The organism is Streptomyces sp. NPDC037100, assembly GCF_055606225.1.
In genome coordinates, this window is sequence record NZ_JBVJSX010000002.1 from 784,196 (window position 1) to 839,665 (window position 55,470).

Consider the following 55,470-nt stretch of genomic DNA (forward strand, 5'->3'; position numbering starts at 1 on the left):
GGCCAGACCGATCCGGAGCTCGTCGAAGAAGTTGACGTCGAGCACTATGCGTCAATCCCTCTCAGGGTTGTAAGTCATGGGGTCTGATACGGGGGTCCTGGGGCCGGCGGCCTTCATCACGAAGGCCGCCGGACTCCCGTCAGACCTCTTCGACGCTGCTCGGCTCACGCCGGGACAGGTCGATGCCAAGCTCCTCCGCAGCGCGGAAGACGTCCTCGTCGGTGTCGCGCATCTCGATGGACATGCCGTCCGAGGACAGCACCTCCACGTTGAGGCACAGGGACTGCATCTCCTTGATGAGCACCTTGAAGGACTCGGGGATGCCGGGCTCGGGGATGTTCTCGCCCTTGACGATGGCCTCGTAGACCTTCACGCGGCCGGTGACGTCGTCGGACTTGATGGTCAGCAGCTCCTGGAGGGCGTACGCGGCGCCGTAAGCCTCCAGCGCCCACACCTCCATCTCACCGAAGCGCTGGCCACCGAACTGGGCCTTACCACCCAGCGGCTGCTGGGTGATCATCGAGTACGGACCGGTCGACCGGGCGTGCAGCTTGTCGTCGACCAGGTGGTGCAGCTTGAGGATGTACATGTAGCCGACCGAGATCGGCTCCGGGAACGGCTCGCCGGAGCGGCCGTCGAACAGCGGCGCCTTACCGGTCGGGAGCACCATGCGCTCGCCGTCGCGGTTCGGGATGGTGTGGTTCAGCAGACCGGCCAGCTCGTCCTCACGCGCACCGTCGAAGACGGGGGTGGCGACGTTGGTGCCCGGGGCGACCTGGTCGGCCTCGATGGCCTGCAGGCGCTGGGCCCAGTCGTCCGCGAGGCCGGAGACGTCCCAGCCGCGGCTGGCGAGCCAGCCGAGGTGGATCTCCAGAACCTGTCCCGGGTTCATTCGGGACGGCACACCGAGCGGGTTGAGGATGATGTCGACCGGGGTGCCGTCCTCCAGGAACGGCATGTCCTCGATCGGCAGGATCTTCGAGATGACACCCTTGTTGCCGTGACGGCCGGCGAGCTTGTCACCGTCCGTGATCTTGCGCTTCTGCGCCACGTAGACACGAACCAGCTGGTTCACGCCCGGCGGCAGCTCGTCGCCCTCTTCACGGTCGAAGACGCGGACGCCGATGACCTTGCCGATCTCGCCGTGCGGGACCTTCAGCGAGGTGTCACGGACCTCACGGGCCTTCTCACCGAAGATGGCGCGCAGCAGGCGCTCCTCCGGCGTCAGCTCGGTCTCACCCTTGGGCGTGACCTTGCCGACGAGGATGTCACCGGCGACGACCTCGGCACCGATGCGGATGATGCCGCGCTCGTCGAGGTCGGCGAGGACCTCCTCGGAGACGTTCGGGATGTCCCGGGTGATCTCCTCGGGGCCGAGCTTGGTGTCACGGGCGTCGACCTCGTGCTCCTCGATGTGGATCGAGGAGAGGACGTCGTCCTGCACGAGGCGCTGCGACAGGATGATCGCGTCCTCGTAGTTGTGACCCTCCCACGGCATGAACGCCACGAGCAGGTTCTTGCCCAGCGCCATCTCGCCGTTCTGGGTGGCCGGACCGTCGGCGAGGACCTGGCCCTCGATGATCCGGTCGCCCTCGTTGACGATGACCTTCTGGTTGACCGAGGTGCCCTGGTTGGAGCGGGCGAACTTGGCCAGGCGGTACGTGATGTACGTGCCGTCGTCGTTGGCGGTGGTGATGTAGTCCGCGGAGACCTCCTGGACCACACCGGGCTTCTCGGCCTTGACCACGTCGCCGGCGTCGACCGCGGAGCGGTACTCCATGCCGGTGCCGACGAGCGGCGCCTCGGACTTAATCAGCGGCACGGCCTGACGCATCATGTTCGCGCCCATGAGGGCACGGTTGGCGTCGTCGTGCTCGAGGAAGGGGATCATGGCGGTCGCGACCGACACCATCTGGCGCGGCGAGACGTCCATGTAGTCCACGTCCTCGCCGGTGACGTAGTCGACCTCGCCGCCCTTACGGCGGACCAGCACCCGGGCCTCGGCGAAGCGGAGGTCGTCCGTCAGGGGCGCGTTGGCCTGCGCGATGACGAAGCGGTCCTCCTCGTCGGCGGTCAGGTAGTCGACCTCGTCGGTGACCTGGCCCTCGAACACCTTGCGGTACGGGGTCTCGACGAAACCGAACGCGTTGACCCGGCCGTAGGAGGCGAGCGAGCCGATCAGACCGATGTTCGGGCCTTCGGGCGTCTCGATCGGGCACATGCGGCCGTAGTGCGAGGGGTGCACGTCACGGACCTCGAAGCCGGCCCGCTCACGGGACAGACCACCCGGGCCGAGCGCGGAGAGACGCCGCTTGTGCGTCAGACCGGACAGCGGGTTGTTCTGGTCCATGAACTGGGACAGCTGGCTGGTGCCGAAGAACTCCTTGATGGAGGCGACGACCGGCCGGATGTTGATCAGGGTCTGCGGCGTGATCGCCTCGACGTCCTGGGTCGTCATCCGCTCGCGGACGACTCGCTCCATACGCGCCAGACCCGTACGGACCTGGTTCTGGATGAGCTCGCCGACGCTGCGCAGGCGGCGGTTGCCGAAGTGGTCGATGTCGTCGGTCTCGACGACGATGTTCGTGCCACTGTCGCCGACCGTCTCGGTCTCGCCCGCGTGCAGCTTCACCAGGTACTTGATCGTCGAGATGATGTCCTCGACGGTCAGGATGCCCGCGTCCAGCGGAGCGTCCGCACCCAGCTTCTTGTTGACCTTGTAGCGGCCGACCTTGGCCAGGTCGTAGCGCTTGGGGTTGAAGTAGAGGTTCTCGAGCAGCGTCTGCGCGGCCTCACGCGTGGGGGGCTCGCCCGGACGCAGCTTGCGGTAGATGTCGAGCAGCGCGTCGTCCTGGCCCTGGGTGTGGTCCTTCTCCAGGGTGGCGCGCATGGACTCGTACTCGCCGAACTCCTCGAGGATCTGCTCGGTGGTCCAGCCGAGCGCCTTGAGCAGGACGGTGACGGACTGCTTGCGCTTGCGGTCGATGCGGACACCGACCATGTCGCGCTTGTCGATCTCCATCTCCAGCCAGGCACCCCGGGACGGGATGATCTTGGCGGAGAAGATGTCCTTGTCGGACGTCTTGTCGATGGAGGAGTCGAAGTACACGCCCGGCGAGCGGACGAGCTGCGACACCACGACACGCTCGGTGCCGTTGATGACGAAGGTGCCCTTGTTCGTCATGAGCGGGAAGTCGCCCATGAAGACCGTCTGGGACTTGATCTCGCCGGTCTCGTTGTTGGTGAACTCGGCGGTGACGAAGAGCGGGGCCGCGTACGTGAAGTCGCGGTCCTTGCACTCGTCGATGGAGTTCTTCGGCGGCTCGAAGCGGTGGTCGCGGAAGGTCAGCGACATCGACCCGCTGAAGTCCTCGATCGGGGAGATCTCCTCGAAGATCTCCTCGAGCCCGGACTTGGTGGGGACGTCCTGACCGTTCTCGAGAGCCTCCTCGACCCGACTCTGCCAGGCGGTGTTGCCGAGGAGCCAGTCGAAGCTCTCGGTCTGCAGCGCGAGCAGGTTCGGAACCTCAAGAGGCTCCTTGATCTTTGCAAAAGAGATGCGCAGCGGGGCAGTGCTGGCGGCGTTGTTCGTATTCGCGGTCGAGGCGTTGCGCGAGGCGGCCAAGAGGGGGTCCTTCCGAGGGCTCGGACTCACTACGCGCGTACCGGCCCCTCTCCCGTACACAGAGACAAGCTGTGTCAGTCCGGCCGAAAGGCCAGGTCGGACAGATCTTGTCGTCGATGCTCGGGCGAGGGCAGACCCCTGGTGACGGGCAGGGGACAGCTAACAGGCAGCGCAAAGGGTCAGTGTAGCCACTTGGCACACTGATGTCCAGTGCGGGTTCTGGAACCCGTGTTCACCCTCGTTGTTCCACTCCTGCGACAAGGCGCTGCCCTCAACGCACGTTGATACTGCCCTCTTCGTCGCCGATCCATGCCTCGGATTCGGATCCTGTGACGACGCGTCCTGAGAATTGCGCGCTGCGTGCGGTTCGTCAAGGCCCCCCTGCCCGATCCGGAGCCGCCCGGAGACACGACGAAGATCACCATACCCCCCGTCACCGGGGCTTCAAGGCAACCGTGGCCCGCCTCCGAGAACGCCGAAGAGCGACCACCCGGATGGATGATCGCTCTTCAGCGCTTAGGCGTTACACGTCCGGCGGGACGTGTTGTGGATCCTGACGGATCCGAGGGTGTTACTTGACCTCGACGGAGGCGCCGGCGCCCTTGAGGGACTCGGCGGCCTTCTCGGCGGCGTCCTTGGCGACCTTCTCGAGAACGGGCTTCGGGGCGCCGTCCACGAGGTCCTTGGCCTCCTTCAGACCCAGGGAGGTCAGCTCACGCACGACCTTGATGACCTGGATCTTCTTGTCGCCGGCACCGGTGAGGATGACGTCGAACTCGTCCTGCTCGGCCTCGGCCTCGGCAGCGGCGCCACCAGCGGCACCACCGGCGACGACGACCGGCGCGGCAGCGGCGGCGGTAACGTCGAACTTGTCCTCGAACGCCTTCACGAACTCGGAGAGCTCGATGAGGGTCATTTCCTCGAACTGCGCGAGCAGGTCTTCCTGGCTGAGCTTCGCCATGATGGCGGTCCTTCCACTAATTCGGCAGGTGCCGGATGTACATGTGAGGCGGGCGTACGTTTGGCCCGCGACGGTCGCCGCGTTCAGGCAGCGGCGGCCGGGATGCGAGCCGAGTTACTCGGCACCGCCCTGCTCGTCCTGCTTGGCACGGAGCGCGTCCACGGTGCGGACGAGCTTCGACGGCAGCGCCTGGAAGACAGAGGCAGCCTGGGACTGCTTGCCCTTCATGGCACCGGCCAGCTTGGAGAGCAGAACCTCGCGGGACTCGAGGTCCGCAAGCTTCTTGATCTCATCGGCGGACAACGCCTTGCCGTCAAGGACGCCGCCCTTGATGACGAGGTTGGGGTTGTCCTTGGCGAAGTCACGGAGACCCTTCGCCGCCTCGACCGGGTCACCGGTCACGAAGGCGACGGCCGACGAACCCGCAAAGAGGTCGTCCAGCGTCGTGATCCCGGCCTCGTTGGCCGCAATCTTGGTCAGCGTGTTCTTCGCCACACGGTACTGAGCGTTCTCACCGAGTGAACGACGCAGCTGCTGGAGCTGCGCGACGGTGAGACCGGTGTACGCGGTAACGACAGCGGCGTTGGAGTTGCGGAACTTGTCCCGCATCTCCTCGACGGCATCGACCTTGTCAGGCCTCGCCATGAGCCTCGGCCTCCTTCCGGGTGATTCGGACCGCGCGGACCCGAAGGAGGACTGGGGAAAACGAAACGCCCCGGCGCAAGCGCACGGGGCGTAGCTCGACCGGTTTCACACACGCACGAGGCGGTGGGCTCCGGGAGCTTCTCCAGTGTCACCTGCGCGGGTCGTCCGCCGTTCAGCGGATCCTTCGGCCACCGCGCCCTCTGATGAGCGCGCGGTAACGACCAGCGGTCTTTGGCTTCTGTAGGAGAGTACGGGAACGGTTCACCGTGAGGCAAATCCGCCCGTACGGCGGATCGGCGCGGGGCGGTTCAGCCCTGCCCCAGCTCCTTGAACATCTCGCTCAGGTCCGCGACGTCCTTGGCCTGCGGGGCCGTGACGGTGACGGGCTTGTTGTAGTCGAGGAAGGTGATGGTCATGTCCATCGGGCCCTTGTCGGCCTGGCCCTTCATGCGGAACTGCTTGGTGTGGTCCTCGCCGTCGACCCACATGTCCATCGTGAACTTGTCGACGCCCAGCTTCTCGTACTGCTTGATGCTCTTCTCGCGCTGCTTGCGGGTCTGCGCCTTCTCGTCCTTGAGCGAGGCGCGCAGGTCGGCGAGGGTGACCGTGCCCGTGTAGTGGGTGGTCTCGACTCCGTCGACCTTCTCGCTGCCGACCTCCTTCACGTCCTTGGCGCCCGTGAGGAAGGTGGACTCCGCCGCCGGGTTCTGCTCGGCCTGGCTCGTGGACCCCACCTTGTCCAGGTCCTTGGCCGCGTCGGAGCCGGACAGATCGAACTTCAGCCAGCGCTTGCCGTCCATCTCCTTGGCCATCTCGGCTCCCCCACCGAGGTACATGGCCTTGTCGACGAGACGGATCTCCACGCTTTCGCCGGCGGCCTGGTCGGGCGCCGTCATCTTCATGCTCATGGCGATCGTGGGCTTCAGGCGCATGGACGCCTCACCCTCGACGCGGCCCGACTCCGGGACCGTGCCCTTCAAGCGGTACTGGAGGGACGTGATGTCCTCCGTGTTCTTCGCCGCTTTGGCGACGGCCGCGGCGGGCGTCATCTCCGGCGACTGCTCGGATCCGCAGCCGACGGCGCCGACGGCGAGAAGCAGGGCACACGCCCCGGCGGCAGGTATGGACGTCCTCATCAATTCCCCCCAAGGAATACATGGTTGCTTCACAGCAAGGCCGCGAGCCTATCCCAGAGGGGCACAAGTGATCTATCGGAATAGGCGGAGGCCTCAGGGCATGCCGGGCTGCTTGCGCATCAGATCCTCGAAGTCCCCGGTGTCGGACCGCGGGGGCCGTTCGACCCGGACCGGAACGCCGTAGTCGGCGTAGTGCGCGGTCTGGGTCATCAGGCCGGTGGTCATCCGCGCCTTCTCGACCTTCTTGACCAGCAGGTTCCGCTTGTCGATCCAGATGTCGACGGTCTCGGTGGTGACACCGGCCTCGGTCAGCTGCTGCCGCAGGCCGTCGTCGGCGACGTCGGCCGCTGTCACGGTGCCGGACCAGTGCGTCGCGGACCGGCCGCCGACGGTCTCCTCGCCGACCTTCCTGACGTCGCCGGAGGACAGCAGCAGCTTGAGGGACTGGTTCGGCGTGGTGCTGCGCATCTGGTCACCGAGATGGGCACCGGAGCCGCCGGCGAGGGCTTCGAGGTCCTCGTACGCGTACCGGATCCAGTGCCTGCCGCCGGTCTGCTCGGCGAACTTCTCGCCCATGCGCGCGTAGTACGCCTCCGGCAGATAACGGGCCTCCATGGAGGTGGCGCCCAGCCGCCGCATGGTGTCGGCGATGGTCCCGCCGGTGTACTCGATGGTGAGGGTGCCGGTGATGCCGTTGCTCCAGCCCAGGGTGCCGTCGGCGGTCATGGACATCAGCGAGCCCATGGTCGTCGTGGACTCCACCCGGGCGGACTCGGCCTGCTCGGTGGTGCGCTCGGCGGCGCGCAGGGCGGCCAGGGCCCGGCCGCGTGCGGCGCCGTCGTCCCGGCCGGGGGCCTCGGAGGACTCCTGGGACGTGCAGGCGGCCACCCCCGTCAGCGCTGTCGCCGCGAGCACCAGGCCCACGCGGCGCACGGTCGTGCCCTGCATACGTCCCCCCCCGTTCGCATCCGGTTCCCGCACGTTAACCCAGGCCACCGGCGTACGTACCGGAAAAGGGAACGGGCCCCGCACCTGTAAGAGGTGCGGGGCCCGTGACCGGTTGGGTGAGCCTCAGGCTCAGACCGCAGCCGGGTCCTCCTCGACGAGGAGGTTGCGGGTGCGGTTCGGGTCGACCGGAATGCCGGGGCCCATCGTGGTGCTGATGGCGGCCTTCTTGATGTAGCGACCCTTGGCGGCCGACGGCTTCAGACGGAGGATCTCCTCCAGCGCGGCGCCGTAGTTCTCCACCAGCTTGGTGTCGTCGAAGGACGACTTGCCGATGATGAAGTGCAGGTTCGAGTGCTTGTCGACGCGGAACTCGATCTTGCCGCCCTTGATCTCGGTGACGGCCTTGGCCACGTCGGGGGTGACGGTGCCGGTCTTCGGGTTCGGCATCAGACCACGCGGACCGAGCACGCGGCCGAGACGGCCGACCTTGCCCATGAGGTCCGGGGTGGCGACGACGGCGTCGAAGTCCAGACGGCCCTTCGACACCTCGTCGATCAGTTCGTCGGAGCCGACGATGTCGGCGCCCGCGGCCTCCGCGGCCGCAGCACGGTCACCGGTCGCGAAGACCAGGACCCGGGCGGTCTTGCCGGTGCCGTGCGGAAGGTTCACGGTGCCACGGACCATCTGGTCGGCCTTGCGCGGGTCGACACCCAGGCGGAAGGCGACCTCGACGGTGCCGTCGAACTTGGTCGTGGAGGTGTCCTTGGCGAGACGGACGGCCTCGAGCGGGGCGTAGAGCTTCTCCCGGTCGACCTTGGCGTCCGCAGCGCGAAGGGACTTGCTGCGCTTGCTCACTACTGCTCCTGTGGATTCTTAGGAGTCGTGGTCCGGGCCGAGCAGGCCCTGCCACTTCTGCTGATGGAGGTTGGGGCTCAGCCCTCGACCGTGACGCCCATGGAACGGGCGGTGCCGGCGATGATCTTCTCGGCGGCGTCCAGGTCGTTGGCGTTGAGGTCGGGCATCTTGGTCGTGGCGATCTCACGGACCTGGTCACGCGTGATCTTCGCGACCTTGGTCTTGTGCGGCTCGCCGGAGCCCTTCTCGATGCCCGCGGCCTTCAGGATCATCTTCGCGGCCGGCGGCGTCTTGGTGATGAAGGTGAAGGAACGGTCCTCGTAGACCGTGATCTCCACCGGGATCACCCAGCCACGCTGCGACTCGGTCGCGGCGTTGTAGGCCTTGCAGAACTCCATGATGTTCACGCCGTGCTGACCCAGCGCGGGGCCGACCGGCGGAGCCGGGTTGGCGGCACCGGCCTGGATCTGGAGCTTGATGAGCCCCGTGACCTTCTTCTTCTTGGGAGGCATAGCTCTCCGGGTCCTTTCGATTCGGGTCCTGCCCGCATACGGGGACCACCCGGATGCAGGCATACCGCACAACGATAACGGGTATGGATGCGCGGCTGAAAACCGAGCAGGTCAGGCAAGCGCCGGAGCGATCGCCTGACCTGCGCGGAAGCGGTGTGTCCGGAAGTCAGTTCTTCTGGAAGTGATGCGCCGATTCTCCCACGTGCATCGCTTCCATGTCTCCTACCTTCTGACCAGCGAAGATCCGGCGACTAGTTGTCATCATCTGTCAACGTCGGTTCACCTCGCACGGCCCACAGACGGCCCCGCACCTTTCCCCACTCCCCCTCCCTCTCCTCCCCGCCGCCGTACTGCTGACGACGGCGCGAGGTCGGCTCCGAGACTTTGGGCTGGAGCTGCCATGGGGCGAGTGATCATGGCCCCGTAAGCTTCCGGCGCGTCGGGCAGTCTGTGGACCTGCCCGTTAAAGCACGACGTTGGGGCCATGATCTTCGAGGCTCGCCCCATGGTGGCTGCCTAAAGTCTCGGAGCCGACCGGCCCATGTCGGCGGATGCAGCTACGGGCCTCGACTCATGGCTACCGGCCCTGCCCACATGTGGGCGCGCGTCGGCGCAGCGCGGGCGGAGCGGGCCGGAGGCAGGAGCGGCGCCCGCAGCAGAGCCGGGAGCGCGCCCGGCGGAGCGGAGCGCAGCCGGGGCTTGATGAGGTAGAGAAACCTGTAACCCGCTACCCGATGATCGGCGCTGGGGCCGGGGCACGGTCTACGAAGCCATGCTGAGCGGGCTGCGCCTCCCTCTGGGCAAGCCATCCGGAGACACGTGGACCACCATTGACGGCGCTGCCTTCGCGGACGGTCCGAACATGCTCGAAGCCCTGACGTAGGTAGTAGCGCTGTAGGGCCTCGTTGGTCGTCCAGGCGTCAAGGCGGAGCCACTTGGCTGATGAGCGGAAGGCTCGGTCACCCGCCCAATCGAGAAGGCGCCCGCCCAAGTTCTGCCCGGCGTACTCGCGGGACACCGTGAGCTTGTTGACGAACATGGACGGTTCCCTCAACTCCTCCTCCGACCACAACCCCTCCTCCGCCTCCGAGGTGAGGGTGATGGTCGCCGCCGTGGCCTCCCCATCCCGCACCATGAAGACCGTCCCGGCCTCGATCGTGGCCAACAGGCGATCTGCAGGGTAGGGACGGCTCCACTGGTCAGTGCCGAGCTTGCTGAGCCAGGACGCTGCCTGCTCACGGAACGCCAAGAGAAGGGGGAGATCGTCAGGCGTGGCGGGTGCGAGTATCACTGAGGTTCGTTCTCGTCTCGGGCCGAGAGATCGCCGATCTCGTAGTTCATGCGGTTCAAGTCGCCTCGAAGCGTGGTGATCGTGCACCGGATGGGCTTCTCGTTTGAGTAGCCCGTGCGGGTCCAGAGCAGGACAGGCACTCCAGCTCCGATCTCCAACAGGCGGGCTTCATCGGGCGTCGGCATGCGAGTGGAGATCTCGTCTGCGTATCCGATCTGCTCGATGCCCAAGCTTGCGAGGTACCGCGTGGTGCCTTCGGCTATGTCGCCTGGCTCGGTCAATCGCGGGGCCTGCTGGATGAGCCACTCCGGATAGTGAGTCGCCTGGGTGGACCAGGGCACGTCATCAACGAAGCGGTGGCAGAACCGCAGGACGGCCCTGGACCCGACATCGACCTTGAGCCGCTCTGCGATGTACTCGGGCGCGTTGGTCAGTTCGACTCGGAACGTCTGGTGCGGCCGGCGCCCCGCGTTCGTCACGTCGGTGGAGTACGCGTCACCGTTCTGCGGAAAGGTCAGGTTCTCGAACCGCGAGGCATTGAGTACGAACACCTCGTGCTTCCGGACCTCGTAGCCCAGCCCCTGGCTGGAGGAGATCAGCCCTTGACTGACCAACAAGTTGAGTCCTGATCGGACCGTGTTCCGTGAGGCGTCGAAGCGAACCATCAGCTCGCTTTCGGAGGGGAGCCGCGAGCCGGGGCCGTACGTCCCGCTGTCGATCTCCCGGCGCAGGGCGTCCGCCACCTGTTGATACTTCGGCTGCTTGCTCATACCTCCCATCATGACGCACACGCTCAACTTATTGGTACATGTAGCGCGGAATCTCTTGACGACAGTCATGTAACGCCATCAAACTCGTACCTACAAGTTGAGCAAGGGGTGTAACCCCCTTCTCTACAGCAGGGAGCGGCGCCCAACCGCCAAGTCAGATCGCCGCTCCCGCCCCCACGAAGGGAGCTCTCATCATGCCCGCAACGCTCGTTGCGCATGCCGCGACCCCCGTGTTAGTCGAAGAGCTGTCCGGCATGGAGCGCGCAGTCGCGCTGTACGCCTCTGACATGCCGACCGGCTACCTCCTCCAGGGCCCGGCTGACCCGAACGTGGCTGACTGGATCGCTCAGGGTGCCGCTCGTCTCGGCCGTGACGAGGTTCGTCGGCGCGCGGCCTACCTGGCGGGTCACCGCAAGCTGTGGCTGCGCGACATGACGACTCCGGAGATCGACCGCCGCCACAAGGTGCGGTTCCCCTCTGCACGGCGCCTCAAGATCGCGGAATCCATGGCGTCAACCTCATACTTCTGGATCCCGGTCGCCCCGGCCGCACGGCACCTCCCGGCCGTGATCGACGGGCCGTGCCCGAAATGCGACGACGCCGGAAAGCTCTGGGACACCTGGGTCATTGATGACGCTTCCGACTGGTACGAGGAGGGCTACCGCCCCTGCTGGTTGTGCCAGGACGGCGGTGCCGCGTGACGGTGTTTCCCGTCGCCCCGGAGACCGTGGCCGGTGCTGCGGCCTCCATGGGCACTGATCCCCTGACACTTGCCGATCTGCTGCGGGTGGCCAACTCGCCCGGCTTCGACCGCTGGCAGGAACAGGTCCGCCGTACGGGCGGCTGTGCCAACCCGATCCGCCTCATGGGCCAGACGGTCACCCGTGACGCCAAGACCGGCGACGTCCTGTACTCCTACAGCACCGAGCAGGAGCCGGGCGGCATGCTCCGGGTGGCCTGCGGCAACCGGCGGGCCTCCCGCTGCCCGGCCTGCGCCTGGACCTACGCCGGGGATACCTACCACCTGATCCGAGCCGGGATCACGGGCGATGAGCGCAAGGACGTGCCCGAGACGGTGCGGGATCATCCCCGTGTCTTCGCCACGCTCACCGCGCCCTCGTTCGGCCCGGTCCACAACCGGCCGGACTCCGGGCGCTGCCGCTGCGGTGCCCAGCATGCCGACGACGACCCCGCCCTCGGTACGGCGCTCGATCCGGAGCGCTACGACTACGCCGGGGCGGTGCTGTGGAACAACTTCGCCGGGGACCTGTGGCGGCGCTTCACCATCTACCTGCGCCGTGAGATCGCCGCCCGCGCGGGCCTGACTCAGTCGGCCATGCGGGAGGTGTGCCGGGTCTCCTTCGGCAAGGTCGCCGAGTTCCAGAAGCGCGGCAGTGTGCACTTCCACGCGGTGGTGCGCCTCGATGGCCCGGACGGTCCCGACACCGCGCCCCCGGCCTGGGCCACCGTCGCTCTCCTCGACGGTGCGATTCGCGCTGCTGCCGCTCGGGTCGCCGTGCCGGTGCCTTCCGCCGGCGCTTTCGCCGAACGCGAGCTGCGGTGGGGATCTCAGGTCGACGTGCAGCCCATCGGCGCCCTCGGTCACGAGGAGCTGACCGAACAGGCCGTGGCCTCCTACGTCGCCAAATACGCGACCAAAGCGGCCGAGACCACCGGCACGGTGGACCGCCGTATCGGGGAGCTGTCCGAACTCGACAAGCTGCCGGTGCCCGACCACACCCGGCGCCTGATCGAGGCGTGCTGGGCGCTGGATGAGGCCTACCCGGATCGGCTGCTGGCTCGCTGGGCTCACATGCTCGGCTTCCGCGGCCACTTCTCGACCAAGTCGCGCCAGTACTCCACCACCCTCGGAGCCCTTCGCCAGGTACGAGCCGACTACCGCGCCCGCCAGGAGCGGCGCGAACGCGGGCTCTCCGAAGACCTCGACGACACGGAGGGCTCCACGCTCGTGCTCGCCCACTGGACCTACGCCGGGCAGGGGCACACCCCCGGCGAATCCTGGCTCGCTGCATCAATCGCCCGAGACCTCCGGCTGAACCGAGAGACAGCACGTGAAGCCCTGGCCGACCTGGACGACATGGAGGTGTGCGCATGAAGCGCTCGCTGCCCGACCGCTACCTGACCCCGGTCGACCTGGCCGACCTGCTCGGCATCCCGGTCGAGACCGTCTACCAGTGGCGCCGCAAGCACATCGGGCCGCGGGGCTTCCGCGTCGGTCGGCACCTCCGCTTCGACCCCGAAGACGTCCGCGTCTGGGTCGAGGCTCAGATGGAAGAGGCCGCCTGATGGCCGGACACATCCAAGACCGCTGGTACAAGACCGAGACCGGCGCCGACGGCAAGACCGTCAAGGTCAAGACCGACCGCTTCGGCGTCGGCCTCCGCTACCGCGCTCGCTACGTCGCTCCGGACGGCACCGAGAAGTCCAAGAGCTTCCCTGACCGCAAGAAGCGCGAGGCTGAGCGCTGGTTGGCCAACATCGAGGCCGACATGTCGCGCGGCCACTACATCGACCCGACCGCCGGGAAGATCACGTTCAGGAAGTACGCCGAAGACTGGCTGGCGACACAGACGACCGACCCAGCTACCCGTGTCGCGGTCGAGAGTCGGCTACGGCTCCACGCCTTCCCGCACCTCGGCAGTCGGCCGCTGGCGTCCTTCCAGCCGTCGCACATCCGCTCTTGGGCTCGGCTCCTGGAGGACACCGGGGCGGCAAGCTCGTACCGGCGGGTGATCTTCGGGAACGTGTCGGCTGTGCTGTCGGCCGCCGTGGATGACGGCTACCTGGCGCGCAACCCGTGCCGTGCTGGTTCGGTCCGGCCGCCCAAGCCGTCCCCTGGACGAGTCACCCCCTGGTCGCCTGAGCGCGTCTTCGCGGTCCGGGACGGGATGCCTGATCGGCTCCGGGCCATGGTCGACGTGGGCGCGGGCTGCGGCCTCCGGCAGGGCGAGATCTTCGGGCTTGCCGTGGACGACGTGGACCCGCTATCCGGAGTGCTGCACGTCACACAACAGGTGAAGCTGGTGAACGGTCACCTGATCTTCGCGCCGCCCAAGAACAACAAGCTGCGTGACGTACCTCTCCCCGACTCGGTGGCTTCCGTCCTCGCGACGCACATGACGGCCTTCCCGCCGGTCGAGGTGACCTTGCCGTGGCTGCGCTCGGACGGGCCGCCGGTGACCAGGCTCCTCTACTTCTCCACCCAGGAGGGAGGGGCGCTCCGCCGGAACGACTTCAACACCCACGTCTGGAAGCCTGCTCTGGCTTCCGCCGGCGTCATCCCGGTGCCTGGCGTGGGCGAGCGGTACAAGGAATCCCGCGAAGACGGCATGCATGCCCTTCGGCACTTCTACGCCTCGGTCCTCCTGGACTCGGGCGAGAGCGTCAAGGCCGTGAGTACCTACCTGGGACACAGCGATGCCGGGTTCACCCTGCGGACGTACACACATCTGATGCCGACCAGTGAGACCCGGACCCGGAAGGCCGTGGATGCGGTCTACCGCAAGGCCCGGAGGCCGCCCACGGCCCAGTGACGGCCCCCTGGACGCGAGAGAGCCCCTGCCCAACGGGAAACCGCTGGTCAGGGGCTCTTTCGGCTGATCGTTGACCTAGTTCTTCTGGATCTGGTCGAAGGAGAGCTCGACCGGCGTCTCGCGGCCGAAGATCTCGACGAGGCCCTTGACCTTCTTCGAGTCCGGGTTGATCTCGTTGATGGTCGCCTGCAGCGTGGCGAAGGGGCCGTCGGTGACGGTGACCGAGTCGCCGACCTCGAAGTCCAGCACCTGGACCTCGACCTTGCGCTGCGGAGCCGGCTTGCCCTCGGCCTCGGCGGCCTCGCGAGCGGCCTTCTCCTCGGCCTCGGGGGCGAGCATCTTGACGATCTCGTCCAGGGTCAGCGGGTACGGGTCGTAGGCGTTGCCCACGAAGCCGGTGACGCCAGGGGTGTTGCGGACGACGCCCCAGGACTCGTTCGTCAGGTCCATGCGGACCAGGACGTAGCCCGGGAGCTTGTTCTGCTTGATCGTCTTGCGGTCGCCGTTCTTGATCTGGACGACCTCTTCCTGCGGCACCTCGGCCTGGAAGATGTAGTCCTCGACGTTGAGCGAGACGGCGCGCTGCTCGAGGTTGGTCTTCACGCGGTTCTCGTAGCCGGCGTAGGTGTGGATGACGTACCACTCGCCGGGCAGGACCCGCAGTTCCTCGCGGAGCTTCTCGATCGGGTCGCGGTCGTCCTCGGGCTCTTCCTCGAGTTCTTCCGCGGCCTCTTCGCCGTCCTCGGTCTCCGCCTCGGCGGCGTCGTCCGCGACGGCGTCGGCAGCCTCGACCTCGGCGGAGGCCTCGGTGTCCTCGTTGTCCGCGCCCTCGACGATGTCGAGCTCGTCCTCGACGGACTCGACCGGCTCGATGGCGTCGTTCACGTTCGGGTCAGACACGGTGGCTGCTTCTTCCTGGATACATAGGGGTGGAACATGCGAAAGGAGCGCCGGGTACCTCGGCGCTCTTCGCGGACTGCTCAGCCGAACACGTACTTCGCGGCGTTGCTGAGCCCATAGTCAATCACGGTGACCAGGCCGATCATGATGACGACGAAGATGATCACCACGGTCGTGTAGGTCGTCAGCTGGTTGCGGGTCGGCCAGACGACCTTGCGCAGCTCCGCGACGATCTGGCGGTAGAAGAGGGCGAGCCGCTTCAGCGGGCCCTTCTTTCCGCGCTTGCCGCCCTTGCGGGCCTTCTTGGACTCCGGCGCCTCGTCCTGGGCATCAGGCATGTCGATGGAGCCCACGGCGTCCGTCACTCGTCCTCACCTGATTCCGGGTCGTGGCCGTGCCGCGCCCGGTCTGAGCCGCACGGCGGTGCATTTCTGTACGTACATGCGCACACATCCTGGCGATGGAGTGTGTAGCAGGGCCGGAGGGACTTGAACCCCCAACCGCTGGTTTTGGAGACCAGTGCTCTACCAATTGAGCTACGACCCTTTGTGTGTCCCCCAACGTACCGCATCCATCCGAATGCTTGGTGTGCACCGAACGGGCGCGGCCTGCCGAAGGCCAACGAGGTGAGAGTGTACGTGCTCCGCGGCCGGTCGTCGAACAGAAAGGGCCCGCGGGAGGGCTCGTTGACGGAAGATCGCCTGCGGAACGGGGGCCGCGCTGACGTGAATCCGCTGAAGATCGCCCAGGCCGAGCGCGCGATCCGTACTGTTGTTCAAGGGTTTGCCCGACGTTGTTCAGTCTGTGAAACCCCCGTGCCGCGCGCGTTTCCAGTCTGAAACGATGGGGCCCATGAGCGCTGCAACCCCTCCCACCGAGCGCCGGGTCTCCGCCCGAGTCGGCGCGATCTCCGAGTCCGCCACCCTCGCCGTGGACGCCAAGGCCAAGGCCCTCAAGGCCGCCGGGCGTCCGGTGATCGGCTTCGGCGCCGGTGAGCCGGACTTCCCGACCCCGGACTACATCGTCCAGGCCGCCGTCGAGGCCTGCTCGAACCCGAAGTTCCACCGCTACACGCCCGCCGGTGGCCTCCCCGAACTGAAGGCCGCGATCGCCGCGAAGACCCTGCGTGACTCGGGCTACGAGCCGGACGTCTCGGAGATCCTGGTCACCAACGGTGGCAAGCAGGCCATCTACGAGGCCTTCGCCGCGATCCTCGACCCGGGCGACGAGGTCATCGTGCCCGCGCCCTACTGGACGACGTACCCGGAGTCGATCCGGCTGGCCGGGGGTGTCCCGGTGGAGGTCGTCGCCGACGAGACGACCGGCTACCGGGTGACCGTCGAGCAGCTGGAGGCGGCCCGTACGGAGAAGACGAAGGTCGTCCTCTTCGTCTCGCCGTCCAACCCGACCGGCGCGGTCTACAGCGAGACCGAGACCGAGGCCATCGGCCGCTGGGCCGTCGAGCACGGCCTGTGGGTGATGACCGACGAGATCTACGAGCACCTCGTCTACGGCGACGCCTCCGCCGTGTCGCTGCCGGCGGTGCTGCCGGAGCTGCGCGACAAGTGCGTCGTGGTGAACGGCGTCGCGAAGACGTACGCGATGACCGGCTGGCGCGTCGGGTGGATCATCGGCCCGAAGGACGTGGTCAAGGCCGCGACCAACCTGCAGTCGCACGCCACGTCCAACGTGTCCAACGTCGCCCAGGCCGCCGCACTGGCCGCCGTCTCCGGTGACCTGGACGCCGTGGCGAAGATGCGTGAGGCCTTCGACCGGCGCCGCAAGACCATCGTGCGGATGCTGAACGAGATCGACGGCGTGGTGTGCCCGGAGCCGGAGGGCGCGTTCTACGCGTACCCGTCGGTGAAGGCCCTGGTCGGCAAGGAGATCCGGGGTCGGCGGCCCAAGGACACGGTCGAGCTGGCCGCGCTGATCCTTGAGGAGTCCGAGGTCGCGGTGGTGCCGGGCGAGGCGTTCGGCACGCCCGGGTACCTGCGGCTGTCCTACGCGCTGGGTGACGAGGATCTGGTGGAGGGCGTGAGCCGGATCCAGAAGCTGCTGGCGGAGGCGCGGGACTGACGTCCGCTTCGCCGGTCCTCCGGCTCGGGGCACATGCCGTTTTCGGTATGTGCCCCATTTGTTTGTGCGAGCAAGACCACGAAAGGGGAAACGGCTACCGGGACGGCTGGGGCGTACGGCAGGATCTTTGGATGGAGCGTGTACGTGATGTCTCTGAGCTGCCGAAAGCCCATCTGCACCTGCACTTCACCGGGTCGATGCGGCCCTCGACGGTGCTGGAACTGGCCGACAAGTACGGCGTCCGGCTGCCCGACGCGCTGAGTGAGGCGCTGACCAGCGGGGAACCGCCGAGCCTGCGGGCGACGGACGAACGGGGCTGGTTCCGCTTCCAGCGGCTGTACGACGCGGCGCGCTCGTGTCTGCGGGAGCCGGAGGACATCCGGCGGCTGGTGCGGGAGGCCGCGGAGGAGGACGTGCGGGACGGGTCGGGCTGGCTGGAGATCCAGGTCGACCCGACGTCGTACGCGCCGCGGCTGGGCGGGCTGATCCCGGCGCTGGAGATCATCCTGGACGCGGTGGAGACGACGTCGCGGGAGACGGGGCTCGGGATGCGGGTCCTGGTCGCGGCGAACCGGATGAAGCACCCGCTGGACGCGCGGACGCTGGCGCGGCTGGCTGCTCGGTACGCGGACCGAGGGGTCGTCGGGTTCGGGCTGTCGAACGACGAGCGGCGGGGGATGGCACGGGACTTCGACCGGGCGTTCGGGATCGCGCGGGAGGCCGGGTTGCTGTCGGCGCCGCACGGGGGTGAGCTGGCCGGGCCGTCGTCGGTGCGGGACTGTCTGGACGACCTGGGGGCGAACCGGGTGGGGCACGGGGTGCGGGCGGCGGAGGATCCGCGGCTGATGAAGCGGCTCGCGGACCGGCAGGTCACGTGCGAGGTGTGCCCGGCGTCGAACGTGGCGCTGGGGGTGTACGAGAAGCCGGAGGACGTGCCGCTGCGGACGTTGTTCGAGGCGGGGGTGCCGCTGGCGCTGGGCGCGGACGATCCGTTGCTGTTCGGGTCGCGACTCGCCGCGCAGTACGAGATCGCGCGGCGGCATCACGGCTTCACGGATGCGGAGCTGGCGGAGGTGGCCCGGCAGTCGGTCCGGGGTTCGGCGGCCCCGGAGGACGTGAAGACGAAGCTGCTGGCGGGGGTGGACGACTGGTTGGCGTCGTAGCGGGTGGAGTGACGTGCTTCGCCTGACGCCGGGGTCGCGCCGGGGGGTGGGCCGGGGTCGCGCCGGGGGGCGGGTCGGGTCGCGCCGGGGGGCGGGTCGGGGCGCGCCGGGGGGGCCGGGGTCGTTGTCGGGGGGGTCCGTACTCGGAACGGCACGATGAGGTCGGCGCCGACTGACTCCCCGTTGACGCGCCAACCGCTGCTGGCGGACACCCCCCGACACGAGACCCCTTGCGTACGACGGCGGGTGCGGGAGCGTCGTGGCGCGCCTGGCTGCGGGCATGCGTGCCGCTAGGGACGGCACGGGTGGGCGCAGCGGCACCCCGCTCCGCAGGGCTGCGGTCCCACCCGGCACCAGCACCGGCGCCGGGTGCCTACAGGCTGACCCCTACCGTCACCGGCTCGTTGACCAGGGTGATTCCGAAGGCCTCGTGGACTCCGGCCACGACCTCGCGCGCCAGGGCGAGGAGGTCCTCGGTCGTCGCGCTGCCACGGTTCGTCAGTGCCAGGGTGTGCTTCGTGGAGATACGGGCCGGACCCTCGCCGTACCCCTTCGTGAAGCCGGCCTTGTCGATCAGCCAGGCCGCGGAGGTCTTGGTACGGCCCTCGCCGGCGGGGTAGGCCGGGGGCTCCACCCCGTCGCCGAGCCGGTCACGGACCCGTACGCGGAACGTCTCGAAGTCCGTGTCCGTGAGGATCGGGTTGGTGAAGAAGGAGCCGGCCGACCAGGTGTCGTGGTCCTCGGGGTCCAGGACCATGCCCTTGCCGGCGCGCAGCTTGAGCACCGTCTCCCGGGCCTGCGCGAGCGGGACGCGATCGCCCGCTTCCACACCGAGGGCACGGGCCGTCTCGGCGTAGCGGAGAGGGGCGGAGAGGCCCTCGGCGTCCTCCAGGGCGAAGCGGACCCGCAGGACCACGTAGCGCTCGGGGTCGGACTTGAAGCGGCTGTGGCGGTAGGAGAAGGCGCAGTCCTCGTTGGCCAGGGTGACCGTTTCGCCGGTGCGGCGGTCGTAGGCGACGACCTCGGTGATCGTGGACGAGACCTCCTGGCCGTACGCCCCGACGTTCTGGATGGGGGTCGCGCCCGCCGAGCCGGGGATGCCGGCCAGGCACTCGATGCCGGCCAGGCCCGCTTCGACCGTGCGGGCGACGGCGTCGGTCCACACCTCTCCGGCCGCCAGTTCGAGACGGGTGCCGTCGAGGGAGAAGCCCTTGGTGGCGATGACGAGGGCGGTGCCGTCGAAACCCTTGTCGCCGATGACCAGGTTCGAGCCGCCGCCGATGAGCAGCAGCGGGGTGCCCGTCTGGTCGGCTTCGCGGACGGCGGCGATCACCTCGTCGTCCGTGGTCGCGGTGATCAGGCGGGTCGCGGGGCCGCCCAGCCGGAAGGTCGTCAGCGGGGCGAGGGGGGCGTCGTGGAGTTCCTGCACGGGCCCAAGCGTACGAGACGGCACTGACGGCGCCGGGCACGTGTGGGTGCGGCCCCCTTTCGCCGGGAAAGGGGGCCGCACGCGCGCGTGGTGGCTCTCAGGGCAGACGGCGGAGCGCTTCGGACCAGGAGACCGGGAGGTCGTCGCTGCTCACCTGCCAGGTGGTGAAGGCCGCGTCCTTCATCTGCGGGGCGAGGCCCCGGGAGGCGGGGCCGTGGGCACCGGCTCGGACAAAGGCGTGCAGCGCGTCCTTGGACTCCCAGGCCGACAGGGTCCAGAAGGTCCGCTTAAGGGGCTTCGCCTTCAGGGTCGCTCCGTAGGCGCCGGGGCTACGGCGGACCTGCCGCCAGACGGCGGGCGTCCCGGCGAGGAACTTCAGAGCTCCCCACAGCGTGCGGGTCTCGAAGCGTGAGGCGAAGACGTACACCTCGGTGTCACGGGGCGGGCTGTTCGGGACGGTCCAGGGAAGAGTGGGCATGGCCGCTTCTCCTTGTTCGGGTCCTTCGGGGTCAGTGGGCGGCCGTCTCCAGCACCGGTGCCGGTTCGGCCGCCTCGGTCTGCCGCTCGGTGCCCCGCCGGGTCGGTATCAGCAGGGCGGCGATGCCCGCGAGGGCGACCACCACGGCGCCCGTCACCAGGGCGGGGCGCATGCCGTCGACGAAGGTCCGGCCGGTCTCGTAGCCGCCCTGAGCCGCGAAGATCGAGGCCATGATGGCGATGCCGAGCGCCCCGCCCACCTCGCGCAGGGCGTTGTTGGCGCCGGAGGCGATGCCCTGCTCCGACGGCCGCACGCTGGACATCACCAGATGCGAGGCGGGGGCGAAGAACAGCGCCATGCCGACGCCGCTGATGATCAGGGCGGGCAGCTGGGCCACGTAGGAGGCGTCGGCCGTGGCCACCACCGCCATGTAGCCGAGGCCCAGGGCCTGCAGGAAGAGGCCCGCGGCGACGACCGGGCGGCCGCCGATGCGGTCGGCCAGGATGCCGGCGACGGGGGCGATCAGCATCGGCATGCCGGTCCAGGGCAGCATCCTCAGGCCCGCCTCGGTGGGCGAGTAGCCGAGGACGCCCTGCATGTACTGGCTGAGCAAGAAGATCGAGCCGAACATGCCGAGGAACATCAGCAGGCTGGCCGCGTTGATGCCGGCGAAGGCCCGGGAGCGGAACAGCCGCATCGGGAGCATGGGGTTCTTGGCCCGGGCGCTGTAGAGGACGAAGCCGGCGAGCAGTGCGGAGCCCGCGAACAGGCCCGTCAGGACGAGGGAGCCGGTCCAGCCGTCGGCGGGGCCGCGGACCAGGCCGTAGACGATGCCGAAGAGGCCGCCGCTGGCGAGGAGGGTGCCGGGGACGTCGAGCGGGGCTCCGGTGCCGTGGGACTCGGCGAGGCGCAGCCGGGCGAGCGGCAGCAGGGCGAGGCCCAGCGGGACGTTCAGCCAGAAGATCCACTGCCAGGAGATGTGTTCGGTGAGGGTGCCGCCGACGAGCGGTCCGGAGGCGACGGCGAGTCCGTTGACGGCGCCCCAGATGCCGAACGCCATGCCGCGCCTGGCGGCGGGCACGGCGGCTGTCAGCAGGGTCAGCGTCAGGGGCATCATCACCGCGGCACCCGCGCCCTGGACGGCCCGGGCGGCGATGAGGGAGTCGATGCCGGGCGCCATGGCCGCCGCGGCGGAGGCGCCGGTGAAGACGGCGATTCCGGCGATGAACAGCCGTCGGCGCCCGAAGCGGTCGCCGAGGGCCGCGCCGAACATCAGCAGGACGGCGAAGGTGAGCGTGTAGGCGCTCACGGTCCATTCCAGGTCGTGCAGGCCGCCGCCGAGGTCCTCACGGATGGAGGGCAGGGCGGTGGTGACGACGAGGTTGTCGAGAGCCGCCATGAACCCGGCGACGCTGGTGATGACGAGGGCCCAGGCGGCTCCCCCGCGACGTGCGGTCTGCTGTGACATCGCTCCCCCATGGAGTGTGTGCGGTGATCAATTAGTTATTGATTACTAACTTTCGACGTCGTGAAAAAGGTCCGGCATCCTCGTCCGTCGTGTCAGCCGTCGGAGTCCGACGGACCCAGTCCCGCCCAGACCCGGTGATCGGCCGGGAAGCCCATGGCCGTCAGGCAGTTGATGAGCATGCCCTGCGCGAGGAAGATCGTCGTCTCACGAGCGTCGGCACCCAGCGGCAGGTGAATGGTGTCCCACAGTCGCATCCAGCCCGCGCGCACGGCCTCACCGAACTCGCGGTCCCCCTCCTCCTCGGCGGCCGCCACGGCGAGGTACATCTGCATCTGCATCATCAGCCGCTCCGGCTGCTCGGAGATGGCCTCGACATACGCCCCGCCCATGGCATGGCGGGCCTCCTCGCCCTCCAGCCCCTCGGCCGCATCCGCGAACATCCGGATGGTGTCCTCGACACACCGCTCGGCCGCCGCCAGGAAGATCGCCTTCTTGCCCGGGAACAGCCGGAAGAGATAGGGCTGCGAGACGCCGACCCGACGGGCGATCGCCTCGGTCGAGGTGCCGTGGTAACCACCGCGGGCGAACTCGGTCGTCGCCGCCCGGATGACGCTCTCGCGCCGCTCTTCCGCACTCATCCTGGCCATGCATGTGAAGTTAGTGTTCAATCACTAACCCTGTCAAGCGGTGCTTCGCCCCCCGGCACGAGTAAGGGGCGCCCCGCAATGGCGAGCGCCCCTTACGTCGTACGCGAACCGTCTCAGGCCAGTCGTACGACCGCCCTGGACATGCCCAGCACCTTCTGCCCGGCGCTGGTCGCCGTCAGGTCCACGCGGACCGTGTTGTCGTCGAGCTTGGCGGCGACCTTGCCGGCCACCTCGATCACGGCACCCTGGTCGTCGTTCGGGACGACGACCGGCTTGGTGAAGCGGACGCCGTACTCGACGACCGCGCCCGGGTCGCCGGTCCAGTCGGTGACCACCCGGATCGCTTCGGCCATCGTGAACATGCCGTGCGCGATGACGTCCGGCAGACCGACCTCCTTGGCGAACTTCTCGTTCCAGTGGATCGGGTTGAAGTCGCCGGAGGCGCCCGCGTACCGGACGAGGGTCGCGCGGGTCACGGGGAAGGTCTGCGGCGGCAGTTCGGTGCCGACCTCGACGTCGGAGTAGGAGATCTTCGCGGTCATGTCGCTCACGCCCCCTCGGCCGCGCGGGCCACGAGCTTGGTCCAGGCGGTCACCACGTGCTCGCCGGCCTCGTCGTGCACCTCACCGCGGATGTCCACGATGTCGTTGCCCGCGAGGGACTTGATCGCCTCGATGGTCGAGGTGACCGTGAGCCGGTCGCCGGCGCGGACCGGGCGGCGGTAGACGAACTTCTGGTCGCCGTGCACCACGCGGCTGTAGTCCAGGCCGAGCTGCGGGTCCTGCACGACCTCGCCCGCGGCCTTGAAGGTGATCGCGAAGACGAAGGTCGGCGGGGCGATCACGTCCGGGTGACCGAGCGCCTTGGCGGCCTCCGCGTCCGTGTACGCCGGGTTGTCGTCCCCGACCGCCTCGGCGAACTCACGGATCTTCTCCCGGCCCACCTCGTAGGGCGCGGTGGGCGGGTACGTCCGCCCCACGAAGGACTGGTCGAGCGCCATGGCTCGGCACCTCCTGGTAGCTCCACTGACCGGTACGGGTACCTCAACGAGCGGGTACCTCAACGACGCGAGGCCGTCCCCGATCACTCGGGAACGGCCTCGCGTACGAGCCTGATTTATCGCGTTTCGCGGTGCGCGGTGTGCGCGTTGCAACGCGGGCAGTGCTTCTTCATCTCAAGACGGTCCGGGTTGTTACGCCGGTTCTTCTTGGTGATGTAGTTCCGCTCCTTGCACTCCACGCAGGCCAGCGTGATCTTCGGGCGGACGTCGGTGGCAGCCACGTGAGTGCTCCTAAGACGAACGGATGGACTGTTTAACGCAAGAAAGAGTAGCCGATCGAAGGACCGACCCCGCAATCGGCTACTGAGAGTAGCGGTGACCGGACTTGAACCGGTGACACAGCGATTATGAGCCGCTTGCTCTACCGACTGAGCTACACCGCTTTGATGTGGTCCGGCTCCGCCTCGCGACGGAACCAGTCACACCAGAGCCCCAAAACGGAATCGAACCGTTGACCTTCTCCTTACCATGGAGACGCTCTGCCGACTGAGCTATTGGGGCGAGCGATGAAGACATTACACGCTCGGCCGCCGTTCGCCCAAATCCGTTTCGAGGCACCCGCCCCGGGCGCTCGGACCGTCCTCCCGGCAGCCTCGTGAACGCCTCCCGCCCCACGAGCGGACCAGGGGCGGACCAGCGGCGGACCAGTGGGCGGACCACGCCGGTACGACTATTGCGCTCCTCCCCGCCAGGGGCGTGAGGCCGCCCTAGGCTCGTCTCACTCTGCGTGATCACGCGTCCTCCCGTGCGCAGCCCGAGCCCCTGGAGTGCGATGCCCGACAGCCGGCCGCAGCCACCACCGCCCCCGTCGTCCTCGCCGGGTCCGGCAGACCCGTCGTCGCTGCTGTTGTGCGGGGCGCGGCTCACCGACGGCCGGACCGTGGACGTACGGCTGTGCGGCGGGCGCATCGAGGCGGTCGGCACGGCCGGCAGCTTGGGAGCGGGTGGCACGCGCGCGTGCGGGGCGCGTGTGGACCTCAGCGGCTATCTGCTGCTGCCGGCCCCGGCCGAGCCGCACGCCCACGCCGACACGGCCCTGTCGGCCGACACCGAGGGGCCGGTCTCCCACGAGCCGCAGGACGTGCAGCGCCGGGCGACGGAGGCCGCGCTGCTCCAGCTCGGGCACGGGGCGACGGCGCTGCGGGCACACGTGCGCGTGGGGGACGTCCAGGGCCTCGGCGCGCTGACGGCCGTGCTGCAGGCGCGACGGGCACTGCGAGGGCTTGCGGAGCTGACGACGGTGGCGATGCCCCGGGTGCTGACCGGGGTGGCCGGCGCGGACGGGCTGGCGATGCTGCGGGACGCGGTGAAGATGGGCGCCTCGGTGGTGGGCGGCCGGCCGGACCTCGACCCGGATCCGGCGGGGTACGTGGAGGCGGTCCTGGAGGTGGCCTCCGAACACGGCTGTCCCGTCGATCTGCACACGGACGCCGGGGACCCGGCCCGGTTGGCCCGGCTCGCCGCCATGGCGGGCGGACTGCGTCCCGGGGTGACCCTCAGCCCGTGCGGCGACCTCGGCCGGCTGCCCTCCGAGGTGGCCTCGCGGACGGCCGACCAACTCGCGGCGGCCGGGGTGGCCGTGGCGTGCCTGCCGCAGGGCGGTTGCGGCGGTGTCGACCGGCGCGGGGCGGCTCCGGTACGGCTGTTGCGCGCGGCCGGGGTGCGAGTGGCCGCCGGAAGCGGGGCGCTGCGGGACGTGTCCAACCCGGTGGGACGCGGAGACCCCCTGGAGGCGGCCTTCCTGCTGGCCTCGCGCTACGGGTTGCCGCCCGAGGAGGCGTACGACGCGGTGAGCTCCTCGGCGCGGGCGGTGCTGGGGCTGCCGGAGGTGCGGGTGGAGGCGGGGTTCCCGGCCGAGCTGCTCGCGGTGCGCGGGGAACGGCTCGCGGGGGTGCTGTCCCTGGCGTACAGCCGGATCGTCGTGCACCAGGGGCGCGTGGTGGCGCGGACCAGCGCGGTGCGCGAGTACTGCAGTTCGGCGGCCTCGGCCGAACTGGGGCTGCCGCGGCAAGGGCGGGGCGGGGTGCCGTAGGCCTGCTGCGGGGCGAGCCAGGTGCCGCAAGCCCGCGGCGGGGCGAGGCGCCGTAGGCCTGCGGCGGGACGAGCTGCCGCAAACCCGCGGCCGGGCGAGGTGCCGCAACCCCGCGGCGGGGCGAGGTGTCGCAAGCCTGCGGTGGGGCGCGGCCCAAGTCGTGCGGCGGAGGGTGCTGTCGAGGCGTACGGTCGAAGGCATGCGCATTGTCATCGCTGGTGGTCATGGTCAGATCGCGTTGCGGCTGGAGCGGCTGCTCGCCGCGCGCGGGGACGAAGTCGCGGGGATCATCCGGAAGGCCGAACAGGCCGAGGACCTACGGCAGGCCGGTGCCGAGCCGGTCGTGCTCGACCTGGAGTCGGCGTCCGTCGACGAGGTCGCGGAGCGGCTCAGGGGCGCCGACGCCGCGGTCTTCGCCGCGGGCGCGGGGCCGGGCAGCGGGGCGGCCCGCAAGGAAACGGTGGACAAGGCCGCGGCGATCCTCTTCGCGGACGCGGCGGTGAGGGCGGGCGTGCGGCGCTTCGTGGTCGTGTCGTCCATGGGCGCCGACCCGCGCCACCAGGGTGATGAGATCTTCGACGTGTATCTGCGGGCCAAGGGCGAGGCGGACGCGTACGTGCGTGGGCTCGACGCCCTGGACTGGACGATCCTGCGCCCCGGCCAGCTCACCGACGACGCCGGCACCGGTGCCGTACGGCTGGAGGCGCGCACGGGCCGTGGTCCGATCCCGCGCGACGACGTGGCCGCCGTGCTGGCGGAGCTGGTGGACACCTCGGCGACGGCCGGGCTGACTCTGGAGCTGATCAGCGGACCGGTACCGGTGTCCGTGGCGGTGAAGTCGGTGGCCGGGAACTGAGGTGCGCGGCCGGCGACTCGCCAGGTCCTAGAACCTCGTCAGGTCCTAGAACAGGGGCAGTTGGCCGGGGAAGTCCGGGACCGTGTAACCGTCCAGGGACGGCTGTTCCGGGCCGGGGCGTGCCTGGCGGCGGGAGCCCGGGCACGAGGTGAGTTCGCCGTGCTCGCGGGCGCCGGGCGGGTCGTGGCGTGCGTACCGCCCGGCGACGACGGCGATCTCGCGGCGGCACTCGGGGCAGAGTCTGCGGCGGGAGGACATGGGGCCAGTGTGCCGCGCGGGTAGGACAGTCATGGACAGTCATGCCCCTCCCCTGCGCCGACGGTCCTCTTTTCACGTGGCCCCCGGTCACCCAGGTCATCCCGCAGCTCCTGCAGTTGCCTGAGGCGCCGGCTACCCGCCCCGGGCGACGTCGCTGACCGTCCCGGGCGCCGGTGTGGACGACCACGACATCGAACTGGCCCACGTCGGCGGCGAGTAGGCCGCCCGGGGCATGCGAGGGGGGGGCGGGCCGGTAAGGGCCGGGGCGGGCCGGTAAGGGCCGGGGCGGGCCGGTGAGGGCCGGGGCGGGTGGGCACCCCGGCCCGCCCGCACGCCTCACCCCACCGGCCGCACGGAGCCACTTCAGCCGGTTGCCGATCCGAACCACCTCGGCAGCCGGTCGAGCAGGTCCTGCTGGTCGTCGCCGACCCATGCCACGTGTCCATCCGGTCGCAGCAGCACCGCGGGCACGTCGAGTTCCTCGCTGACGTCGACGACGTGGCCGACCCGGTCCGACCAGCCCGCCACCGACAGCCGGCCGCCGGTCTGGTCGAGCAGCAGCCCTCGGCCGTCACGCATCCGCTCGTAGAGGCGGCCCCGCTGCAACCCCACGTCCCGCAGCCTCCGGCCGAGCAGTTCGTGGTCCCCGCCGCAGTCGTAGCGGACGGCGATCGCGGTGACCTTCTCGATCAGGAGCCGGTTCACCTCCTCGAAGTCCATCAGCTCCGCCAGGAGCCGTCGCACGGCCTGCGGCCCCGGCTCGGGCGCCAGCAAGTGCATCTGTGCGCGAGTGTTGTCCAGCACTGCGGCGGCAACCGGATGACGTTCGGTGTGGTAGCTGTCCAGCAGCCCCTGCGGTGCCCAGCCGCGCAGTTCGGCGGCCAGTTTCCAGCCGAGGTTGAAGGCGTCCTGGAGGCCGAGGTTGAGCCCCTGCCCACCGGTCGGCGGGTGGACGTGCGCGGCGTCGCCGGCCAGCAGGACCCGGCCCGTGCGGTAGCGCTCGGCCTGCCGGGTGGCGTCGCCGAAACGGGAGAGCCAGCGCGGGGAGTGCACACCGAGGTCGGTGCCGGCGAACTTGTGCAGCTGCTGCCTGAACTCGTCGAAGGTCGGCGGGGCCGTGCGGTCCTCGGCCACACCGTCGGCGGGCACGATGACGCGGTGGACCCCGTCTCTGATCGGCATCGCGCCGAACCGGAAGTGGGTCTTGCGGACTTCGGCCGTCACGGTCGCCAGTTCCTCCGGCGACGCGGCCACCTCCATCTCGCCCAGCAGCGTCTCGACCCTGGAGGGTTCGCCGGGAAAACCGACGCCGAGCAGCTTGCGCACCGTGCTGCGGCCGCCGTCGCACCCGACGAGGTAGCGGGAGCGCAGCCGCGTGCCGTCGGCCAGCTCGGCGGACACACCGTCGTCGTCCTGGCTGAGCCCGACCAGTTCGCAGCCGCGCCGGATCTCGGCGCCGAGCTCGGCCGCGTGCTCGGCTAGCAGGCGGTCGGTGACGGGCTGCGGGATGCCGAGGACGTACCCGTGCGCGGTGTCCATCCGGCCGGGTGCAGGCTTGGCGAGTCCGGCGAAGAAGCCGCCGAGCGGGTGCTTGCTGCCCTCGGCGAGGAAGCGCTCCAGCAGGCCGCGTTGGTCGAGCATCTCGATGCTGCGCACATGGAGGCCGAGCGCGCGAACGTACGGAGCCGGCTCCGCCTCCTTCTCCAGCACGAGCACACGCACGCCGTGCAGCCGCAGCTCCCCGGCCAGCATCAGCCCGGTCGGACCACCGCCGGCAATGACCACATCGATCAAGACAGACCCCAAATTTCGCCCGTTTCCGACTTCAGGCCGAAGATTGTGCGGGACAACAGGGGCCTTGCCGCAAGACCCCCCATGCGCTATACGTTGAGAGTGGCAAGGATCAGGTGACTCCTTGCCTTTCCCATATGCGCCAACACCCTCTTTTTTCTCTACGGAACGGCAGGTCAGAGGCCTTCATATTGGCCGCCGCACACGGCCGTTGACGTGAGGAAACTTGATTGAAGGAACATTGATCTGAGGGAGCGAGGAAAGCCCCCTCTCATCTGCATCTCCGCAGACGAGAGTGGGCTTTCCCGGTGTTACGACGCGAATAGCCGGGCCGGGGAAGGCAGAACGCGAGATCCCGGCCTGGTCGCCTAAGGCGTCAGCGCACGTCGACGTAATCCGCCGCGCTGGTGGCAACGCCGGTCGTGGAGTTGCCGTAGTACACCCAGCGGAAGGAGCCGTCGACCGAGGCGGTGACCGTGGTCTTCAGTCCCCCGGTACTGCTGGTGGTGGCCTTCTTGAGCGTCTTGTAGCTGTCGGTGCCCTTGGCGCGGAACTGGAGGCCGGCCGTACGGCTGTAGGCGTCGTACTTCTTCGTGCTCCAGTTGGCACGGGTCAGCTTGCCCGTGACGGTGATCGTCTTGCCCTTGGTGACCGGCTCCGGCGAGGCGTTGGTGGTGACCTTGGCCGCGCGCTTCAGCTGGGTGGTCGTGGACCGCGTCTGCAGTTCCCCGGTCTTGAGGCCGCCGTCGGCCTTCCACAGCTTCAGCGAGACCCCGACCTTCCAGGTCGTGGCGTCACTGTTGGAGTCGACGTGTTCCTGGCTCGGGTGCGGGTCGATGTAGAGGTCGCCCTCACAGCGAGCGTGCTTGGAGTCGATCTCGAAGCAGGTGTAGCTGCCCGGCTGGATGAAGTTCTCGCCCGAGTCGGCAGCCGTCTTGATGCTGCCGCGGTACACCTCTTCAGAAGGGTGCCGTTACGAGAGGCGGCAGCCTGTCTGACGCGTTCATGCCCTCCGGCCCGGTGAGGTGGAGTGATCATGCTCACCCCGGGGGACAGCCGGGGGCGGGGGCGGGAGCGGGGCGGCGACCAGGAGCGTACGACGAGGTGGGCGGTGCCGACCGTAGACAGCGAAAACCCCCTCCGGCCAGGTGAACAACCTGATCAGAGGGGGTCTTCCCCAGTGTGGCGGCGCCAGGATTCGAACCTGGGAAGGCTGAGCCGGCAGATTTACAGTCCGTGCGGCGAAGCGCCTACCACCTGCAGGTTTGCCTTGCCCCAACATCGGAGCCCCACAACTGCCCCATTGCCCACTGACTCACCGCGGGCGGTAGCGCCGCCAGCTCCCTGAGCAGGGCGGAACGGCGCTCTGGCAAGTCCTCGCTCACCTGGGCAGAAGGAGCGTTGGAAGTCCGTGGGCGGAGTTCGTGCCGGGTGCCAGGCGCGGTGAGTTGGTTGTAGGGCCCCATGGAGGCTTGAGCCATGGCGGATCTACTCCTGCGGGTCACCGCCCGCGCGACGCTAGCCTGGGCCATCGAGCGGGCCCGCGGTGCGGTAGGCATAGGCAGCAGGCGGCGTAGGAAGCTATGGCTGACCGGGCAGCAGGTCTTGCAACTGTCGCGCCAGTCCAGTCGCTTCCAGGGCAGGGTTAGGTCCAGGGCCGGCTGCGATCGTTTGGACCAGCATGGCGACGACCTCAGCCCGTTTCTCGTCCGACAGGCCGGTGTCGGCCAGCAGCCGTTCTGCCGCAAGATAGCGGGAAAACTCCAGCGGTTGATCGAAGTACGCCTTTAGGTGGTCAGCCGCAGACTGCTGAGATTTCACGAATGTCTTGCTGATGAACCCGGCTAGCGCTGCCGAGACCGCCCCTAGGCCGCCCGTAACAATCGCGCCGGTAGCACTGCTCACGTTCAAGGCCAAAACGACGAATAGCACCAATAGTGTAAAGCCGACTCCCATGGAGATCTGCGCGCTCACGAACGATCGTCGCGCCTGGTTCGTGGCAATCTCATGGTAGAGATCCAGTCGGCGATGCGTCAGCGACCACAATTGAGCCAGTGCCAGATCCCGGCGGTCGTGTTGTGTCTCTGGCTCTTCCCTGGGCGCCGGGAGACCCCTGGGGGCTGTGAGTGCTGATCCGGAGCGAGCGGCCAAAGCGCCTTCCACCCCGCGCTCGGCCTCGCGAACACGCTCACGACCGGCATCGATGGCGCGGTCGGCCTCGCGTGCTTGCCTCCATGTGATCCAGCTGGTGGACACCGCAGCCGTGGCGGCAGCTGCTACACCCAACCAGGCTGCCGCCGAACTACTCTCCAGCGAGGTGGCCCGGTTGACGACCCACGCAATCCCTGCGGCCGCGGCTACGCCACCCGCGATACCCAACCAGCGACCCGGCGACTGTGATGACGATGTACTCTCCGGCGGCTCATTACCCATAGCTGACCAGCATGGTCATCCGATGGCAACAGCGCCACATATACCGCAGATTTGGGAGACATCTGGCAGGGGCTTATGCGTTCGATTCTCATAGGTGGGCTGCAGCACTCAGGACTGGCGGTAGCCGGGGTGCCACCAGGTGGGTCGACCCTGGAAATCAGAACTGCGCGGCGTCCAAAACCGCAGTCACGATCTCAGGATCGCCGTTGTATGTGGGGGCCTGATGCATCAGTTCGCTAGCGGTGCCACTCCACGCGCGCCGATCCGGGTCCGACGCGGCAGGGGGCCCGGATGAGAGCTCTACCTTTAGGCCCGGACCTGGTAAGCAGTTCCCGTCTCTGCGGCGCCGGTTGTCAGACCCGGCCCGTAGGTTGGAGCCATGACGACGGGACACTCCGCCGAAGGCGCGGCCGAGCCTCCAACCTCACTCACGGCGCAACTCCTCCACGAGTGCCTTCAAAGCGCTGGAAACACCTACGCGCCTGGCGAGTTGGCCTACCTGGCGCTCACCTCGCAGATAGAGAACCCAATCCGGGACCGAGTTGCGTATCAACTGCACCTACGCCTGCAAAGAACGCGGCGGCTGGATGCCGGGCGGGAGTGGACAGGGGTAGACGCCGAGAGAGAAGACGGAACCCTCGCAGGCCGGCGGCTGGACCTGGCGATCGTGGAACGGCGGGGCCGCCGATCTCGGCGCTACCCCCCGCCCGTACACGGTGTGGCGGAGTTCAAAGCGGTCCGTACCTCTCACGCGCAGACAGCCGGCGACGTGAACGGCGTCTACAAGCTGGTGACGGACGACATCATCAAGTGCGTATCGGCAGGTGGTGCGGTACTGCCCGCCATCCACTCAGTAGTACTGCTTCCCCACGCACAGATCGTGAGGCGAACGGTCGCTGAGCACGTCATTAAAGGCGGATGGAAGCTGATGTGGACCGGGCAACGCTTCCAGGCTGACGCAGCACGAAAGAGAGCCGTGGACGGAGTGGCCGCTCGCCTCGCCCCACTCGGGCCCGTACAAACCGGGATGATTGACGGCGGCGAGGCGCTCGGCATGCGCGTCACGCTGCCCTACGTGATCCTCGGCCCAGTCGAGTTCGAGACCGTCGACGCCCTGGTCAACAAATGGGACCTGCCCGCCATAACATCGGTCTGATTCCAGCGTTCATTCAGAGTGGTGGACGGAAGCGGGTCTGATCAAGCGGATCGGCGGCCTCGGATTGACGGGCGCCACGGTTGCCCTCCAGCAGCGCGTACGACGGATCCGGTGACAAGCCCCCCGGAACGGGTCGGTTACGGGAACCGTCAGTCCACCCACCCAAGGGCATGGCAAGATCGTTCCCACAAAGCGATGGCGTCAGGGGGAGGCTCTCAGTGGGAAGCCATCTGCGTGTCGGTGAAGTGCTGCGGTCCGCCCAGAATCGGGATCCCTCCACACCGGTCATCGATGGGTACCGGAACATCCACCACGTCACGTCTTCTCGCACCATTGCTCAGATCCAGTTGAGCAAGGGCATCAACCCTGTCGCCAAAGTGAGGGCGCCGGGCGGGCGGCGGCGTCCTGCGATTCTGATCCGGTCCAGCCCGTGGAAGGCCGGCACGGCTGAGACTCCTTGGCATGACGTGTTCGACCTGGACAACGGTCACGTGCGCTACTTCGGCGATCACCGAGTCGACCACACCGTCCCCGTGGGAAGCACCCAGGGCAATGCGGTGCTGCTGGAAGCCTTCGCAGAGCACCAGGCACCCACCCCCGAGCAGCGTGCCCTGGCCGTGCCGTTGCTCTTGTTCGCAGCGGTCACGCGCAACAAGACCCCCAAGGGGTACGTCGAGTTCTGCGGTGTGGCGGTCATCGAGCGGGTTGAGCAGATAGAGCAGGAGACCAAGGGACGGCCCTTCCCCAACTATCGCTATGACCTGGTTGTCCTGGATCTGAGCGCAGAAGACGATCAGGTCGACTGGGCGTGGGTCGAAGCCCGAGGCAATCCTTCGCTCTCTGCCAGCGACGCGCTCGAGCTCGCTCCGCGTGCCTGGCGCCAATGGGTGACGCACGGCCATCCGGCACTGCCTGAAGTACGACGGCAGACCGTCCGCTCTGAAGGGGACCCGACTTCTCGTCCTCACTCGGCCGAGGACAGCTACGAAATGGCAGGGCTGTTTCCCGCACCTCGCCAACCAAACAGCAAAGGCACAGTCTCCTTCGGCCCGGCCGAGCAACAGGAGGAACTGACCGCGACCGCCCTCGTGGACAGGCTGAGGAACCTCCAAGTCCATCGGTTGAACGGCCGCCCGAGCAGGCACAAGCCCTTGTCACTGCTGTGGGGGATCTCTCGGATCGCCGCAGGGAAGCCCCGTCTCGCACCCTGGCGGGAGTTCCGCGACGAGGTGGGAGGCCTACTGGCCGAGTTCGGACTTCCCGAGTCCTCCGTGACCCCTGAGTATCCGTTCTGGCGCTTGAAGACGAGCCACCTGTGGCACGTCACAGGCCTCCCGTCGGATTCATCCGTCGAGCCCTCTACCGCAACGCTCGAACGGTTCAACCCCAGGGCCGGCCTGAACGGGCAAGCCGCGCACCTGCTGGGTGATTCCTTCGTGCGCTCTCAGGCAGTTGCTGTCCTACGGGAGACCTACCTCGCTGATGTCGACCACGCCGAGCTGATGGACCGGTTGGGACTGGCCGGCTACGAGAACGCAAGCGGAGTCCCCGACGGCGGGGAGGAACGAGAGATGGAACCAGGCCCGGCCTCAAGGCGCACGGTCACCCTCTCCCGCATCGTCCGTGATCCTGAGCTGACGGCCACAGTGAAGAGACTGCACGGCGACCGCTGCCAGGTCTGCGGTCTGCAGTTGTCGACCCGATTCACTACCTACAGCGAAGCAGCCCACATCCGCGGCCTCGGTCGCCCCCACAACGGCCCGGACAAGCTATCCAACCTGCTCGTCCTCTGCCCCAATCACCACGTGCAGTTCGACGCACTTGCCATCTACGTCGACACCGAGGACACCGTGCACGTGACCGCCGACGGCACCCCCATAGGCCAGCTCCGCCGGCATCCCGCCCACCAAATCAACGAAGCACACCTCCGGTACCACCGCGCACTATGTGGCAGGGACGACGAGTAACCGCACGAGCCTGCTGGCCTTTTCAGACGGCCCGCAGGCGACGACGCAGCAGCTTTACAGCGGGACGGTTTCGAGTGCTGCGACCTGCTGCTTCCTTGCCTGAGGTGGCTTTCGGGGGACACCTGGGGGAATCACGGCCTCCGGCGCCGCCGCGACGGCTTCGCATCGTGCCGGTCTTGCCCCCCTGCATGCCAGCATCCCGAGACGGCCTCACGCAGCTAGTGGGTAGGCGGCCTGGTCGGGGCAGGCGCCCGATGGATCGCAAATCGCCAGCCGGTATTCCGGTATCCCTTGCTTTCGCGCGACTCACGCCGTTTTGCGCCTTGATCTTCAGAAAAGGTCAAATCGTAAAAGGGGCCTTGACTCACGACCTCAGAGACATCGCACTCTTTGGCGAATTGCGCAAGGAGCTCATCCATGGTCCGCAGGTCGAGTCGCTTATTGCGAGCAGTAGCCAGTATCAGCATGTCGTTAAGACTATTACGAAAATCGGCTTTTAAATTCACCCCCTTGCTCACCATCTCCTTGAGCAAGGAAAACCCGATCGACACGCAGTCGGAATCTACTGGAATACACTCCACTCGGCAATCGGCAAGGAATTCGAAGTTCTCAATTAGCTTCTTTCGCTCACTCTTCGAGAGGTGGGTTATGGACTCGGCATAAATGCCCCGGTTAGCCGTGTTGATCAGATGAGAAATACCTACGTGACCATACTCGACCACGGACGGGTATTCATTGTTGAAGTCCATCACCACCCTGTCCGTGGCCTTCTTAAACAGGGGTCTGTTACTGGGTCGATTGCGCCCGTGGATGCTCCGGCCCGCAAGATAGTTCGCCCTCCGGTCAGGTGATACGCCTTGCGGGGGTGGCGTGAAATAGCGAGCACCACCCGTTGCCTTATCGCGAACACGCAAGAGCTCTTGAGCGACTGTCGAAGTGATAGCAAAATCCGACGGTAGGGGTTCCCCCAAGCGCCCCTTAATGGCATACGAGACGACCTGGGTGTCAAGAATTACCCGCACGCAAACCCCCTTCGAGCCGACTAGCGGCGACGTCCTTGCTTCTACTTGGCGACGATCACAGAGACGAGATTCCCAAACAAGGCAAAAGAAGCAGTCAGCGACACTTTCCCAGACTCCATGGATACGCAGAAAACGCGAGATCCTATGGGAGTTGCTAGGTACGTTCAGCTTCAGTTGGTCATGTCTTCCCTAAACACGTCCATTCTCTGATGGGGCAGATCAGGAAGTTCTGCTACGTCCCCATGAGAGCCAACTCGCAAGGGATCATTTGGCAACGCCAATTCACCGGCCCGCCGTTGAGCGAGCCACCCCGAACGCCTGTGGGAGGGCGCCTCAGTGCGCACGTGTTGGAACCCCAGCCTTTCGTAGTAGGCGTGCAGGCCGGTGTTCGTTCGCCATGTGTCGATGCGGACCCAAGTGCGCCCTTCCAGTGCTGCGAGGCGTGACATCCAGTCGATGACACGCGTTCCAAGGCTCCTACCCGCAGCCTGGCGCGAGACCATCAATTTGTAGAGGTAGAGCGCGGATTCGGGACGGTCGGCGTCATTCCAGAAGTCACGGTCGACGGGCCCGCGGCTGACCGTCGCGAGCACCTCATCACGCTCGTCGACCACGACCCACGCGCGCCCCTCATCTATGCTGGCGCGCCATTTCGCGATGGCCTTTTCGCCGGTCTCAGGGTCGCTCCACTGGTCCGTGCCTTTGGTGCGTAGCCACTCTTCTGCCTCTGTCCGGAGAGCCAAGAGGGCGGGTACGTCCTCCGCCGCCGCAGGGCGGAGGTACTCAGTCAGTGCTGACTTCATAGAGGATCTTGTGCCTGTCTCCCGGGAGGATGGTGACCATGCAGCGTAGGGGGCGATCGTCCGCGTCGTAGCCCGTTCGGGTGTGTTCTGCGACTGGAGTAGCTGTGGGTAGGCCAAGTTGCTCCGCTTCCTGGTGGGTCGGCATACGAACTGAGATTTCATCCACGTACTTGGCTTGCACGAGTCCCACGGACGCGAGGATGCCGCCGGGCGCGGAGACGTCCCGGGGCTCCATCAGGGGTGTACCGACCACGAGTTGCTGAGGAAAGTACGAATCGGCAAGGGCATAGGGCCGGTTGTCTATGTACCGAACACGCTTGCGCGCCACGGCAAGGCCGTCTTCGGGGAGCTGTAGACGTTCCCGGACGTGCGGCGGGGGCTCCACGATGGACACCGTGATGTCCTGGCGTGGAGCGTTGCCGTTCTCCGCGATCACGCTTGCCCACTGGTCGCCGGCCGTCCGCCCCTCAACCGCGTTCGCGTGGCGACTCCGGCTCTCCAGCGTCGTCCAGTTCCAGACGACTGGCGGGTAGTCCTCGCGGACATACTTGCCCTGCCCCTGGCCGGTGACGACCAGGCCTTCCTCAATCAAGAGGCGCACACCGGCGCGGATGGTCTCGCGGCTGTAGCCGTACTGATCCATCATCTTGGATTCGCTGGGCAGGGCCTCACCGGCCGTCAGCCTGCCGGACTGGATCTGTTCGCGCAGGTCATAGGCGATTTCCTGCGACTTCGTCATACCGCGTCGTACTGCCAAGGCAACCCCTCTGCTCTAACTCCTCCGTACAAGTTAGACCAGGGGGCTTGACTCTCCAAGCTCAACTCGTGCAAGGTCTTGCCAAGGCACTCCTCCAGACAAGCCGGACGGGGTGTCACGTACGGCTCTGCCGTACATGCATGGTGCCCGGAGGAAAGCCCAGCTCAGGCGGGGTGAGTACAAAGTGAGCGCTCGTGGCTTGAGAACTCAACAGCGTGCCTGGGAGGCCGTCCCTCCCCTGCCAGCAAGAGGACGGACGCGTGCGGATTACGCCCGTACGCACCAGCACGAACCAACCTCCGCAGCCCTTTGCTGCGGCCGGCTGCCTCCGCTGCTCGTCTCGTACGAGCAGCGCTGAGGGGAGCCGGATGTTCCGACTTCAACGGCGCGCGGCCCCGGTGCTGGAACACCGGGGCCGCTGTTCGGGCCGTTCCTGGCTGAGAGGAACCAGACCCAATGGACCACATCGTTACTGTTCAGGACGCTGTTACCGCGTTCGCCGACTTCATGGAGCCGACGGACGCTGAGCTGGACGCGATCGAGCAGGAGATGCCCATCATCCTGGCGGACGTCGACCTGTTGGACGCGCACATCACCACCCTGGACCGCACCCCGAGCGAGCTGGACGAGCGGCGTATCCGCCGGGCCCGGCGCCGGGCGCTTGCCGCGCGGGTCGCGCTGGTCAACCGCGCGGCCGGTACGAGCCTGTCCGGGGGTGCGGCATGACGCTGGACGACCTCACGGTCCCCCTGCGTGCGCTGCGGCTGCTGGCCGTGGACTTCCCGCACCTGCCCGTCCCCGACGTGGATGTCTCCCCGATCTTCCCGGAGTGGTTGCGGCTGTCCTTCCACGACACCTCGGGCGAGAGCCTCGCCGCGTTCGAGCAGTGGCGCACTGCCCTGCGGATCGCCCCGAAAGCGGTCGACTCCCACACCCAGAGCGCGGGCCGCACCCGCGTCCTGAAGGCCGAAGCGCAGTTCGCTGGCGCGGGCATCGTCCTGACCGCGTATGCCGATCAGCCGGACGCCGACGGTGCCCTTGCGGGCCAGGCGGGAGGTGCCCGGTGAGGGCCAAGACCGTGCTTCCGGCTGTCGCGATGACGGCCGTGTCGATGGTGCTCACCCTCGCGGTGGTCATGATGTGGCTGGGTGCGGCGGTGCCTTGGCCGGTCGCTCTGGTCGTCGGTCTCGGTATCGACGGTGGATGGCTGGCCACCCTCGCCTACGAACGCCGCCTCGCCGCGCAAGGTGACCACAACCGTGCCGTAACGGCGGTCGGTTGGTCCTTCGGCATACTCGCCGCCGGCGTCTTGGTCGCGCACGCCCTGACCGCTGAGAACTCCGCCGGCGCCTGGCTCGCTGTCGCGTGGCTGCCCATCGCCGCCAAGGCCCTGTGGCTGGTCCACAGCCTGTGGGAGCGCACAGCGCTCACCCCGCTCGCGCTGGACGCGATCCGGGGAATCCAGCAGGAGGCGCGCGACGAAGCGGCCGTGGCCCGCGCCCGGCTGCGCGCCGAAGCGGCCACCGAGGAGACCCGACTGGCGGCCGTGACGGAAGCCGGGGCCCGCGTCGCACGCGTCCAGGCACGGACCGCGCAGAGGCTCGCGGGGGCGTGGTCGACACTGGAGACCGCCCGCAAGGGCGAGGAGACCGGCAGGGCTCTGACCAGCGTGACGACCCCCGTCACGCCCGGCGTCACACCCCGCTGGGAACTCCCCGTATGGGGCCCCACCGACCCGGTACCGGCGCTGGAGACGGGGGCGCCCGCGCTGTCGGATGACGCGCTGGACACGCTCGTTCACGACATCCGGCACAGCCAGACGCCGCCCCTGTCGTACCGCGACATGGCCGCCCGCTTCCGGGCCGCCGGCTACTCCGCCTCTGAGGTCCGTCTTCGGGCCGCGTGGAAGCGCGTCGCCTGATGGCTGCGCTGCCGGTCTACCGGTGGCGCCTGGCCCCGGACGGCTACGCCACCCGCCGCCAACTGCGCGCCCGTGGCCTGCGGCCCGGGGGCCAGGACGTGGCCGCGCAACTCGAACGGCCGCGCCGCCGCCGTGGCCCACTGGTCGCCTACCTGTACCGCGTCGACCTGGCCAAGCCGGTGAGGCCGATGACCCCGGCCCGGTGGGCGGCGCTCGCCAAGGCCAACGCCGCCCGCCGCACCTGCCCGGCCTGCCGGCGTGACGCTGGCTACGTCATCCCGGCGTCGCTCGGCATGTGCGCGCCGTGCGCCTACCTCGAGCAGTACGCCGCCTGAACTCCCGGCGGGGCCCGTCCGCTCACCTCCTACAGCGACGGACCGGGCCCCGCCTTCCCTCTGCGAGAGAAGGAACTTTCAGTGAAGCATCCCGACGACGACCACGAACTGTTCAACCGCCTGGAAGCCGAAATGGCCGCCGACCAGGCCGCCGATGTGGTCGACCTGGACAAGGCCCGCGCCGCCCGCGAACCGGCCCCTACCGCCCCCGCTCCTGAGCCGGGGCCGGCGGACCCGGACACGCCGGTCATGGTCGATCAGCCCGCCCCCGCGGCTACCGGTCCCGGCTACCTCGGTCGACTCGCCGGCGCCCGCCGCCGCGCGGTCGTACCGGTCTGGCTCAAGTCCCTGGCTGAGCTGCGCACCGCCACCGGATGGGTGGCCCGCCACTACACCCACGCCGCCGGCTACCACGCGCTCCGGGCCCCGATCTACGCCGCCCGCCTCGCGTTCCAGGCCCCGGCCGGCGCCGCGAAGGTCGTCGGGGGCACGATGCGGTGGGTGGCGGACAGGGAAGGCGAACCGGTCCGGCTCGCGGCGGTACGGCGTGAGGACGCTGCCGAGTACCTGAAGCTGTCGCGGCAGCGTGACGGACGGGTCCGGCTGCGAACCCTGGTCGCCGCACTTGCGATGTTCACCGGTCTCGGCCTGGCGCTCGCCATCTACGTGCTGGCCCCCGACTGGCTGCAAGCCGTCTCCGTCGGCGCGGTCGTCCTCGCCCTGGGCGCCGCCGGCCGCAAGGCGGACGCCCCGGTCGTGCACCGGGCCGTGGAACTCCCGAAGGCGACCAAGCTGACCAGTGACATCGTGCTGCGGGCACTGGGGGCATTGGGGATTCCCGCGATCAATCAAGCGCAGGGCAAGGGCCGGGACGGGTTCGAGTTCACCGCCCCCATCACCCGCGACGGGCCCGGCTGGCGCGCAGAGGGCAACCTGCCCTACGGCGTGACCGTGACGGACATCATCGAGCGTCGCGAGCGGCTCGCTTCCGGTCTGCGTCGCCCGCTGGGGTGTGTGTGGCCCGAAGCGGTCCCCGACGAGCACACCGGGCACCTGGTGCTGTGGGTCGGGGATCAGGACATGTCCCGTGCCTCTCAGCCGGCGTGGCCGCTGCTGAAGTCCGGCACCGTGGATCTGTTCAAGCCGGTCGCCTACGGCACCGACCAGCGCGGCCGGTGGACCGAAGTCACGCTCATGTACATCGCGGGCGTCATCGGCGCCATCCCGCGCATGGGCAAGACGTTCCTGCTGCGTCTGCTGCTGCTCATCGCGGCCCTCGATCCGCGCGCTGAGCTGCACACCTACGACATGAAAGGCACCGGCGACCTCGATCCGGTGGGCAACGCGGTGGGCTACCGGCACGCCGCCGGCGACGACGACGAACCCGTCCAGTACGCGCTGGACGACTTCCGGGCCCTGCGCGAGGAACTGCGCCGGCGCACGAAGGTGATCCGCTCCCTGCCCCGGGACATCTGCCCCGAGTCCAAGGTGACCAGCGCTCTTGCTGACAAGCGGTCGTTGGGTCTGCATCCGATCGTGGTCGGGGTGGATGAGTGCCAGGTGCTGTTCGAGCACCCCGAGCACGGCAAGGAGTTCGAGGAGATCATCACCGACCTGGTCAAGCGCGGCCCCGCGACCGGCATCGTGGTCCTGTTGGCCACGCAGCGCCCCGACGCCAAGTCGCTGCCCACGGGCATCTCTGCGAACGCGTCGGCCCGATGGTGTCTGAAGGTGATGGGCCAGTTGGAGAACGACATGGTGCTGGGCACCTCCGCGTACAAGCGCGGGGTGCGGGCGACCATGTTCGCCTGGGGAGACAAGGGCATCCACTACTTCGTGGGTGAAGGCTCCGACGCCCGTATCGTCCGCTCCGTCTACGTCGACGCCGGCGGCGCCGAAGCCATCGCCGCCCGCGCCCGCCGCGTCCGCGAGAAGGCCGGACTGCTCGCCGGGCACGCCCTCGGAGAGGCACCGGAGCCGACGATGGCCGCCTATGACCTGCTGGCGGACATCCTCGCGGTCGTCCCGGCCAAGGAAGCCAAGGCATGGTCGGAAACCATCGTGACCCGGCTCGCAGACCTGCGCCCCGAGGTCTACGACGGATGGGACCCCGACGCGCTCGCCGCCGCACTCAAGCCGCACGGCATCGCCACGATCCAGGTCGGGCGCCGGGTCAACGGCAAGGTCGTCAACCGGCGCGGTGTCGACCGCTCCCACATCACCACCGCGATAGCGGAGCGTGACGGAAAGCGCGACGCAGGCTGACACTCCGGAGCCGCTAACGATAGCGGCAACCCCCGCTAACGTTAGCGGCCCCGCTAGCGCCCCAAACCGCCTCTGATCAGGCCGCTAGCGGATAGCGGCCCACCTGCGCAAACCCCAAAAACCTGCCTGGGAGGGCCCTTCATGACCCCTGCCCTGCTCGCTATCGCCTGCCTACTCGCCGTCACCCTCGGTTACGGCGGGATGTGTGCGGTGTCGCCGTTCGGCGACTGCCGCCGCTGCCGTGGCATGGGCCACGCGCTCAAGACAGACCGCAAGGGCCGCATCAAGCGCGGCAAGGACTGCCGCCGCTGCCACGCCACCGGCAAGCGCATCCGGACCGGCCGCTGGCTCTACAACCGCTGGGCGCGCATCTACCGCGCCGGCACGGACTGAGCATGCGACCGGCGACCGCCCGTCATGAGACGGACCCCGCTCCGAGAAGGAGCTAGGCGGGCGCGGTCGCCGGTCAGACGCCCCAAGCTTGCGAGCACCCGGGGCGCCTGAAGCGTATCCACCCATCCGCCTCACCCGGAAGCGAGTTCTTCCCGATGATCCTCGACATCTCCGCCGTGCTGCTGTTCGGCGCCGCCTCCGTCTTCGCCGTCAAGACCAAGTCCGCCGGCGGCGGCGCCGCCCTCGTGCTGTTCCTCTTCGGGTTCTTCGCCGCCGGCACCGGCGCCTACGAGCCCATCCACAACCTCGTACAGGCATCCGCCGACGCCCTGTCCGCCCTCGACAACTGAAAGGAGACCCAGCCGTGAACGAACCCACCACCCACCAGACCACGCCCCTCGTGGTCCACCAACCCACCCCGATCACACCCGCCGCCGTCCACGCGGCGCCGGTCCTCCCCGCCCAGCCGGGCACTATCCCGGCCGTGGCGAGCGTCGTCCTGCCGGACGGCCGCGTCGTCACCGGCTACGCCGTTTCACCGACTCAGCCCGAACCGGTTACCGCTAAGCCGGCCGTGTCCCGCACGGCGGTGAACGTCGCCCTCGGGGGCGTCGGATTCCTCGCCGTGTGCGGCGGTCTGCTGCTGCTCACCTCGTTCATCGCCGCCCTGACCGCGTTCATCGGCCAGCTCATCATCCTCGCCGCCGTCATCTTCGGCGGATGGATCGCTGTCCAGGTGTTCAGCGCGAGCGGCCACCACGGCGGGACCACGGTCAACATCCGCAAGGCCGTGATCAAGCGCAACCACTTCCACAGCTAGCTACGCCAAGGGCGGCCCCTGTTCTCGCCAAAGTCCGGGGCCGCCCTTGTCCAACCGTCCTCAACAGATCTGTTGGAGGTCTCCCAGCATGACGCAAGCGACCCCTATCCGGCGAGTGCCGGACCCCTTCCGCCCCTTCCGGGTGCTGGACGCCTACGCGTGCATCGGCGGCGCCACCAAGGGCATCAAGCGCGCGATCCCCGGCGTGCACGTCACCGGCGTCGATATCCAGGCACAGCCGGACTACTGCGGCGACGTCTTCCACCAGGGCGACGCGATCGAGTTCATCCGCGCGCACGGCCACGAGTTCGACTTCATCCACGCCTCCCCGCCCTGCCAGGGCGAGGGCGCCCCGACCAAGGGCACCAACCGGGCCCGGAACGCGGCCATCGGCCGGACCTACCCCCGGCTGATCGCACCGACCCGGTCCGCGCTGGAGGCCACGGGGCGGCCGTACGTGATGGAGAACGTGGCCGGCTCCGAGGTCCGCAAAGACCTGCGCCTGTGCGGTGAGATGTTCGGCCTGGACGTGATCATGCATCGCTACTTCGAGTTGGGCGGCTGGTCGGTCCCGCAGCCGGCACACCCCCGCCACCGTGGCTACGTGCGCGGCTGGCGCCACGGCGTCTACCGCGAGGGTCCGTACGTCGCCGCGTACGGCCAGGGCGGTGGTAAGGCGACCGTGCAGGAGATCCGCACCGCCAAGGGCATCGACTGGTCTACCGATCACCTCCGACTGCGGGAGGCGCTCCCTCCCGCCTACACCGAGTGGATCGCACGCGCCTGGCTCGCCACCCTCGCCCCCGCCCTGTGGGTGGCGGCATGAGCGGGACGCCCAACCCTCAGCACACCGCGCTGCACCTCGCGGGCGCGGGCGTGCCCGTCTTGCCCTTACGCCGGGGAAAGGTGCCGTTCGCCAACTGCCCCGCCTGTGCGGACAACGCGTGCGGCGGCCGGCCGAACATGAAGACCGCCGGGCCCTGCCGGTGCCCCGGCGTCTGCCACGCCTGGGCCGCCGCCACCATCGACGCGGCCGTCCTCGCCTCCCCGGCCTGGACGGCCGTATGGCGGCGGGCCGTCGCCGTCGCCTACCACCCCGGCGGCGCCGGGCTGACCGTGGTCGACCTCGACAACGCCGACGCCATCACCTGGGCCCGCACCGCACTGCCCGCGACGCGGACCGTAGCGACGACGCGCGGTGAGCACTGGATCTACCGGGGCACGATGACCTCGCGCAACAAGGTGCGTCCCGGTGTCGACATCAAGTCGACCATGTCCTACGCCCGCTACCTCGGCCCCGGCACCGGCACCATGACCGCCCTGCCCGACGCCGTCCGGGCGCTGGCCGTGAAACAGCCGCCCGCCGTTCGGCCGACGCCCCGTTCCGTCTCGATGCCCGCACGGTCCGGCGGCGGGCGGTGCCCGCACCGCACGCCCGTCTTCCTGGAACGCGGGATCGCCATGGCGGAGCAGCGCATCACCGAAGCCCGCAGCTCCATCCACGCCACCGTCTATGCGACGTTCCTGGCCGTGTTGTCCCGGCACGGCCGCTGTGGCTGCCTCACCGACACCCACGTCGCCCGCCTGTTCACCGCCGCGCAGACCAAGGGCGAAACCGCCCGGCACTGCACGGACGCCTGGAACAACGCCCGCACCACGTTGGGACTGTGACCGTGTCTGACGACGAGAAGAACCCCGCCCGCAAGGTCATCACCGACTACGCCCAGTCCCACTTCCGGTACTTCCGCACCGTGGACGGGACCGTCTACGCCCAGCGCACCGGCCACCCCGTGGCCCGTCCGATCCGCTCCCAGGGCACAACCGGGAGCCACCGCCAGGAACTCATGGTCGGCCTCTTCCGTGACGGGGTCGGCGTCTTCAACGGAACTGCCCTCAAGGAGGCGTTGGACTTGATCGAGGCACTCGCCCTCACCGAGCAGGTACAGCCCACCCACATCCGCGTGGCCCCCGGATTCGACGGAGCCACCTGGCTCGACCTCGGCCGCGACGACGGCCGGTCCGTCCGCATCCACCCCACCGGCTGGGACATCCGCGTCCCCGATCCCGAGGAGGTGTGCTGGCGGCGCACCCAGCTCACCGGGGAACTGCCCCAGCCGGTCAAGGACACCAACGGCAAAGGCATCGACCTTCTGATGCGGCTGTGCAACTTCGCCGACGCCAAGACCGAGGCCCTGGCCATCGCGTGGCTCATCGGCTGCCTGGAACCGTCCGTGCCCGTCCCCGCCCCGTTCCTCACCGGCCCGCAGGGCGCCGGCAAGTCCACCGGCGGGCGGATGCTCGTGCGGATCATCGAGGGCATGACCGGCGACCTGCGCCGGGCACCCAAGGACGAAGAGAACATGATCACGGCGGTCGCGGCCGGATGGATTACCGCCCTGGACAACCTCTCCCACCTGCCCCCGGACCTGTCCGACCTCATGTGCTGCGTCATCACCGGCGCCGAGAGCATCAAGCGCGCGCTGTTCACCGACGGCGACGTCGTCCGCTCCCGCTACCGCCGCCCGATGCTGCTGACCGGTATCGACGTCGGCGTGATCCGCCCCGACCTGGCCGAACGGCTCCTCACCCTGCGCCTGGAACGCCCCCGGGTGCGGCGCACCGAAGCGGAGCTGTGGGCGGAGTACGCCGAGATCCTGCCCGTCGTCCTCGGCTCGCTGCTCGACCTAACCGTGAAGGTTCGCGCGGTGCAGGCCGAGACCCCGACTGATCTGCGGATGGCGGACTTCGCGCACCTGTGCGCGCAGCTCGACGCGGCCACTGGCTTCGGGACCCTGGAGGCATACCGGGCCAGCCTGGACGACCTCAACGACGACGTGATCGAAGGTGACCTGCTGGCGCAGACGGTCCTCAAGTACGCCGGCGAACTCACCCCGGGTGAAGACGTGCGGATGACGTCGGCCGAGTGGCTGCACGCCCTGACCGCCCTCTACAGCGGCGAGGAATGCCGCCCCCTGCCCAAGGGCTGGCCCACCACCGGCAAGGTGCTCTCCGACCGGCTCAGGCGCATCCAGCCCACCCTTGCCGCGCGCGGCGTCCTGGTCGACTGGGGCCGCACCAGCGCCGCCCGCTACATCGAACTCGGCCGCCAGGCTCCGCCCCCGCCGCCGGAGCAGCAGGCCGCGTTCTGACCGCACGCCGGGCTGGCGGACAAGCAAGAGGAGCACGCCTCGACGGGGGTGCTCCTCTTGCCGTTTGGCGGCGACAGCCGCCCTGCACAGGTCGCGCCGCGAAGCGGCTCGTTCTTCAAGCCCTGAGACGTAAGACCCACAGACACCACCCCTTTCTTTTTCCTAAGTAGGGAAGATCTGCGTCACTGCGTCACCACCGGCCCGACAGACGGCCACTCACCTGCGGCAACGGTGGTGACGCAGACGGCGAATCCTGCGTCATCCCGCGTCATCAACGTCACCCCGTGACGAGCGCCCGTGTCATCGGTGACGCAGGGCCCGCACCACTGCGTCACCGGAACCCGCAGGTCAAAAGCCTGATTGACGCAGGTGACGCGATGACGCAGAAATTCCCGCTTCGGACAGCACAGCCCAACTGACAGCAGCCGAAGGAGCAGCAATGGCCCGCCCCAAGATGCTCAAGCTCCCCGAAGTCCTCACCGAGATCGGCATGAGCCGCGCCGCCTTCTACCGCATGCGCGCCCGTGGACAGGCTCCACGACTCGTGAAGCTGCCCAACGGTCACTTGCGGGTCCGCCGCACTGACCTGGATGACTGGCTCAGCCGTCTGGACTCCCCCGCCTACTGATCGCACCGACAGACCAACCCACCCACGGGGCCCGGTTCCTACCGGGCCCCGTTCGCAGGAAGGCCCTCGATGGGGAAGACGTACGACGTTCGTATTTGGTCCGTTCGGCAGCGAAAGGACCGTGGACAGACCTCCGCTGAACTGCGCTGGAAGACGGGTGATACTCCGCACTCCCAGACGTTCCGCACCAAGACGCTGGCCGATGGCCGACGCGCTGAGTTGCTGCGGGCGGCACATGCCGGCGAGCCGTTCGACGAGTCCACCGGGGTGCCGCTGTCTGAGCTGCGACAGCGCAACGATGTGAGCTGGTACGAGCACGCCCGCGAATACATCGAGATGAAGTGGCAGCACTCCCCCGGCTCAACTCGCCGGACGCTCGCGGAAGCCATGGCCACCGTGACGCCGGCTCTCGTCAAGGACACCAAGGGCATGGCCGACGCCACGATGGTTCGGACGGCTCTCTATAGCTGGGCATTCAACGTGAGTCGCCGCGACCAGGACCCGCCCGACGAGGTGGCCGCCGTGCTGGCATGGTTTGAGCGGAAGTCCCTGCCCACGTCCGCGCTGGCCGACCGCATGCAGGTACGCGCCGCCCTGGATGCCTTGACCAAGAAACTGGACGGCACCACGGCGGCGGCGTCGACCATCCGCCGGAAGCGGGCCATCTTTCACAACGCCCTCGGCTACGCCGTTGACGCCGGACGCCTAACGGACAACCCCCTGCCACAGGTGCAGTGGAAGTCCCCGGAGCAGGTAGCGGAGGAACTGGACCCCGCCTCAGTGCCGGACCCGCGGCAGGCTCTCGCCCTGCTCGATGCCGTGCGTACGCAGAGCCCCCGCGGGCGGCGCCTGGTCGCGTTCTTCGGCTGCATGTACTACGCGGCGGCACGGCCGGCGGAAGTCATCGGCCTCCGTCTCCAGGACTGCGACCTGCCCCGCCGAGGGTGGGGCACTCTGCGACTCCGGGAAACCCGCCCGCGCTCAGGGTCGGCCTGGACGGACAGCGGGGAGGCGCACGACCGGCGAGGGCTCAAGCACCGGCCCCGGAAAGCAGTGCGCACCGTTCCGATCCCGCCCGACCTCGTGAACCTGCTCCGGTGGCACGTCACCGCGTACGGCGTTGCCCCCGACGGGCGGCTGTTCCGGACGCAACGCGGCGGACTCATCCAGGACACCGGATACGGCGAAGTCTGGGCGGAAGCCCGTGCGCGTGCTCTCACGCCCGCTCAGTGCGCGTCGTTGCTGGCGAAGCGTCCATATGATCTTCGCCACGCCGCCGTGTCCACGTGGCTCAGTTCCGGTGTGGAGCCGCAGGAGGTAGCAGCGCGCGCCGGCCACAGTGTGGCCGTGCTGTTCCGTGTGTACGCGAAATGCCTGGATGGCGGCGCCGCCACAGCCAACGCCCGGATCGAGCGGGCACTGAAGAACGGCAGCTAGGACGCCCGGAAGCTGCCCCACGCCTGCCCCACACGCACTGGTCAGCACCCGAATCAGGGTGAGACACACTGGGAAAAAGCACCCATAACGATCAGGGTGGACCCGTGAACGCCGAAAGGGTCTGCGATCAGCATTGAGGCTGGTCGCAGACCCTTTCGGTCTTGTGGCGGCGCCAGGATTCGAACCTGGGAAGGCTGAGCCGGCAGATTTACAGTCTGCTCCCTTTGGCCGCTCGGGCACACCGCCGGGGTTGCTGCCCTTCGAGCCGCTCTTCCGCGGCGCTCCGTGGCAACGACGTAAACAATACCTGATGCCGAGGGGTGCTTCGCCACCCGATTGATCAGCGCTCGGAAGGCCGGGGGTGGCTAGGCTTGTCCGGATGCGGCCCGGGACCTGAACGGGCCCTGCGACCGCCCACACACGCCGGTACGCACGATACGCACCCCGATACAAGGAGCCACAGGACATGGCCGACTCCAGTTTCGACATCGTCTCGAAGGTCGAGCGGCAGGAGGTCGACAACGCACTCAACCAGGCCGCCAAGGAGATCTCGCAGCGCTACGACTTCAAGGGCGTGGGTGCCTCGATCTCGTGGTCCGGTGAGCAGATCCTCATGGAGGCGAACTCCGAGGACCGGGTGAAGGCGATCCTCGACGTCTTCCAGTCCAAGCTGATCAAGCGGGGCATCTCGCTGAAGGCTCTGGAGGCCGGCGAGCCCCAGCTCTCCGGCAAGGAGTACAAGATCTTCTCGTCGATCAAGGAGGGCATCTCCCAGGAGAACGCGAAGAAGGTGGCGAAGATCATCCGCGACGAGGGCCCCAAGGGCGTGAAGGCGCAGGTGCAGGGCGAAGAGCTGCGGGTCAGCTCCAAGAACCGTGACGATCTGCAGGCCGTCATCGCCCTGTTGAAGGGCAAGGACTTCGACTTCGCCCTGCAGTTCGTGAACTACCGGTAGGTCAGGCCCTCCGGGCTCGCGCCCGCACGGACACCAGAAGGGTGGGCACTGCCGGTGCTCCACCCTTCTCGTCTGCCGACTGCCGTCGGCGGGCGCGTCAGTCGCGCGAGTTGCCGAACAGGAGGCGGTAGGCGATCAGGAGGACGAGCGATCCGCCGATCGCCGCTGCCCAGGTCGCACCGTCATAGAAGCCCTTGGTGATCGGGTGGTCCATCCAGCGGGCCGAGATCCAGCCGCCGATGAACGCGCCCGCGATGCCGATCAGGGTCGTGCCGATGAGGCCGCCCGGATCGCGCCCCGGCAGCAGGAACTTCGCGATGGCTCCGGCCAACAGTCCCAGGATGATCCAGCTGATGATGGTCATGCCGTGAACCTGCCCTTTCACGCTGTGCCCGCACTCTCCCAGCCATGTGATCTTGCCTTCGGCAGGCAGGGACCGTGCGTCGTACGCCGGGCGTTCCGCGCGCGGCCTCCTCGCCCCGCACGTTCACGCCGTCTTGGTGGGGATGACGCCCCGGCCACGGCCGTCGGTTGCACTGATCAGTAGGGTGCGGCGCATGACAGCCTCCGACCCCGGACTGCGCCGCACCCTCGGCGTGGGCGACGCCGTCGTCATCGGACTCGGCTCGATGGTGGGAGCCGGGATCTTCGCCGCCCTCGCGCCGGCCGCGCACGCCGCCGGCTCCGGTCTGCTCATCGGGCTGGCCGTCGCCGCTGTGGTCGCGTACTGCAACGCCATGTCGTCGGCTCGCCTCGCCGCCCTGTATCCCGCCTCGGGCGGTACCTATGTGTACGGGCGGGAGCGGCTCGGGGAGTTCTGGGGATATCTCGCGGGCTGGTCCTTCGTGGTCGGGAAGACGGCCTCCTGTGCGGCGATGGCGCTCACCGTGGGCACGTACGTCTGGCCGGAGCAGGCGCACGCGGTGGCGGTCGCGGCCGTGGTGGCACTGACCGCGGTGAACTACGGCGGTGTCCAGAAGTCCGCCTGGCTGACTCGGGTGATCGTGGCGCTCGTCGTGTCTGTCCTCTCCTGTGTGGTGGTCGTGTGTCTGGCCTCCGGTGAGGCCGATGCCGGGCGGCTGGACATCGGGGCCTCGGGCGGAGCGGACGGGGTGCTGCAGGCGGCCGGTCTGCTGTTCTTCGCCTTCGCCGGGTACGCCCGGATCGCGACCCTCGGCGAGGAGGTGCGGGATCCGGCGCGCACCATTCCGCGCGCGATCCCGCTGGCGCTGGGCATCGCACTGGTGGTCTACCTGTGTGTCGCGGTGGCTGTCCTTTCGGTACTGGGGTCGGGCGGTCTCGGGGCCACGACGGCGCCGCTGGCCGAGGCGGTGCGGGCGGCCGGGGCGCCCTGGCTCGGGCCGGTGGTGCGGGCCGGTGCCGCCGTGGCCGCGCTGGGATCGTTGCTCGCGCTGATCCTGGGGGTGTCGCGGACGACGCTTGCGATGGCACGGGACCGGCATCTGCCGAGAGTGCTGGCCTCGGTGCATCCGCGGTTCCAGGTGCCGCACCGGGCGGAGCTGGCCGTGGGTGCGGTGGTCGCGGTCCTGGCGGCCACGGTGGACGTCCGGGACGCGATCGGGTTCTCCTCCTTCGGTGTGCTGGCGTACTACGCCGTGGCCAACGCGTCGGCCTGGACCCTGTCTTCGGCGCCGTCGGCAAGGGTGGTGCCGGTGGTGGGGCTGGCCGGGTGTGCGGTGCTGGCGTTCTCGCTGCCCGGGGTGTCGGTGGTCGTGGGCGTGGGGGTGCTGGTGGTGGGGGTGGTTGCGTACGCGGTGCGGCGGCGGTGGAGGCAGGCAGGGGCCGGGGCAGGGGAACGGTAAGGCCGGCCTGCCTCCACGACGGACCGGGCCTTCAGGAGCCTCTCGGCTCGGGCCTTGCACGGCCTCTCGGCTCAGGTCTTTCACGGCCTCTCGCCGCGGGTCTTCCGGCACCTCTCCTCGGGGCGGACGGCTCGGGGCGCGTCGTACCGCCCGTCCAACGGGTGTTGTGAGTCTGGGTCGTCACTCGGGTCGGGAACTGCTCGATCGCGGTCATGGGTTCATCATGCAGGCCGCCGCTGACAGCCGGGCGGGCCTGTGGACAACCCCCGGGCGTGTGGACAACGGAGGGTCGGTGCCTCTCCGTCAGCGCACCGCGAACGGCTCGTTCGTCCGCACGATGTCTCGGCCGAGCGGGAGCAACGAGACCGGGATGAGCTTGAAGTTGGCGATGCCCAGCGGGATGCCGATGATCGTGACGCACAGGGCGATGCCGGTGGCGATGTGGCCCAAGGCGAGCCACCAGCCCGCGAGCACCAGCCACAGCACGTTGCCCACGCAGGACGGCGCGCCCGCGTCACGGCGCTCGATCGTCGTGTACCCGAAGGGCCACAAGGCGTAGACGCCGATCCGGAAGGCCGCGACGCCGAACGGGATGCCGATGATGGTGATGCAGAGCAGCAGGCCCGCGAGCATGTAGGCGAGGAACAGCCAGAAGCCGCTCAGGACGAGCCATATGACGTTGAGTATGGTCCTCACGGGTTCCCACCTGCCATCTTCTCGAGCCGGGCGATTCGCTCCGCCATCGGCGGGTGTGTGGAGAACATCTTGGAGAGCCCCTGGCCGGGCCGGAACGGGTTCGCGATCATCATGTGACTGGCGGTCTCGATGCGCGGCTCGGGCGGCAGCGGGAGTTGCTTCGTGCCGAGTTCGAGCTTGCGCAGGGCGCTGGCCAGGGCGAGCGGGTCGCCGGTGAGCTGGGCACCGGACGCGTCCGCCTGGTACTCCCGCGAGCGGCTGACGGCCAGTTGGATGAGCGAGGCGGCGAGGGGGCCCAGGAACATGATCAGCAGCATGCCGAGCAGACCGGGGCCGTCGTCGTCGTCCGACCGTCCGATGGGGATCAACCAGGCGAAATTGACCAGGAACATGATGACGGAGGCGAGAGCGCCGGCGACCGACGAGATGAGGATGTCGCGGTTGTAGACGTGGCTGAGCTCGTGGCCGATGACGCCGCGCAACTCGCGCTCGTCCAGCAGGCGCAGAATGCCGTCGGTGCAGCACACCGCGGCGTTGCGTGGATTGCGGCCCGTGGCGAAGGCGTTGGGTGCCTCCGTCGGGGAGATGTACAGGCGCGGCATGGGCTGGCGCGCCTGGGTGGAGAGCTCACGGACCATGCGGTAGAGCGCCGGGGCCTCGAACTCGCTCACCGGGCGGGCGCGCATCGCGCGTAGTGCCAGTTTGTCGCTGTTCCAGTACGCGTACGCGTTGGTGGCCAGTGCTACCAGGACGGCGATGACGAGCCCCATGCGGCCGAAGAAGCTGCCGATGACGATGATGAGTGCGGACAGTCCTCCGAGGAGTATCGCTGTCCTGAGCCCGTTGTGCCGGCGGTGCACGGTGCGCCCTCCAAGTCGTGCGGCAGGGGGACCCTTGCTTGCTGCATCTGCGGTGCCACTGGTGCCGCGTTCTCACGTCCAGTGGACCCTTCCGTACTGGTCAACGCGAGGCGAGAGGTTCGAGTTCCCTGGTGCGCGCGTCGCCGGGTGTGGACCGTCCGGGTGACGGCGCCGGGAAGCGGCACCCGCGAGTGGGAGCGAGTGCCCCACGCGCGCGCGGTGTATGCGGCCGGTTTCCAGGGAGCCCGGTCGGTTCAGAACAGCCCGGTGTCGGTGAAACGCAGGACCAGCTGGGGTGCGCCGGACAGGGCGATGCCGAGGACGCCGGTCAGGGCGATCGCGGCGGTGACCGGTCCGGGGACACGGTGCTTCTCGGGTTCGCCCTCGGGGGCGCGGAACAGCAGGGCCGTCCACTGGAGGTAGTAGAACAGCGCGATGACGACGTTGACGGCCATGACCACGGCCAGCCAGCCGAGGCCGGCGTCGACGGCCGCCGAGAAGACGGCGACCTTGGCGAAGAGACCGATGATGCCCGGCGGCAGTCCGGCGAGGCAGAGCAGGAAGAATGCCAGGAACAGCGCGGACAGCGGGCTGGAGGCGTACAGGCCGCGGTAGTCGGCGACTCGGTTGAGGACCTTCGTGCGGCCTACGAGCGCGGCCACCGCGAAGGCGCCGAGGTTCACGGCGCCGTACATCAGGGCGTAGGCGACGGTGGAGCCGATCGACTTCTCGGCGTCCTGGGAGTACGCGGCGGCGGCGATCGGCACCAGGAGGTAGCCGGCCTGGCCGACGGAGGACCAGGCGAGCAGGCGTACCGCGCTGTACGCGCGCGTGGCCTGCTGCCGCAGGGCTCCGGCGTTGCCCACGGTCATGGTGAGCGCGGCCAGGGCTGCCAGGGCGGGGCCCCAGACATCGGCGTACGAGGGGAGGGCCACGACCGTGACGAGGATGAGGCCGCTGAAGCCGACCGCCTTGCCGATGACCGACAGGTAGGCCGCGATCGGCAGGGGTGCGCCCACGTAGGTGTCGGGCACCCAGAAGTGGAAGGGCACGGCGGCCGTCTTGAAGGCGAAGCCGACGAGGGTGAGGACCACGCCGGTCTGGGCGAGGGTGTGGAACTGCCCGTCGACGTTCTGGATGCGGTCGGCGACCTGGGAGAGGTAGAGCGTGCCCGTGGTGGCGTACACGAAGCTGATGCCCATCAGGCTGACCGCGGTCGCGGTGACCGAGGACAGGAAGAACTTCAGGGCCGCCTCGGAGGACTTCCGGTCGCCGTACCTGAGGCCGACCAGTGCGAACGCGGGCAGGGAGGCGACCTCAAGGGCGACGATCAGGGTCGCGAGGTCGCGGGAGGCGGGCAGGAGAGCGGCGCCGGCCGCGGAGGACAGCAGCAGGAACCAGTACTCCCCTTCGGGGAGGTCCTTGCGGGCGTCCTTCAGGGCGGTGACCGACAGGAGGGCGGCGAGGAGGGCGCCGCCGAGGACCAGGAACTGGATGACCAGGGTGAAGCGGTCGGCCGTGTAGCTGCACACGGTGGCGTCGCCGGTCAGGCAGAAGGTGCTGCGGTCGCCGTCGAGGAGGGGCAGCAGCATCAGCGTGGCGGCGGCCAGGCCCGCCACCGATGTCCAGCCGAGCAGGGCCTTGCGGTGCTCGGCGACGAACAGGTCGGCGACCAGGACGACGAGTCCGACGACCGCCGCGATGGTGGGCGGGGCGATCGCGAGCCAGTCGACGGACTGGACCAGCGACGCCGCCAGGGTCTGGGCCGGGGAGCTCATCGGGTGCCTCCTGCGAGGAGCTGCTGGACGGCCGGGTCGCTCAGGCCGAGGAGGGCCCTGGGCCACAGGCCCGCGACGACGGTGAGGGCGACGAGTGGGGTCCACGCCGCGAACTCGTAGGCACGGACGTCGGGGAGCGTCGGGGCGTCCTGGGGCAGGGCGCCCATGCAGACGCGGCGGACCACGATCAGCAGGTACGCGGCCGTCAGCAGCGTGCCGAACGCGCCGATCGCCATGAAGGTCAGGAAGGCCGGGCGGCTGAGACCCTCGGCGGGCCTGAAGGCGCCGAACAGGGCCAGCATCTCGCCCCAGAACCCGGCCAGGCCCGGCAGGCCGAGCGAGGCGACGGCGGCGAAGGCGAGCAGGCCGCCGAGGCGCGGGGCCTTGCCGTAGAGGGCGGCGCCGGTCTCCTCGGCGAGGGTGTCGAGGTCGGTGGTGCCGGTGCGGTCCTTCAGGGCGCCGACCAGGAAGAAGAGCAGGCCGGTGATGAGGCCGTGGGCGATGTTGGCGAAGAGGGCGCCGTTCACGCCGGTCGGGGTCATCGTGGCGATGCCGAGCAGGACGAAGCCCATGTGGCCGACGGAGGAGTAGGCGATGAGGCGTTTGAGATCGCCCTTCGCGCCCTGCTTGGCGAGGGCCAGGCAGGCCAGGGAGCCGTAGATGATGCCGACGACGGCGAGGGCGGCGAGGTAGGGCGCGAAGGTGCGGAAGCCGTCGGGCGCGATGGGGAGCAGGATTCGGACGAACCCGTACGTACCCATCTTCAGCAGCACGCCGGCGAGGAGGACCGAGCCGACGGTGGGCGCGGCGGTGTGGGCGTCGGGCAGCCAGCTGTGCAGCGGCCACATCGGCGTCTTCACCGCGAGCCCGATCCCGATCGCCAGAACGGCGATGAGCTGCACGGATGTACTCAGCGATCGGCCGTTGTCAGTGGCGAGTGCCACCATGTCGAACGTGCCCGCCTTGATCCCGATCAGGAGCAGGCCGAGCAGCATGACCACCGAGCCGAGCAGGGTGTAGAGGATGAAGCGCCAGGCGGCCTGGCTTCGGCCCTCGCCGCCCCAGCGGGCGATGAGGAAGTACATCGGGATGAGGACCATCTCGAAGGCGAGGAAGAACAGCACCAGGTCGAGGACGGCGAAGGTCGCGAGCGTGCCGGCTTCGAGGACGAGCAGCAGGGCGACGAAGGCCTTCGGGGTCGGGCCCTCGGGCATCTTGAAGTACGAGTAGAGCGCGCAGAGGAAGGTCAGCAGCGCGGTCAGGACCAGGAGGGGGAGGGAGATGCCGTCGATGCCGAGGTGGATGCGTACGTCGAGTGCGGGGATCCAGCTGATGTCCGTGCCGGCCTGCATCTTCGACGGCTGGTCGTGGTCGAAGCCGAGCGCGAGGACGATCGCCGCGACGAGGATCGCGCCCGTGACCGTGACACCGTGCCGGAGCACGGCCTGCTCGGGTGACTTTCCCTTCAGTCCGGGCGGGGCCGGCAGGAGAGCCGCGGCGGCGCCCAGGAGCGGCCCGACGACGACGAACGCCAGAAGGAACTGCATCACGGACTCGTTGATATCGATCACGCCTGCTCACGCTCCCGTGGCGACGAGGACGGCGGCGACCGCGAGGACGACGGTGCCGGCGAGCAGCGCGCTCACATAGGTCTGGACGTTGCCGGTCTGGGCACGCCGTACGGCGGCGCCGAGCCAGCGGGGCAGCGCACCCGCACCGCGGACATAGGTCTCGACGACCTCGCGGTCGAGGAACCGGACGAGGCTCGCTCCGGCCTGGACCGGGCGGACGAAGAGGACCGTGTACACGGCGTC

General features: G+C 68.6%; 56 protein-coding genes, 4 tRNA genes and 1 pseudogene (2 of these 61 only partly in view). 25 read left to right on the plus strand and 36 right to left on the minus strand.

The window, feature by feature from the left end; all coding sequences use genetic code 11:
* The 10 genes from ACZ7EG_RS08740 to ACZ7EG_RS08785 all read right to left on the minus strand — a co-directional run.
* Window positions 1–45: the start of a DNA-directed RNA polymerase subunit beta' gene (locus ACZ7EG_RS08740; protein WP_471074210.1), read on the minus strand. 3,855 nt of this gene lie to the left of the window's left edge; 45 of the gene's 3,900 nt are visible here — the first part of the coding sequence; it begins with the start codon at window positions 43–45; its stop codon lies beyond the left edge, outside the window.
* Window positions 46–139: 94 nt separating this feature from the next.
* On the minus strand, window positions 140–3,625 hold the full coding sequence (gene rpoB, locus ACZ7EG_RS08745; protein ID WP_471074213.1) for a DNA-directed RNA polymerase subunit beta: 3,486 nt from the start codon (window positions 3,623–3,625) through the stop codon (window positions 140–142).
* A gap of 571 nt (window positions 3,626–4,196) precedes the next feature.
* Window positions 4,197–4,586 (minus strand): 50S ribosomal protein L7/L12, encoded by a 390-nt coding sequence (gene rplL / locus ACZ7EG_RS08750; RefSeq protein WP_471074216.1) that lies wholly within the window; start codon window positions 4,584–4,586, stop codon window positions 4,197–4,199.
* Window positions 4,587–4,700: 114 nt separating this feature from the next.
* Complete coding sequence (gene rplJ / locus ACZ7EG_RS08755; protein WP_033308984.1) at window positions 4,701–5,231, minus strand: 50S ribosomal protein L10; 531 nt, start codon at window positions 5,229–5,231, stop codon at window positions 4,701–4,703.
* A 308-nt stretch (window positions 5,232–5,539) separates the two neighbouring features.
* Window positions 5,540–6,367, minus strand: coding sequence for an SCO4651 family lipoprotein (locus tag ACZ7EG_RS08760; RefSeq protein ID WP_471074219.1), 828 nt, complete (start codon window positions 6,365–6,367; stop codon window positions 5,540–5,542).
* Between the two features lie 93 nt (window positions 6,368–6,460).
* Window positions 6,461–7,315, minus strand: a complete 855-nt coding sequence (locus tag ACZ7EG_RS08765; protein WP_471074222.1) for an SCO4651 family lipoprotein — start codon at window positions 7,313–7,315, stop codon at window positions 6,461–6,463.
* A gap of 129 nt (window positions 7,316–7,444) precedes the next feature.
* Complete coding sequence (gene rplA / locus ACZ7EG_RS08770) at window positions 7,445–8,170, minus strand: 50S ribosomal protein L1 (protein ID WP_033308987.1); 726 nt, start codon at window positions 8,168–8,170, stop codon at window positions 7,445–7,447.
* A gap of 77 nt (window positions 8,171–8,247) precedes the next feature.
* On the minus strand, window positions 8,248–8,682 hold the full coding sequence (gene rplK, locus ACZ7EG_RS08775) for a 50S ribosomal protein L11 (RefSeq protein ID WP_003992325.1): 435 nt from the start codon (window positions 8,680–8,682) through the stop codon (window positions 8,248–8,250).
* Window positions 8,683–9,409: 727 nt separating this feature from the next.
* The gene (locus ACZ7EG_RS08780) at window positions 9,410–9,973 is read right to left on the minus strand and encodes a GNAT family N-acetyltransferase (protein WP_471074225.1); all 564 of its coding nucleotides are present in this window, start codon (window positions 9,971–9,973) and stop codon (window positions 9,410–9,412) included.
* Window positions 9,970–10,743 (minus strand): GntR family transcriptional regulator, encoded by a 774-nt coding sequence (locus tag ACZ7EG_RS08785; protein ID WP_471074228.1) that lies wholly within the window; start codon window positions 10,741–10,743, stop codon window positions 9,970–9,972. The genes ACZ7EG_RS08780 and ACZ7EG_RS08785 overlap by 4 nt, the downstream gene beginning before the upstream one ends.
* A 194-nt stretch (window positions 10,744–10,937) precedes the next feature.
* Between ACZ7EG_RS08785 and ACZ7EG_RS08790 the strand changes: the two genes are divergently transcribed.
* The 4 genes from ACZ7EG_RS08790 to ACZ7EG_RS08805 are packed head-to-tail and all read left to right on the plus strand — an operon-like array spanning window position 10,938 to window position 14,297.
* Entirely contained in the window at window positions 10,938–11,444 is a 507-nt protein-coding gene (locus ACZ7EG_RS08790; protein WP_471074232.1) for a hypothetical protein, read from the plus strand.
* Window positions 11,445–11,470: 26 nt separating this feature from the next.
* A complete protein-coding gene (gene repSA, locus ACZ7EG_RS08795; RefSeq protein WP_471074881.1) occupies window positions 11,471–12,859 on the plus strand; it encodes a replication initiator protein RepSA in 1,389 nt (462 codons plus the stop codon).
* Complete coding sequence (locus ACZ7EG_RS08800; protein ID WP_471074235.1) at window positions 12,856–13,050, plus strand: helix-turn-helix domain-containing protein; 195 nt, start codon at window positions 12,856–12,858, stop codon at window positions 13,048–13,050. The genes repSA and ACZ7EG_RS08800 overlap by 4 nt, the downstream gene beginning before the upstream one ends.
* A complete protein-coding gene (locus ACZ7EG_RS08805) occupies window positions 13,050–14,297 on the plus strand; it encodes a tyrosine-type recombinase/integrase (protein WP_471074238.1) in 1,248 nt (415 codons plus the stop codon). The genes ACZ7EG_RS08800 and ACZ7EG_RS08805 overlap by 1 nt, the downstream gene beginning before the upstream one ends.
* A 75-nt stretch (window positions 14,298–14,372) precedes the next feature.
* Here ACZ7EG_RS08805 and nusG read toward each other — a convergent pair whose 3' ends face one another.
* From nusG to ACZ7EG_RS08820, 3 genes are all read right to left on the minus strand, one after another.
* Complete coding sequence (nusG, locus tag ACZ7EG_RS08810) at window positions 14,373–15,197, minus strand: transcription termination/antitermination protein NusG (protein ID WP_362047095.1); 825 nt, start codon at window positions 15,195–15,197, stop codon at window positions 14,373–14,375.
* An 80-nt stretch (window positions 15,198–15,277) separates the two neighbouring features.
* Window positions 15,278–15,562 carry a preprotein translocase subunit SecE gene (secE, locus tag ACZ7EG_RS08815; protein ID WP_104785540.1) on the minus strand — a complete coding sequence of 95 codons (285 nt, stop codon included), beginning with the start codon at window positions 15,560–15,562 and terminating at the stop codon, window positions 15,278–15,280.
* A 108-nt stretch (window positions 15,563–15,670) separates the two neighbouring features.
* Window positions 15,671–15,743, minus strand: a tRNA-Trp gene (locus ACZ7EG_RS08820).
* A 306-nt stretch (window positions 15,744–16,049) separates the two neighbouring features.
* Here ACZ7EG_RS08820 and ACZ7EG_RS08825 point away from each other — a divergent pair.
* Both ACZ7EG_RS08825 and ACZ7EG_RS08830 read left to right on the plus strand, forming a co-directional pair.
* A complete protein-coding gene (locus tag ACZ7EG_RS08825) occupies window positions 16,050–17,276 on the plus strand; it encodes a pyridoxal phosphate-dependent aminotransferase (protein WP_471074242.1) in 1,227 nt (408 codons plus the stop codon).
* 131 nt (window positions 17,277–17,407) lie between these two features.
* Window positions 17,408–18,439, plus strand: a complete 1,032-nt coding sequence (locus ACZ7EG_RS08830) for an adenosine deaminase (protein ID WP_471074245.1) — start codon at window positions 17,408–17,410, stop codon at window positions 18,437–18,439.
* Window positions 18,440–18,812: 373 nt separating this feature from the next.
* Here ACZ7EG_RS08830 and ACZ7EG_RS08835 read toward each other — a convergent pair whose 3' ends face one another.
* From ACZ7EG_RS08835 to ACZ7EG_RS08875, 9 genes are all read right to left on the minus strand, one after another.
* Window positions 18,813–19,868, minus strand: a complete 1,056-nt coding sequence (locus ACZ7EG_RS08835) for a UDP-N-acetylmuramate dehydrogenase (protein ID WP_471074248.1) — start codon at window positions 19,866–19,868, stop codon at window positions 18,813–18,815.
* A gap of 97 nt (window positions 19,869–19,965) precedes the next feature.
* Entirely contained in the window at window positions 19,966–20,346 is a 381-nt protein-coding gene (locus ACZ7EG_RS08840; protein ID WP_471074251.1) for a DUF3291 domain-containing protein, read from the minus strand.
* A 31-nt stretch (window positions 20,347–20,377) separates the two neighbouring features.
* The gene (locus ACZ7EG_RS08845) at window positions 20,378–21,814 is read right to left on the minus strand and encodes an MFS transporter (protein WP_471074254.1); all 1,437 of its coding nucleotides are present in this window, start codon (window positions 21,812–21,814) and stop codon (window positions 20,378–20,380) included.
* Window positions 21,815–21,906: 92 nt separating this feature from the next.
* The gene (locus ACZ7EG_RS08850) at window positions 21,907–22,461 is read right to left on the minus strand and encodes a TetR/AcrR family transcriptional regulator (RefSeq protein ID WP_471074257.1); all 555 of its coding nucleotides are present in this window, start codon (window positions 22,459–22,461) and stop codon (window positions 21,907–21,909) included.
* Between the two features lie 113 nt (window positions 22,462–22,574).
* Entirely contained in the window at window positions 22,575–23,003 is a 429-nt protein-coding gene (locus tag ACZ7EG_RS08855; protein WP_362235638.1) for a MaoC family dehydratase, read from the minus strand.
* 5 nt (window positions 23,004–23,008) lie between these two features.
* On the minus strand, window positions 23,009–23,461 hold the full coding sequence (locus ACZ7EG_RS08860; RefSeq protein WP_471074260.1) for an FAS1-like dehydratase domain-containing protein: 453 nt from the start codon (window positions 23,459–23,461) through the stop codon (window positions 23,009–23,011).
* Window positions 23,462–23,577: 116 nt separating this feature from the next.
* Entirely contained in the window at window positions 23,578–23,742 is a 165-nt protein-coding gene (rpmG, locus tag ACZ7EG_RS08865; RefSeq protein ID WP_003948671.1) for a 50S ribosomal protein L33, read from the minus strand.
* 89 nt (window positions 23,743–23,831) lie between these two features.
* A tRNA-Met gene (locus ACZ7EG_RS08870) sits at window positions 23,832–23,904 on the minus strand.
* 45 nt (window positions 23,905–23,949) lie between these two features.
* Window positions 23,950–24,022: transfer RNA gene (locus ACZ7EG_RS08875), tRNA-Thr, on the minus strand.
* Between the two features lie 271 nt (window positions 24,023–24,293).
* Between ACZ7EG_RS08875 and ACZ7EG_RS08880 the strand changes: the two genes are divergently transcribed.
* Complete coding sequence (locus tag ACZ7EG_RS08880) at window positions 24,294–25,553, plus strand: amidohydrolase family protein (RefSeq protein ID WP_471074263.1); 1,260 nt, start codon at window positions 24,294–24,296, stop codon at window positions 25,551–25,553.
* Window positions 25,554–25,752: 199 nt separating this feature from the next.
* Window positions 25,753–26,409, plus strand: a complete 657-nt coding sequence (locus ACZ7EG_RS08885; protein WP_471074266.1) for an NAD(P)H-binding protein — start codon at window positions 25,753–25,755, stop codon at window positions 26,407–26,409.
* Between the two features lie 45 nt (window positions 26,410–26,454).
* Here the strand turns inward: ACZ7EG_RS08885 and ACZ7EG_RS08890 are convergent, their stop codons facing one another.
* The 4 genes and pseudogenes from ACZ7EG_RS08890 to ACZ7EG_RS08905 form a co-directional block, all read right to left on the minus strand.
* Window positions 26,455–26,667 (minus strand): hypothetical protein, encoded by a 213-nt coding sequence (locus ACZ7EG_RS08890; RefSeq protein WP_053674492.1) that lies wholly within the window; start codon window positions 26,665–26,667, stop codon window positions 26,455–26,457.
* 363 nt (window positions 26,668–27,030) lie between these two features.
* Complete coding sequence (gene rox / locus ACZ7EG_RS08895; protein ID WP_471074269.1) at window positions 27,031–28,461, minus strand: rifampin monooxygenase; 1,431 nt, start codon at window positions 28,459–28,461, stop codon at window positions 27,031–27,033.
* A 373-nt stretch (window positions 28,462–28,834) separates the two neighbouring features.
* A pseudogene (locus ACZ7EG_RS08900) lies at window positions 28,835–29,413 on the minus strand (hypothetical protein); the annotation flags it as partial.
* Window positions 29,414–30,039: 626 nt separating this feature from the next.
* The gene (locus ACZ7EG_RS08905; RefSeq protein WP_471074273.1) at window positions 30,040–30,891 is read right to left on the minus strand and encodes a TRADD-N-associated membrane domain-containing protein; all 852 of its coding nucleotides are present in this window, start codon (window positions 30,889–30,891) and stop codon (window positions 30,040–30,042) included.
* A 379-nt stretch (window positions 30,892–31,270) separates the two neighbouring features.
* Between ACZ7EG_RS08905 and ACZ7EG_RS08910 the strand changes: the two genes are divergently transcribed.
* A complete protein-coding gene (locus ACZ7EG_RS08910) occupies window positions 31,271–32,047 on the plus strand; it encodes a hypothetical protein (RefSeq protein WP_471074276.1) in 777 nt (258 codons plus the stop codon).
* Window positions 32,048–32,265: 218 nt separating this feature from the next.
* Window positions 32,266–34,014 (plus strand): phosphorothioated DNA-binding restriction endonuclease family protein, encoded by a 1,749-nt coding sequence (locus ACZ7EG_RS08915; RefSeq protein WP_471074279.1) that lies wholly within the window; start codon window positions 32,266–32,268, stop codon window positions 34,012–34,014.
* A gap of 218 nt (window positions 34,015–34,232) precedes the next feature.
* On the opposite strand, the gene ACZ7EG_RS08920 is transcribed toward ACZ7EG_RS08915, so the two are convergent.
* The 3 genes from ACZ7EG_RS08920 to ACZ7EG_RS08930 all read right to left on the minus strand — a co-directional run bounded on the left by ACZ7EG_RS08920 (window position 34,233) and on the right by ACZ7EG_RS08930 (window position 36,578).
* Window positions 34,233–34,763, minus strand: coding sequence for a PIN domain-containing protein (locus ACZ7EG_RS08920; protein ID WP_471074282.1), 531 nt, complete (start codon window positions 34,761–34,763; stop codon window positions 34,233–34,235).
* A gap of 443 nt (window positions 34,764–35,206) precedes the next feature.
* Window positions 35,207–35,839, minus strand: coding sequence for a GNAT family N-acetyltransferase (locus ACZ7EG_RS08925; protein WP_466405278.1), 633 nt, complete (start codon window positions 35,837–35,839; stop codon window positions 35,207–35,209).
* Window positions 35,820–36,578, minus strand: a complete 759-nt coding sequence (locus ACZ7EG_RS08930) for a GntR family transcriptional regulator (protein WP_466405280.1) — start codon at window positions 36,576–36,578, stop codon at window positions 35,820–35,822. The genes ACZ7EG_RS08925 and ACZ7EG_RS08930 overlap by 20 nt, the downstream gene beginning before the upstream one ends.
* Window positions 36,579–37,052: 474 nt before the next feature.
* On the opposite strand from ACZ7EG_RS08930, the gene ACZ7EG_RS08935 reads away from it, so the two are divergent.
* The 13 genes from ACZ7EG_RS08935 (at window position 37,053) to ACZ7EG_RS08995 (ending at window position 47,544) form a co-directional block, all read left to right on the plus strand.
* Window positions 37,053–37,322: a DUF6284 family protein gene (locus ACZ7EG_RS08935; RefSeq protein ID WP_471074285.1), complete on the plus strand. Its 270-nt coding sequence runs from the start codon at window positions 37,053–37,055 to the stop codon at window positions 37,320–37,322.
* The gene (locus ACZ7EG_RS08940; RefSeq protein WP_471074288.1) at window positions 37,319–37,663 is read left to right on the plus strand and encodes a hypothetical protein; all 345 of its coding nucleotides are present in this window, start codon (window positions 37,319–37,321) and stop codon (window positions 37,661–37,663) included. Before ACZ7EG_RS08935 ends, ACZ7EG_RS08940 begins: the two co-directional genes overlap by 4 nt.
* Window positions 37,660–38,517, plus strand: a complete 858-nt coding sequence (locus tag ACZ7EG_RS08945; protein ID WP_471074291.1) for a protein spdB — start codon at window positions 37,660–37,662, stop codon at window positions 38,515–38,517. The genes ACZ7EG_RS08940 and ACZ7EG_RS08945 overlap by 4 nt, the downstream gene beginning before the upstream one ends.
* On the plus strand, window positions 38,517–38,852 hold the full coding sequence (locus ACZ7EG_RS08950) for an RRQRL motif-containing zinc-binding protein (protein ID WP_466405285.1): 336 nt from the start codon (window positions 38,517–38,519) through the stop codon (window positions 38,850–38,852). Before ACZ7EG_RS08945 ends, ACZ7EG_RS08950 begins: the two co-directional genes overlap by 1 nt.
* 81 nt (window positions 38,853–38,933) lie before the next feature.
* Window positions 38,934–41,117 carry a cell division protein FtsK gene (locus ACZ7EG_RS08955; protein ID WP_471074294.1) on the plus strand — a complete coding sequence of 728 codons (2,184 nt, stop codon included), beginning with the start codon at window positions 38,934–38,936 and terminating at the stop codon, window positions 41,115–41,117.
* A gap of 141 nt (window positions 41,118–41,258) precedes the next feature.
* Window positions 41,259–41,510: a hypothetical protein gene (locus tag ACZ7EG_RS08960; RefSeq protein ID WP_381102796.1), complete on the plus strand. Its 252-nt coding sequence runs from the start codon at window positions 41,259–41,261 to the stop codon at window positions 41,508–41,510.
* A 155-nt stretch (window positions 41,511–41,665) separates the two neighbouring features.
* The gene (locus ACZ7EG_RS08965; protein ID WP_381102794.1) at window positions 41,666–41,860 is read left to right on the plus strand and encodes a hypothetical protein; all 195 of its coding nucleotides are present in this window, start codon (window positions 41,666–41,668) and stop codon (window positions 41,858–41,860) included.
* Between the two features lie 14 nt (window positions 41,861–41,874).
* Window positions 41,875–42,330: a hypothetical protein gene (locus ACZ7EG_RS08970; RefSeq protein WP_466405289.1), complete on the plus strand. Its 456-nt coding sequence runs from the start codon at window positions 41,875–41,877 to the stop codon at window positions 42,328–42,330.
* An 88-nt stretch (window positions 42,331–42,418) separates the two neighbouring features.
* Window positions 42,419–43,156, plus strand: a complete 738-nt coding sequence (locus ACZ7EG_RS08975) for a class I SAM-dependent methyltransferase (RefSeq protein ID WP_381102790.1) — start codon at window positions 42,419–42,421, stop codon at window positions 43,154–43,156.
* A complete protein-coding gene (locus ACZ7EG_RS08980) occupies window positions 43,153–44,001 on the plus strand; it encodes a bifunctional DNA primase/polymerase (RefSeq protein WP_381102788.1) in 849 nt (282 codons plus the stop codon). The genes ACZ7EG_RS08975 and ACZ7EG_RS08980 overlap by 4 nt, the downstream gene beginning before the upstream one ends.
* Window positions 44,002–44,003: 2 nt before the next feature.
* A complete protein-coding gene (locus tag ACZ7EG_RS08985) occupies window positions 44,004–45,479 on the plus strand; it encodes an ATP-binding protein (protein ID WP_381103329.1) in 1,476 nt (491 codons plus the stop codon).
* Window positions 45,480–45,918: 439 nt separating this feature from the next.
* Window positions 45,919–46,107 (plus strand): helix-turn-helix transcriptional regulator, encoded by a 189-nt coding sequence (locus tag ACZ7EG_RS08990; protein ID WP_381102786.1) that lies wholly within the window; start codon window positions 45,919–45,921, stop codon window positions 46,105–46,107.
* A 69-nt stretch (window positions 46,108–46,176) separates the two neighbouring features.
* On the plus strand, window positions 46,177–47,544 hold the full coding sequence (locus tag ACZ7EG_RS08995; RefSeq protein ID WP_381102784.1) for a tyrosine-type recombinase/integrase: 1,368 nt from the start codon (window positions 46,177–46,179) through the stop codon (window positions 47,542–47,544).
* A 164-nt stretch (window positions 47,545–47,708) separates the two neighbouring features.
* Here the strand turns inward: ACZ7EG_RS08995 and ACZ7EG_RS09000 are convergent.
* A tRNA-Tyr gene (locus tag ACZ7EG_RS09000) sits at window positions 47,709–47,790 on the minus strand.
* 220 nt (window positions 47,791–48,010) lie between these two features.
* Between ACZ7EG_RS09000 and ACZ7EG_RS09005 the strand changes: the two genes are divergently transcribed.
* A complete protein-coding gene (locus ACZ7EG_RS09005; protein WP_190902023.1) occupies window positions 48,011–48,499 on the plus strand; it encodes a YajQ family cyclic di-GMP-binding protein in 489 nt (162 codons plus the stop codon).
* A 97-nt stretch (window positions 48,500–48,596) separates the two neighbouring features.
* Here the strand turns inward: ACZ7EG_RS09005 and ACZ7EG_RS09010 are convergent, their stop codons facing one another.
* A complete protein-coding gene (locus ACZ7EG_RS09010; RefSeq protein ID WP_030839776.1) occupies window positions 48,597–48,863 on the minus strand; it encodes a GlsB/YeaQ/YmgE family stress response membrane protein in 267 nt (88 codons plus the stop codon).
* A 193-nt stretch (window positions 48,864–49,056) separates the two neighbouring features.
* Here ACZ7EG_RS09010 and ACZ7EG_RS09015 point away from each other — a divergent pair, with 193 nt between their 5' ends.
* A complete protein-coding gene (locus ACZ7EG_RS09015; RefSeq protein ID WP_471074302.1) occupies window positions 49,057–50,322 on the plus strand; it encodes an APC family permease in 1,266 nt (421 codons plus the stop codon).
* A 303-nt stretch (window positions 50,323–50,625) separates the two neighbouring features.
* Here the strand turns inward: ACZ7EG_RS09015 and ACZ7EG_RS09020 are convergent, their stop codons facing one another.
* From ACZ7EG_RS09020 to ACZ7EG_RS09040, 5 genes are all read right to left on the minus strand, one after another.
* Entirely contained in the window at window positions 50,626–51,018 is a 393-nt protein-coding gene (locus ACZ7EG_RS09020) for a YccF domain-containing protein (RefSeq protein ID WP_471074305.1), read from the minus strand.
* Entirely contained in the window at window positions 51,015–51,878 is an 864-nt protein-coding gene (htpX, locus tag ACZ7EG_RS09025) for a zinc metalloprotease HtpX (protein ID WP_471074308.1), read from the minus strand. The genes ACZ7EG_RS09020 and htpX overlap by 4 nt, the downstream gene beginning before the upstream one ends.
* Window positions 51,879–52,132: 254 nt before the next feature.
* Window positions 52,133–53,656 (minus strand): NADH-quinone oxidoreductase subunit N, encoded by a 1,524-nt coding sequence (locus ACZ7EG_RS09030; protein ID WP_471074311.1) that lies wholly within the window; start codon window positions 53,654–53,656, stop codon window positions 52,133–52,135.
* The gene (locus ACZ7EG_RS09035) at window positions 53,653–55,227 is read right to left on the minus strand and encodes a complex I subunit 4 family protein (RefSeq protein ID WP_471074313.1); all 1,575 of its coding nucleotides are present in this window, start codon (window positions 55,225–55,227) and stop codon (window positions 53,653–53,655) included. The genes ACZ7EG_RS09030 and ACZ7EG_RS09035 overlap by 4 nt, the downstream gene beginning before the upstream one ends.
* A 6-nt stretch (window positions 55,228–55,233) precedes the next feature.
* On the minus strand, window positions 55,234–55,470 hold the 3' portion of the coding sequence (locus ACZ7EG_RS09040; protein WP_471074316.1) for an NADH-quinone oxidoreductase subunit 5 family protein. 1,758 nt of this gene lie beyond the right edge of the window; only the last 237 of its 1,995 coding nucleotides appear in the window; its start codon lies beyond the right edge, outside the window; its stop codon occupies window positions 55,234–55,236.

Bases quoted from the DNA above. Each gene is read 5' to 3' on its own strand.
- rplL (WP_471074216.1), bottom strand. From the start codon at position 4,586: ATGGCGAAGCTCAGCCAGGAAGACCTGCTCGCGCAGTTCGAGGAAATG.
- rplJ (WP_033308984.1), bottom strand. From the start codon at position 5,231: ATGGCGAGGCCTGACAAGGTCGATGCCGTCGAGGAGATGCGGGACAAG.
- ACZ7EG_RS08760 (WP_471074219.1), bottom strand. From the start codon at position 6,367: ATGAGGACGTCCATACCTGCCGCCGGGGCGTGTGCCCTGCTTCTCGCC.
- ACZ7EG_RS08765 (WP_471074222.1), bottom strand. From the start codon at position 7,315: ATGCAGGGCACGACCGTGCGCCGCGTGGGCCTGGTGCTCGCGGCGACA.
- rplK (WP_003992325.1), bottom strand. From the start codon at position 8,682: ATGCCTCCCAAGAAGAAGAAGGTCACGGGGCTCATCAAGCTCCAGATC.
- ACZ7EG_RS08785 (WP_471074228.1), bottom strand. From the start codon at position 10,743: ATGAGCAAGCAGCCGAAGTATCAACAGGTGGCGGACGCCCTGCGCCGG.
- ACZ7EG_RS08790 (WP_471074232.1), top strand. From the start codon at position 10,938: ATGCCCGCAACGCTCGTTGCGCATGCCGCGACCCCCGTGTTAGTCGAA.
- ACZ7EG_RS08800 (WP_471074235.1), top strand. From the start codon at position 12,856: ATGAAGCGCTCGCTGCCCGACCGCTACCTGACCCCGGTCGACCTGGCC.
- ACZ7EG_RS08805 (WP_471074238.1), top strand. From the start codon at position 13,050: ATGGCCGGACACATCCAAGACCGCTGGTACAAGACCGAGACCGGCGCC.
- ACZ7EG_RS08825 (WP_471074242.1), top strand. From the start codon at position 16,050: ATGAGCGCTGCAACCCCTCCCACCGAGCGCCGGGTCTCCGCCCGAGTC.
- ACZ7EG_RS08830 (WP_471074245.1), top strand. From the start codon at position 17,408: ATGGAGCGTGTACGTGATGTCTCTGAGCTGCCGAAAGCCCATCTGCAC.
- ACZ7EG_RS08840 (WP_471074251.1), bottom strand. From the start codon at position 20,346: ATGCCCACTCTTCCCTGGACCGTCCCGAACAGCCCGCCCCGTGACACC.
- ACZ7EG_RS08845 (WP_471074254.1), bottom strand. From the start codon at position 21,814: ATGTCACAGCAGACCGCACGTCGCGGGGGAGCCGCCTGGGCCCTCGTC.
- ACZ7EG_RS08850 (WP_471074257.1), bottom strand. From the start codon at position 22,461: ATGGCCAGGATGAGTGCGGAAGAGCGGCGCGAGAGCGTCATCCGGGCG.
- ACZ7EG_RS08855 (WP_362235638.1), bottom strand. From the start codon at position 23,003: ATGACCGCGAAGATCTCCTACTCCGACGTCGAGGTCGGCACCGAACTG.
- ACZ7EG_RS08860 (WP_471074260.1), bottom strand. From the start codon at position 23,461: ATGGCGCTCGACCAGTCCTTCGTGGGGCGGACGTACCCGCCCACCGCG.
- ACZ7EG_RS08880 (WP_471074263.1), top strand. From the start codon at position 24,294: ATGCCCGACAGCCGGCCGCAGCCACCACCGCCCCCGTCGTCCTCGCCG.
- ACZ7EG_RS08885 (WP_471074266.1), top strand. From the start codon at position 25,753: ATGCGCATTGTCATCGCTGGTGGTCATGGTCAGATCGCGTTGCGGCTG.
- ACZ7EG_RS08890 (WP_053674492.1), bottom strand. From the start codon at position 26,667: ATGTCCTCCCGCCGCAGACTCTGCCCCGAGTGCCGCCGCGAGATCGCC.
- ACZ7EG_RS08905 (WP_471074273.1), bottom strand. From the start codon at position 30,891: ATGGGTAATGAGCCGCCGGAGAGTACATCGTCATCACAGTCGCCGGGT.
- ACZ7EG_RS08910 (WP_471074276.1), top strand. From the start codon at position 31,271: ATGACGACGGGACACTCCGCCGAAGGCGCGGCCGAGCCTCCAACCTCA.
- ACZ7EG_RS08920 (WP_471074282.1), bottom strand. From the start codon at position 34,763: ATGGACTTCAACAATGAATACCCGTCCGTGGTCGAGTATGGTCACGTA.
- ACZ7EG_RS08925 (WP_466405278.1), bottom strand. From the start codon at position 35,839: ATGAAGTCAGCACTGACTGAGTACCTCCGCCCTGCGGCGGCGGAGGAC.
- ACZ7EG_RS08930 (WP_466405280.1), bottom strand. From the start codon at position 36,578: ATGACGAAGTCGCAGGAAATCGCCTATGACCTGCGCGAACAGATCCAG.
- ACZ7EG_RS08935 (WP_471074285.1), top strand. From the start codon at position 37,053: ATGGACCACATCGTTACTGTTCAGGACGCTGTTACCGCGTTCGCCGAC.
- ACZ7EG_RS08940 (WP_471074288.1), top strand. From the start codon at position 37,319: ATGACGCTGGACGACCTCACGGTCCCCCTGCGTGCGCTGCGGCTGCTG.
- ACZ7EG_RS08950 (WP_466405285.1), top strand. From the start codon at position 38,517: ATGGCTGCGCTGCCGGTCTACCGGTGGCGCCTGGCCCCGGACGGCTAC.
- ACZ7EG_RS08960 (WP_381102796.1), top strand. From the start codon at position 41,259: ATGACCCCTGCCCTGCTCGCTATCGCCTGCCTACTCGCCGTCACCCTC.
- ACZ7EG_RS08965 (WP_381102794.1), top strand. From the start codon at position 41,666: ATGATCCTCGACATCTCCGCCGTGCTGCTGTTCGGCGCCGCCTCCGTC.
- ACZ7EG_RS08975 (WP_381102790.1), top strand. From the start codon at position 42,419: ATGACGCAAGCGACCCCTATCCGGCGAGTGCCGGACCCCTTCCGCCCC.
- ACZ7EG_RS08980 (WP_381102788.1), top strand. From the start codon at position 43,153: ATGAGCGGGACGCCCAACCCTCAGCACACCGCGCTGCACCTCGCGGGC.
- ACZ7EG_RS08990 (WP_381102786.1), top strand. From the start codon at position 45,919: ATGGCCCGCCCCAAGATGCTCAAGCTCCCCGAAGTCCTCACCGAGATC.
- ACZ7EG_RS08995 (WP_381102784.1), top strand. From the start codon at position 46,177: ATGGGGAAGACGTACGACGTTCGTATTTGGTCCGTTCGGCAGCGAAAG.
- ACZ7EG_RS09005 (WP_190902023.1), top strand. From the start codon at position 48,011: ATGGCCGACTCCAGTTTCGACATCGTCTCGAAGGTCGAGCGGCAGGAG.
- ACZ7EG_RS09010 (WP_030839776.1), bottom strand. From the start codon at position 48,863: ATGACCATCATCAGCTGGATCATCCTGGGACTGTTGGCCGGAGCCATC.
- ACZ7EG_RS09015 (WP_471074302.1), top strand. From the start codon at position 49,057: ATGACAGCCTCCGACCCCGGACTGCGCCGCACCCTCGGCGTGGGCGAC.
- ACZ7EG_RS09030 (WP_471074311.1), bottom strand. From the start codon at position 53,656: ATGAGCTCCCCGGCCCAGACCCTGGCGGCGTCGCTGGTCCAGTCCGTC.